This window comes from Alteromonas sp. K632G, from assembly GCF_017653625.1.
Lineage (GTDB): Bacteria > Pseudomonadota > Gammaproteobacteria > Enterobacterales > Alteromonadaceae > Alteromonas > Alteromonas naphthalenivorans.
Map to the genome: position 1 here is coordinate 57,672 of NZ_JAGGDM010000021.1, position 45,564 is coordinate 103,235.

Annotated in this window: 41 protein-coding genes; 22 read left to right on the plus strand and 19 right to left on the minus strand. The window is 42.9% G+C overall.

Annotated elements, in window-relative coordinates:
* Positions 1 to 161 precede the first annotated feature (161 nt).
* The gene (locus J5X92_RS18070; RefSeq protein ID WP_013785310.1) at positions 162 to 1,430 is read left to right on the plus strand and encodes an inorganic phosphate transporter; all 1,269 of its coding nucleotides are present in this window, start codon (positions 162 to 164) and stop codon (positions 1,428 to 1,430) included.
* A 105-nt stretch (positions 1,431 to 1,535) separates the two neighbouring features.
* On the opposite strand, the gene J5X92_RS18075 is transcribed toward J5X92_RS18070, so the two are convergent.
* On the minus strand, positions 1,536 to 2,534 hold the full coding sequence (locus J5X92_RS18075) for a universal stress protein (RefSeq protein ID WP_126873053.1): 999 nt from the start codon (positions 2,532 to 2,534) through the stop codon (positions 1,536 to 1,538).
* A gap of 200 nt (positions 2,535 to 2,734) precedes the next feature.
* On the opposite strand from J5X92_RS18075, the gene J5X92_RS18080 reads away from it, so the two are divergent.
* From J5X92_RS18080 to J5X92_RS18095, 4 genes are all read left to right on the plus strand, one after another.
* On the plus strand, positions 2,735 to 3,643 hold the full coding sequence (locus J5X92_RS18080; RefSeq protein WP_126873054.1) for a hydrogen peroxide-inducible genes activator: 909 nt from the start codon (positions 2,735 to 2,737) through the stop codon (positions 3,641 to 3,643).
* A gap of 93 nt (positions 3,644 to 3,736) precedes the next feature.
* Positions 3,737 to 4,267: an RNA polymerase sigma factor gene (locus J5X92_RS18085; RefSeq protein ID WP_159528936.1), complete on the plus strand. Its 531-nt coding sequence runs from the start codon at positions 3,737 to 3,739 to the stop codon at positions 4,265 to 4,267.
* A complete protein-coding gene (locus J5X92_RS18090; RefSeq protein ID WP_208806236.1) occupies positions 4,268 to 4,990 on the plus strand; it encodes a hypothetical protein in 723 nt (240 codons plus the stop codon).
* Between the two features lie 16 nt (positions 4,991 to 5,006).
* Positions 5,007 to 5,918, plus strand: a complete 912-nt coding sequence (locus J5X92_RS18095) for a hypothetical protein (protein ID WP_208806237.1) — start codon at positions 5,007 to 5,009, stop codon at positions 5,916 to 5,918.
* A 24-nt stretch (positions 5,919 to 5,942) separates the two neighbouring features.
* Here the strand turns inward: J5X92_RS18095 and J5X92_RS18100 are convergent, their stop codons facing one another.
* From J5X92_RS18100 to J5X92_RS18125, 6 genes are all read right to left on the minus strand, one after another.
* On the minus strand, positions 5,943 to 6,458 hold the full coding sequence (locus J5X92_RS18100) for a hypothetical protein (RefSeq protein WP_013785304.1): 516 nt from the start codon (positions 6,456 to 6,458) through the stop codon (positions 5,943 to 5,945).
* Positions 6,455 to 7,090 carry a hemolysin III family protein gene (locus tag J5X92_RS18105; RefSeq protein ID WP_013785303.1) on the minus strand — a complete coding sequence of 212 codons (636 nt, stop codon included), beginning with the start codon at positions 7,088 to 7,090 and terminating at the stop codon, positions 6,455 to 6,457. Before J5X92_RS18105 ends, J5X92_RS18100 begins: the two co-directional genes overlap by 4 nt.
* A 374-nt stretch (positions 7,091 to 7,464) precedes the next feature.
* Positions 7,465 to 9,069 (minus strand): sensor domain-containing diguanylate cyclase, encoded by a 1,605-nt coding sequence (locus tag J5X92_RS18110; protein WP_208806238.1) that lies wholly within the window; start codon positions 9,067 to 9,069, stop codon positions 7,465 to 7,467.
* On the minus strand, positions 9,062 to 9,505 hold the full coding sequence (locus J5X92_RS18115) for a hypothetical protein (RefSeq protein WP_041452582.1): 444 nt from the start codon (positions 9,503 to 9,505) through the stop codon (positions 9,062 to 9,064). Before J5X92_RS18115 ends, J5X92_RS18110 begins: the two co-directional genes overlap by 8 nt.
* Positions 9,506 to 9,513: 8 nt before the next feature.
* Positions 9,514 to 10,761 (minus strand): hypothetical protein, encoded by a 1,248-nt coding sequence (locus J5X92_RS18120; protein ID WP_126873061.1) that lies wholly within the window; start codon positions 10,759 to 10,761, stop codon positions 9,514 to 9,516.
* 321 nt (positions 10,762 to 11,082) lie between these two features.
* Positions 11,083 to 11,607 carry a MarR family transcriptional regulator gene (locus J5X92_RS18125; protein ID WP_244361033.1) on the minus strand — a complete coding sequence of 175 codons (525 nt, stop codon included), beginning with the start codon at positions 11,605 to 11,607 and terminating at the stop codon, positions 11,083 to 11,085.
* 183 nt (positions 11,608 to 11,790) lie between these two features.
* Here J5X92_RS18125 and J5X92_RS18130 point away from each other — a divergent pair, with 183 nt between their 5' ends.
* The 3 genes from J5X92_RS18130 to J5X92_RS18140 all read left to right on the plus strand — a co-directional run bounded on the left by J5X92_RS18130 (position 11,791) and on the right by J5X92_RS18140 (position 15,008).
* On the plus strand, positions 11,791 to 12,219 hold the full coding sequence (locus J5X92_RS18130; RefSeq protein ID WP_013785297.1) for an organic hydroperoxide resistance protein: 429 nt from the start codon (positions 11,791 to 11,793) through the stop codon (positions 12,217 to 12,219).
* A gap of 183 nt (positions 12,220 to 12,402) precedes the next feature.
* Positions 12,403 to 14,334 carry a M1 family metallopeptidase gene (locus J5X92_RS18135; protein ID WP_013785296.1) on the plus strand — a complete coding sequence of 644 codons (1,932 nt, stop codon included), beginning with the start codon at positions 12,403 to 12,405 and terminating at the stop codon, positions 14,332 to 14,334.
* 137 nt (positions 14,335 to 14,471) lie between these two features.
* Positions 14,472 to 15,008, plus strand: coding sequence for a peroxiredoxin-like family protein (locus tag J5X92_RS18140; protein ID WP_013785295.1), 537 nt, complete (start codon positions 14,472 to 14,474; stop codon positions 15,006 to 15,008).
* A gap of 156 nt (positions 15,009 to 15,164) precedes the next feature.
* On the opposite strand, the gene J5X92_RS18145 is transcribed toward J5X92_RS18140, so the two are convergent.
* The 3 genes from J5X92_RS18145 to J5X92_RS21165 form a co-directional block, all read right to left on the minus strand.
* Entirely contained in the window at positions 15,165 to 15,770 is a 606-nt protein-coding gene (locus J5X92_RS18145) for a YigZ family protein (RefSeq protein ID WP_013785294.1), read from the minus strand.
* An 88-nt stretch (positions 15,771 to 15,858) separates the two neighbouring features.
* Positions 15,859 to 16,701, minus strand: a complete 843-nt coding sequence (locus tag J5X92_RS21335; RefSeq protein WP_280115997.1) for a methyl-accepting chemotaxis protein — start codon at positions 16,699 to 16,701, stop codon at positions 15,859 to 15,861.
* Positions 16,702 to 16,830: 129 nt separating this feature from the next.
* Positions 16,831 to 17,157 (minus strand): hypothetical protein, encoded by a 327-nt coding sequence (locus J5X92_RS21165; RefSeq protein ID WP_244361035.1) that lies wholly within the window; start codon positions 17,155 to 17,157, stop codon positions 16,831 to 16,833.
* Between the two features lie 190 nt (positions 17,158 to 17,347).
* Between J5X92_RS21165 and sbcD the strand changes: the two genes are divergently transcribed.
* The 4 genes from sbcD (at position 17,348) to J5X92_RS18170 (ending at position 24,187) form a co-directional block, all read left to right on the plus strand.
* Positions 17,348 to 18,709, plus strand: a complete 1,362-nt coding sequence (gene sbcD / locus J5X92_RS18155; RefSeq protein ID WP_208806239.1) for an exonuclease subunit SbcD — start codon at positions 17,348 to 17,350, stop codon at positions 18,707 to 18,709.
* The gene (locus J5X92_RS18160) at positions 18,706 to 22,377 is read left to right on the plus strand and encodes an AAA family ATPase (protein WP_126873063.1); all 3,672 of its coding nucleotides are present in this window, start codon (positions 18,706 to 18,708) and stop codon (positions 22,375 to 22,377) included. Before sbcD ends, J5X92_RS18160 begins: the two co-directional genes overlap by 4 nt.
* Before the next feature lie 213 nt (positions 22,378 to 22,590).
* Complete coding sequence (locus J5X92_RS18165; protein WP_208806240.1) at positions 22,591 to 23,226, plus strand: hypothetical protein; 636 nt, start codon at positions 22,591 to 22,593, stop codon at positions 23,224 to 23,226.
* A complete protein-coding gene (locus J5X92_RS18170; protein ID WP_208806241.1) occupies positions 23,210 to 24,187 on the plus strand; it encodes a GGDEF domain-containing protein in 978 nt (325 codons plus the stop codon). Before J5X92_RS18165 ends, J5X92_RS18170 begins: the two co-directional genes overlap by 17 nt.
* Positions 24,188 to 24,347: 160 nt before the next feature.
* On the opposite strand, the gene J5X92_RS18175 is transcribed toward J5X92_RS18170, so the two are convergent.
* Positions 24,348 to 24,998 carry a sulfotransferase family 2 domain-containing protein gene (locus J5X92_RS18175; RefSeq protein WP_208806242.1) on the minus strand — a complete coding sequence of 217 codons (651 nt, stop codon included), beginning with the start codon at positions 24,996 to 24,998 and terminating at the stop codon, positions 24,348 to 24,350.
* Between the two features lie 286 nt (positions 24,999 to 25,284).
* Between J5X92_RS18175 and J5X92_RS18180 the strand changes: the two genes are divergently transcribed.
* The 3 genes from J5X92_RS18180 (at position 25,285) to J5X92_RS18190 (ending at position 29,231) form a co-directional block, all read left to right on the plus strand.
* Positions 25,285 to 26,307 (plus strand): BadF/BadG/BcrA/BcrD ATPase family protein, encoded by a 1,023-nt coding sequence (locus J5X92_RS18180; RefSeq protein ID WP_208806243.1) that lies wholly within the window; start codon positions 25,285 to 25,287, stop codon positions 26,305 to 26,307.
* Positions 26,307 to 27,428 (plus strand): N-acetylglucosamine-6-phosphate deacetylase, encoded by a 1,122-nt coding sequence (gene nagA / locus J5X92_RS18185; protein ID WP_208806244.1) that lies wholly within the window; start codon positions 26,307 to 26,309, stop codon positions 27,426 to 27,428. Before J5X92_RS18180 ends, nagA begins: the two co-directional genes overlap by 1 nt.
* Before the next feature lie 99 nt (positions 27,429 to 27,527).
* On the plus strand, positions 27,528 to 29,231 hold the full coding sequence (locus J5X92_RS18190; RefSeq protein ID WP_208806245.1) for a patatin-like phospholipase family protein: 1,704 nt from the start codon (positions 27,528 to 27,530) through the stop codon (positions 29,229 to 29,231).
* Between the two features lie 113 nt (positions 29,232 to 29,344).
* Here the strand turns inward: J5X92_RS18190 and J5X92_RS18195 are convergent, their stop codons facing one another.
* The 3 genes from J5X92_RS18195 to J5X92_RS18205 form a co-directional block, all read right to left on the minus strand.
* A complete protein-coding gene (locus J5X92_RS18195) occupies positions 29,345 to 30,937 on the minus strand; it encodes an ABC-F family ATPase (protein WP_126873633.1) in 1,593 nt (530 codons plus the stop codon).
* A gap of 406 nt (positions 30,938 to 31,343) precedes the next feature.
* Positions 31,344 to 31,856, minus strand: coding sequence for an EF-hand domain-containing protein (locus tag J5X92_RS18200; RefSeq protein WP_126873631.1), 513 nt, complete (start codon positions 31,854 to 31,856; stop codon positions 31,344 to 31,346).
* Positions 31,857 to 31,906: 50 nt separating this feature from the next.
* Complete coding sequence (locus J5X92_RS18205; protein ID WP_185864194.1) at positions 31,907 to 32,680, minus strand: PRC-barrel domain-containing protein; 774 nt, start codon at positions 32,678 to 32,680, stop codon at positions 31,907 to 31,909.
* Between the two features lie 706 nt (positions 32,681 to 33,386).
* On the opposite strand from J5X92_RS18205, the gene J5X92_RS18210 reads away from it, so the two are divergent.
* Positions 33,387 to 35,066, plus strand: coding sequence for a hypothetical protein (locus J5X92_RS18210; RefSeq protein ID WP_208806246.1), 1,680 nt, complete (start codon positions 33,387 to 33,389; stop codon positions 35,064 to 35,066).
* A 177-nt stretch (positions 35,067 to 35,243) separates the two neighbouring features.
* Here the strand turns inward: J5X92_RS18210 and J5X92_RS18215 are convergent, their stop codons facing one another.
* From J5X92_RS18215 to J5X92_RS18225, 3 genes are all read right to left on the minus strand, one after another.
* A complete protein-coding gene (locus tag J5X92_RS18215) occupies positions 35,244 to 36,341 on the minus strand; it encodes a patatin family protein (protein ID WP_208806247.1) in 1,098 nt (365 codons plus the stop codon).
* Positions 36,342 to 36,446: 105 nt separating this feature from the next.
* Positions 36,447 to 36,947 carry a hypothetical protein gene (locus J5X92_RS18220; RefSeq protein ID WP_208806248.1) on the minus strand — a complete coding sequence of 167 codons (501 nt, stop codon included), beginning with the start codon at positions 36,945 to 36,947 and terminating at the stop codon, positions 36,447 to 36,449.
* Positions 36,898 to 37,323: a hypothetical protein gene (locus J5X92_RS18225; protein WP_208806249.1), complete on the minus strand. Its 426-nt coding sequence runs from the start codon at positions 37,321 to 37,323 to the stop codon at positions 36,898 to 36,900. The genes J5X92_RS18220 and J5X92_RS18225 overlap by 50 nt, the downstream gene beginning before the upstream one ends.
* Positions 37,324 to 37,544: 221 nt before the next feature.
* Here J5X92_RS18225 and J5X92_RS18230 point away from each other — a divergent pair, with 221 nt between their 5' ends.
* Positions 37,545 to 37,925 (plus strand): PA2779 family protein, encoded by a 381-nt coding sequence (locus J5X92_RS18230; protein WP_208806250.1) that lies wholly within the window; start codon positions 37,545 to 37,547, stop codon positions 37,923 to 37,925.
* 1 nt (position 37,926) lies between these two features.
* Positions 37,927 to 38,865 (plus strand): PA2778 family cysteine peptidase, encoded by a 939-nt coding sequence (locus J5X92_RS18235; protein WP_208806251.1) that lies wholly within the window; start codon positions 37,927 to 37,929, stop codon positions 38,863 to 38,865.
* Positions 38,866 to 38,952: 87 nt separating this feature from the next.
* On the opposite strand, the gene J5X92_RS18240 is transcribed toward J5X92_RS18235, so the two are convergent.
* Together J5X92_RS18240 and J5X92_RS18245 are read right to left on the minus strand one after the other, a co-directional pair.
* Positions 38,953 to 39,147, minus strand: a complete 195-nt coding sequence (locus tag J5X92_RS18240; RefSeq protein WP_208806252.1) for a hypothetical protein — start codon at positions 39,145 to 39,147, stop codon at positions 38,953 to 38,955.
* Positions 39,148 to 39,336: 189 nt separating this feature from the next.
* Entirely contained in the window at positions 39,337 to 42,465 is a 3,129-nt protein-coding gene (locus J5X92_RS18245) for a TonB-dependent receptor (protein WP_208806253.1), read from the minus strand.
* 655 nt (positions 42,466 to 43,120) lie between these two features.
* On the opposite strand from J5X92_RS18245, the gene J5X92_RS18250 reads away from it, so the two are divergent.
* The 4 genes from J5X92_RS18250 (at position 43,121) to J5X92_RS21170 (ending at position 45,431) form a co-directional block, all read left to right on the plus strand.
* The gene (locus tag J5X92_RS18250; RefSeq protein WP_013785278.1) at positions 43,121 to 43,378 is read left to right on the plus strand and encodes a type II toxin-antitoxin system ParD family antitoxin; all 258 of its coding nucleotides are present in this window, start codon (positions 43,121 to 43,123) and stop codon (positions 43,376 to 43,378) included.
* A complete protein-coding gene (locus tag J5X92_RS18255) occupies positions 43,365 to 43,658 on the plus strand; it encodes a type II toxin-antitoxin system RelE/ParE family toxin (RefSeq protein ID WP_126873619.1) in 294 nt (97 codons plus the stop codon). The genes J5X92_RS18250 and J5X92_RS18255 overlap by 14 nt, the downstream gene beginning before the upstream one ends.
* A 2-nt stretch (positions 43,659 to 43,660) precedes the next feature.
* On the plus strand, positions 43,661 to 44,851 hold the full coding sequence (locus J5X92_RS18260) for a hypothetical protein (RefSeq protein WP_244361037.1): 1,191 nt from the start codon (positions 43,661 to 43,663) through the stop codon (positions 44,849 to 44,851).
* A gap of 133 nt (positions 44,852 to 44,984) precedes the next feature.
* Entirely contained in the window at positions 44,985 to 45,431 is a 447-nt protein-coding gene (locus J5X92_RS21170) for a DEAD/DEAH box helicase family protein (RefSeq protein ID WP_244361057.1), read from the plus strand.
* Positions 45,432 to 45,564 lie beyond the last annotated feature (133 nt).

Genomic DNA, 45,564 nt, shown 5'->3' on the forward strand with positions numbered 1-45,564 from the left:
CGCCGCAGCAAAGTATAATTCGTGCAAAAAATAATCTAAGCCTTTGCTAAGAATCGTTTTGCCGTGTAACTATCATTTTTTGTCTTCATCATAGCCGTACATTTGTCGGGTGATGTGGCAGTAGCTAGCTTAAATCGCGTAAAGATCAGGAGCGGTTATCCGTGGAATTTTTCGAGAGTTATGGTCTCATTCTTATTCTCCTTGCTGCCGGTGTCGGCTTCATTATGGCTTGGGGTATTGGTGCAAATGACGTCGCCAATGCAATGGGAACATCTGTTGGTTCTAAAGCGTTAACAATAAAACAGGCAATTGTTATTGCCATGATTTTTGAGTTCGCCGGAGCATACTTGGCGGGTGGGGAAGTAACCTCTACCATTCGTAAGGGTATTATTGATCCAGAGTATTTTTCCGCTATTCCTGAGTACCTCGTACTCGGTATGATTTCGTCTCTGTTTGCAGCAGGTATATGGTTAGCCTTTGCATCTTGGCTAGGATGGCCTGTATCTACTACGCATTCTATTATTGGCGCTATTATCGGCTTTACCGCAACTGGCGTTAGTATGGACGCGGTAGCATGGGGCAAAGTAGGCGGCATTGTTGGTAGTTGGGTAGTGACGCCAGCTATTTCGGGCATTATTGCATACCTTATTTTCATGAGTGCCCATAAACTTATCTTTGAAACCAAATCTCCGTTTGAAAATGCCAAGCGTTATGTTCCGTTCTATATGGCACTAGCAGGCTTCATTATGTCGCTAGTTACCATTAAAAAAGGGCTTAAACACGTGGGCTTAGAAATGAGCGCCGTGAACGGTTATATATTGGCTGTGATTATCGCTATTATATTAGCCATAATTGGTAAGTGGTTTATTGGTCGCATGAAGTTCAGCGGTTCAGAAGACGCTGATTTACAAGCTGCCAATGTGGAAAAAGTGTTCGCCTTACTCATGGTTGTTACTGCCTGTTGTATGGCATTTGCGCATGGTTCAAATGATGTTGCTAACGCTATTGGGCCATTGGCTGCGGTAGTGAGTGTGGTGACATCTGGCGGTGAAATTAATGCCAGTGCCAACCTCGCATGGTGGATTTTACCGCTTGGTGGTTTGGGTATTGTGCTTGGTTTAGCCATATTCGGTCACCGCGTCATTAAAACTATCGGCCAAGGTATTACTCACCTTACGCCAAGCCGTGGTTTCGCGGCCGAATTAGCGGCAGCTACTACTGTAGTGATAGCGTCAGGAACCGGTCTTCCTATTTCAACTACGCAAACCCTTGTGGGCGCGGTGTTAGGTGTGGGGCTGGCCAGAGGCGTGTCTGCGCTTAATCTCGGCATCGTAAGAAATATTGTGGTGTCGTGGATTGTTACCCTGCCTGCAGGCGCAATTCTTTCCATTATTTTCTTCTTCGCACTGAAGGCAGCTTTCGGCGTTTAATTGCCTATTAAGATTTGAAAACAAAAACCGCGTTTAACGCGGTTTTTGTTTTTTTAATAACGCGTATATTTAAATAGCGCGGAAGCCCGCGCTATTTTGTATTCGCTACTCTTCAGCCTGTTCAGATTCATCAAGCTTGATGGGAGAGTCAAACCCCTCGGGCTTAATGCCTACCACCGCGCAGTTAAGTTGTTGAATAGTCTCTTCTGCCGTACCGCCCATAATAAAGCCTGGAACGCCAATACGGGCCACAGTACCCATTACAATAACATCAGTATTAAGTGATTTTGTGGTAGCCGCTATCTCTCTACGAGGATAACCATGCACAATATGCTTTTCAGGTTGCAAGAAGTCGATAATGTCAGGGGCTAGTTCACTTTCTAATTCGCTTAATAACGATTCGAGGGCTTGCTCTCTCTCGTCATGAATTTTGGCGAGGTCGGTTTCCATTTGGTCATTGTCTACGGTAATAAAACCATCTCGTACGATGTTCTCCGGGACTGCATCAAAAACATGCACAATATGAAGCTGTGCAAATTCCAACATAGCGATGCGGGCGGCATGGCGTAATATATCTAAATTAAGCTTTTTGCGAATTGAGATTTCGTGTTTAGGGTAGTGATAATTTAAATCGAGTGCCGCCACCACGTTTTTATATTGGCTACGGTTTTTCTTACTTAACACCCAAACCGGACAGGGGCATTTACGAAACAGGCGTATATCTAACCCGCCAAATAGGCGGTCTAAAAAGCCTTCTTCGCTTCGTTTAATAACCAAGTCGTAATGGTGTCTTAGCACGTCGGTTACAATATCAATCAGTGGGTGTCCGATTTTGACTACGGTTTGCACGGGGTACTCTTTCGACCATGTTTCTTCCTGCTCGGTAAGCCAATTTCTTGCCTGAGACTCCATAGATTGGTGTGAGTCGATATAGGCAAATGACTCCATTACCATATTTGCATTAGGGGGCAGGGCTTCTAAGGTAAGCATAATGGTTAGTGATGCTTGATTGCTCTTTGCAATATGAATGGCCTGGGCAACCACATCGTCTTGGCGATGTGAGTCACTGAGTACACATAAAATATTAGTAAAATGGCTGTCCATAGAAATCCTTAGCTATTGAGGCGCTATACGTTCTTATTCTTCATCCTAACGCTTGATTTGCAAGCTTGCTACCTTGAAAGCATGATTTACATCATAACAAAGTGCGATTTCATAAAAGGGTAATAACCGTATTCTTATTGGGTCTTTTGTAATCTTTGTGCTAGATTAAAACCTAATTTCCTAATCAGTAAAGAGTTGTTATGAAGTGGCCTAATCTCAAACACTTACATTACCTAGTTACCCTATATCAAGAGCAGCATTTTCACCGCGCTGCCCAGCGTTGTAATGTAAGCCAATCTACATTGAGCACGGCAATTCAAAACCTAGAAGAACATTTTGGTAGCCAGTTGCTGGAACGGGAACACAAGACCTTTGTGTTTACTTCATTGGGGTTAGATATTGTTGAACGAAGCAAGTTGCTGCTGCAAGAAGCCGGTGAGCTGGTGGAATACGCACAAAATGCAGGAAATTGGCAACGAGGTACACTGAAGCTAGGGGTTATCCCCACCATCGCGCCATTTTTGTTTGAAGGCATGTTGGGAGCATTTAACGCCTTCTTGCCTGACATCAACGTAGAGATGCAAGAAGACACGACAGAAAAGCTACTTCAGCAATTAATAGATGGGCGTTTAGACTTACTTATTTTAGCGTTACCGATGGAAACGCCAGGGTGTAAGCAAATGGTATTGGGGCACGACCCTTTCCATCTTGTGGCCCATGAAGAAATGGCTGACAAATTGCCCGATCCCGTCGATATTTCTTCTTTACCTAAGAAGAGTATTTTCTTACTGCAACAAGAGCACTGTATGACCGGCCACGCGGTTAGTGCATGTAACCTTCAGCACAGCGACCAAATAAGCTCTGTAGCTGCCAGTAGCTTGTACACTTTGGTTCAGCTAGCAAACAGTAAAATGGGTTATACCTTCTTACCCGAGCTTGCCATTAACCAATCTATCTTGGCACATACCAACTTAAAAAGTTTTGCCGCCGAAGAGCAAGGCTTTAGAGAAATAGGTTTAGTGTGGCGTTCAGGCACCACGCGTATGCAATTGTTTCGTCGTATTGGCGAAATCATCTCTCCTCTTCTCCCTGTTCCCACCCTTAAATAACGTTTTTGGCGAAAAAGTTTCAAACTTTTTCGCCCACTGCCTCGACTGTAAGAGTAGGGAATATAAAAAAACACCTATATCGCGGGGAACGCAGTGTTCATAAAACGGGATGAAAAACTCGTACAACAAGCATTAAAAGGCAACAGAAAAGCGTGGTTCACGCTTATTTCGCGCTATGAAACGGCCATGTACCAATACGGTATCCGCATGACCGGAAATAGCCATGACGCCTCTGATTTGATGCAGGATATTTTTGTCTCGGTTTATCGAAGCCTGGCGAATTATCGCGGCGACGGTACATTTAAAAGCTGGCTGTATCGAATAGCTCACTGTCGATGTATGGAGCTGTACCGAAAGCGAAAAGCGTTTACTGACATTGATGATATTTCAGAGCCTCTATGTGAAGCTTCATGCCCTGAAATGCAGCTTACCAGCGACCGCCAAAGTCGGGCGGTAACGCAAGCTATGCAAGCTTTGCCCTTGGCACAGAAAGCGGTGGTGGAGCTGAAATTTTTTGGGCAATTCACTTTTGAAGAAATTGCAGAGCAAATGGATATTTCGGTTAATACCGCCAAGTCGCGTTTGTATAGCGCACTAACCAAATTAAAGTTGGAGTTGGAATAAATGAATCAACCTGACCATACCAATGAAGCATTAATTATCGCGTGGGTAAACAACAGTCTTACCCAAGAACAGAAAGCGACATTTTCTAAAAAATACGCCCAAGATAGCGTGTTTGCCGCTGCGGCTGATAATGCCAGTGCTCTGGCAGGCTGCGCCAGTGAATTTGTTGCGCCCCCAGTGCCTGATTGGAATAAAGCACAGCTATTTCCAGCACAAGATAAATCGAGTTGGTTTCAGTGGCAAGGCTTCCCTGCACTGGCTTGTGCGCTATCCGCGGTTGCCATTGTATTGGTGTTTACGGGTATGCCCAATAAAGATAATGGGAAGTTACTAACGGCGCAAACACCAAGCAATGTAGATGCCGAGCAGCTATCAAGCTTGGTTGCCGAACAAGTACGTGTGCAAGTGCGCCAGCAAGTAAAACAGCAGCGGGAAATGTACCAAGAAGCGAATCAAGTGTTGTTTAAAGAATATGCACAATCACTTGCTGCACAGCAACAACAAACGAGTGCCGAACTCACTCAGTATTTATTGGCCTCTAGTCGAGAGGCGCGTAAGCAAGACTTTGCTGAGTTACTTCAATTTATTAACGATCAGCGCATTGATGATCAGCGATTTTACGCCCGTCAGTTCAGCAAATTACAAGATGAAATTGATGGCATAGGTATGGGATATAGCGTTGTGCTTCCCAACTCGAATTCAGCGTCTCCAGTAGACGAATAACCAATAGGTAGCCCTTATGAAAAGACTATTATCTCTTTGCTTACTAACTAGCGTTAGTGCATTAACCTTTGCCCAAAGTAATGCTACTTCTTATGCGTCTTTGTCAGATGAATTGGAAATTATGTCGGGCGTAATGAATACCGCTTTTCGCCAAAACGCCAACCCAAAAGGGTGGCGAGTATCGCGACTAGAAAGCAGTTATCTAGCGGGGCAGGGGGCAGTATTCACTGTGTCAGTACGCGGCAAAAGTGCTGATTGGATCCACGATATAGAAACCATGGTGGAAGGAATGCCAACCCCTCCAGCAGCGCCGGTTGCCCCAGAAGGTGGTGGTATTGTTTTTGAGCTAAGCCGTGAATGGGAAGATTTTGCAGGCGAAGCAAGCCGTCGAATTGCCGAGGTTTTTGAAGATAACAACGACCATATACATGATATCCGCTCTCGCTCTAGAGAATTAGCGTGGGAAACTCGCGAGCTAGAGCGCCGCAAGCGCGATATGTCTTTTGAATTAAGACAAGCTGATGACGATAGAAAAGAAGCGCTTGAAAAAGAAATGCAGGAAATTGAATCGTCTTTAGCATCTATAAGTGCGCAGTCAGCAGAGCTCGAAGAAGAGGTGCGTCATTTAGAAGGTGAGCGGCAAGCGAAACTAGCTAAGCAAAAAGAAAGTCGTCAGCAAGCCTATCGTTCATTTTTGGCTAATTTTGAAGCCAGCATTGGTAGCACATTTTGCCGATTTGGCGCAGGACTTCGGGGGTTACCTGAAGGAGAGCACGTCAGCATGATATTAAAAGACTTTGAATACGGCGATGATAACAACAAACACGACCGAATTTATGTGTTTAGCAAAGCGAATATAAAAGCGTGCGTGCAAGAGCGGATTGACGCCGAAGCGCTATTAACCAGCGCTACTATTTATACATTCTAGCTGTACTTTCACAACCAGCGCTAACTAAGGGGCGGTATGACCGAGTTCTGCTGCCCATTGTAGTTCGCCCCGCGACAACCCATTCGCCGAACTTGCCCCAAAGCTATGTAATGCACTGTATGCACTGTTTGAAGGCACGCGGCAATAATGACATAAGGCATAAAACAGTAAGCTACAGCGATGCTGTGAACCATAACAGTGTAAGTACACACTGGCGCCTTCAGTTAGCATCTGCGACAGTTCGTGCAGATATTGATGCAAGTGAACATCATCGGTAGGTGAATCTGCTGAAGGGTGTAAAAAAGGCAGCCATATCCATTCTAACCCGGCTGCTTTAGCACCATCGCGAATAATAGGGGCGTCTTCCTCTCCAGTTTGTACCGTAGCAAGGTGAGTCACACCCAACCCTTTTAATCTTGCATAGGTGTCTGATGTCGGTTTTTGCCCCAGACAGATTTTGCCAGCGATAAGTGAAAACCACGCAAGAGAGATTTGGCTATTTGTACCTTGAGATACAGATGGTGATTCGTTTTTATTCATACCACATAATAATATATTGAGAAATAATGGCAGCTGCACCCGCCTAATACGAACACATGCCAAATAGCATGAGTGTATTTTACCTTTTTCGCCACATAAAAACATACCCCAAGGCTAAAGCACAAACCACCCGCGACCAGTAACCACAAACCCGCCCCTGGTAGCGCAACATACAACGGGTAAATAAGCCCAATGGCAATCCATCCCATCAATAGGTAAGTCATTACGGATACTTTTGGAAAGCGGTGCTTAGCAACAAGTTTAAAGGCAACGCCACCTATTGCTAAACACCAAATTACCGCCGTCATGGTAATACCAAGCACGCCGCCAATAGACACTAATAATAAAGGTGTGTAAGTACCTGCTATCAGTAAATATATTGCGCTGTGGTCGAATAGCTTTAACCAGCCCTTTGCCCTATGGTGTGATGTTGCATGATAAAGGGTAGAGCTCAAAAACATAAGAATGAGCGTAGCACCGTATATTGCACCGGCAGTAATGGTTAGTGTGTTATCTGCACGGTAGAGCAGAAATACCATGCCTACAATGGCAGCAATAAAACCAACACCGTGACTGATACTATTAAGCCATTCTTCAAGTACAGAATAGGCTTTTGCCGTAATGCTTGTCATGATTTCCTCCAACTCTGCTTTCATCTAGCGGCCGAACTAATACTTTTTGCATCTAAGCGTTTTATCATTTTCATAGCACATGCGCTTTTCAGCGTACACTTGTTCGCTCAAGTATAACAGATGCGTAATCGGCGAGTATTACAATTTTAAATTGCACGTTAATGAAAACGTGATCTTAAGTATCTTTGATACTAAAAAATATTCGCCACTTATTTCATTGCGTTTGTGCGTTTGAATGACAATCGGTAAATGTGTTTAATGTAGCGTCTCGGTTAAGTTTTGAGGCTAGGTATTTGAAGTGAACATTTGAGCCAGATATTTGGTGGGCTGGAGTATCAATGAGGGTAAGGTAAGAAACTTAGGTAGGTTTATTATTACTGATTGTCGCTGCTATCTAACCCTTCAGGTTCGGCAAACATCAGATAATCATCGGGTGCCGCGACCTTATTCTGCTTAGCTTTATACATGGCGATATCTGCTAACTTTATTAAGGTATTCATGTTGCGACTCATGCGAGGGTAAAAAGCAACGCCCACACTCATAGAGACAACAGTGGGGGTTGTATCATCATTAAAATAAAACGGCTGCTTAATTCCTTTATTCACCTTTGATATGACTGTTTCAACCGCCTTTTCGTCTTCGGCCTGTAAAAGCAGTACAAATTCATCGCCTCCCCAGCGCACTGCCACATCAACTTTACGAATTTTGTCTCTTAATTGTTCAGATACGAAGATAAGTACTTCATCGCCCGCATCGTGACCGAAAATATCATTTACGGCTTTAAAGCCGTTCAGGTCGATTAGCGCGAGTGCAAAGTGATGGCCTTTATTCATCAACTTAGCAATGAGTTTTTCACCACCATTTCGATTGTATATGCCGGTTAGTGAGTCGAAGTCTGCTTGCAGTGCCAGATTTTGCAGTTCACGTTTTCGAGTTGAAATATCATTGAAGGTTATTTGATAAAAACGCTCGCCCTCTTCAGTCATCAACGGGCTGGCAATCAATTGAACCCAAATGGCGGTTTTATTATTCCCGGACTTCAGTTTAAATTCGCCAGTGGCAAACTCGTTACGGGAAAACGCTTCTAGCAGTGAGGTTTTTATTGCAGCAGGGTTTTCAAATAACTCTTCTAACAGTTCTCCATAGTCCTGTTTTTCTTCAAGGCCAATTTTTACAACAAGATCTATAAAAGCTTTATTCCTAAGTTCTATTATTCCACTTTCAGTCATTAACACCGTGGCTGACTTCGCATTTTCAAAAAGCATCCTAAAGCGCTTTTCCAAAAACTCAATTTCTTCTCTTAATTGCCTTTCTTGGGAGAACTGATCTTCGACTTTGCTTAACAGCTGATTGGTATCATGTACAAAAGCACCAATTTCACTGTCAGAGTGGTATTCAGGCACAGCAATACGCTGTGCTGTGCCTGGGGTAATTTCATGCAGTGAACGTCCCACACGAAGCATGGGGGAAATAATGATGTAGTAAGTAATGACTAAGGCAACAATACCCACAACAAGCGCTTCTACGTACAGTGAATAACTATTGTCGTTACTTATTTTCTCGGCTTGATGGATAATATGGTCAAAGTTTGGGTATATGTTGACCTCAGCTAATGCTTCTTCTGGTATGAAAGGGTGTCGGACTAGAAATACCCGAGGTTCTATGTTTTTGTTAATCGCATCGGTAACGTTGAGCTGATAATACAAAGCGTCACTTTTGATAGACGCCGCGAGAATTTTGTCACTTTTAACCAATCCATTAATCGCTTCTTTGGCTAAATCCTCTTCTTCTAAAAATGCCGCTATGGACGCGGTTGCACCAACTGTTCGATAAAGTTCTTCGATATCGTGGTTTGCTTCATCAAGCTCGTTCTCGTATGTGGCGCGGTAAAAAAACTCTGCGGTAGTTATCACTACCAACATGGCGGCAGCCACCAAGAAAAGTGCAAAACGAAAACCTAGACCACGAATATTAATCAAAACGATACACTACCTTCATCTTGTCGGTAACATAAGACTCGTAAACATAAGCTAAGGCGGACTCATCCTCTTCTAGTCGCTGCTTAACATCATCTATTGTCAGTTCGATTTCAGGCGGTTTAACGCGGCCTGAAAATTTTAACCTAGACCAATAGGCATTCACGCGAGCAGGGGGTAAACCGACTAATGCCTGGTAAAATTCTGCTTTAAGTTTAGCCTCAACTTCTATATCGATGGGCGTCGCTTGTTTTCCATTAGGAAATGCAGAGTACTTGCCCATAAATAGATTAATTAAGCCTTTTTTATCCAGTACTTCCATCTCATTTTTCTGATTTGTAACCACAACAATCTTCTCTGACGTGTATGCAAAGCAAGAGACGCTGTGTAATGCTATCAGCGCAGTTAGGATGAGGGGGACGGGGCTATAAAATTTCATATCAGCCCCTAAAAACTATAACTTAGAGCAAAAAACAGGGTATGCGCCACGTTATCATCTTCATCATTAACAACTAGCCCCTCACGGGCTCTCAGGCCGCTACCTCTTGCATTTATATCGGTTCGCTCAAGTTGTACTTTAAACGCGAGGTTTTCTTTTAAATCCCACCGCCAGCCTAAAGAGAATGAATGCTGATGATGTGCCAACGTACTGGCGACTTCTTCCACTAAGGTGGCTAATTCGGATGTACTTTTATTAATCGGAAAGCCTGGCTGTTCTTGGCTAAGGTAATAAGCGTCTGTTTTTACAAATGAATATAAAGCGTAGAAGGTATGCGCACCATAGAGATAACTTATATTCACAAATCCATTTAAAGAGTGCCTTAATGCAATTGAGTCAGAATCAATATGTGACAGCTCGCCAGATATTTCCCAATCGCCGAGATAGCGATTTAGATAAACAGAAGTGTATTGAATAGTTGCACCGCGTAAACTCAATGAGTTCGCAAAAGTGGTGGCGCCACTCCAAAACGGTTGCAGTTGCGCAACCGATGTCGCCACGAGCGCGGTGTCTCCATTATCATTTTTTGCTTCGGTTTGGGTGTGTTTGAATGCAATGCTCCAATCAAATGCTACAAACTCAATGCCTATTGAGCGCAAATCATTAAAGGTTATCGGGTTATAATCATTTCTGGTAAAGTCACTTTCTCCTCGGCCCCAGAAGGCCTTAATTAGTAAGTTAAAATCGCGGTAGGGTTTAAGGTAGCTGATATCCGCCCCATCAAAACTTCTGGTTGGAACAATACCATAAACCTCTGTAGGCACTTTCACCCAAGGGTAGGCGATTGATACGTCTCTGGTATCACTAAAGTGAAAGATATCGGCGGCGAGTCTCCCGGCTCTTACTTGCCACGAAGGAGTGATGTCATATCTTAAAAAGGCCATCTGCGTGATTGAGCCTAGGTTTTGTTCATCCTGCTCTCGATAAACAAATTGCCCAACAAAATCGAGGTTCCGTGAAAAACTGTAGTCGAACTGCACGCCAATTAAACTCAAAGGCTTAAAGGCAAAACCATCTTTCTTAGCTATCTCCGCTTGTGAACGATCGGTACGAAACTGATGATTACGAGTGTCAGCGGTTGCCGAAGCTAGCGTGGCAAACCCACTTACTTTTAGCTTGTCTTGTTCAGCTAAAACGCTAAAAGTTGTCAGCAAGCTCATCATTACCACAATGAGAGAAAACTGCTTTTTTATCATTTATGAATACCTGCTTCGTAGTCTGGTCTTGATTACTGTGACAAACGTTTATATTTTTGAATTTTGACAACTATAAGCATAGTAAAGAAACAAAAAAAAACGACTGATAAATCAGCCGTTTTTTATGAGTAGGTTAAAAAAGCAGTTGCAATGAGTTTTTAGTACCATACATCCACTGACTTTTGTAGCCTAGTAAGGCGTGCCAGCAAATGATCGGCATGGAAAATCTATAAATGCGAGCGTCATTGCTGCAAGTGCCCAGATTGAACCTGACTTTTTTTCGGTGACTGGTCCATTACGCCTTTCTTAGCCAGATACATTTCAATCAACGTTAAAGCACCCTTGTAGTTTATCCATTAATACAACAAGTTGCTTCGCTTCAGTTTTCGACATGCCATCTAGTTTGCATAGCATTTGCGCAGGCACATCAAGCGCTTTCAGCTTGGCGTTTTCACCTGCTTTCGACAGCACTACGCGGCGTACACGCTTATCATGTTCATCTTTAACCACACTCAATAATTCTTTTTGTTCTAGCTTTTTAAGGATCAGTGTCATAGCGCCGCCGTCTATCACGGTTTTATCGAGTAGCTCGGCAATGGTCACATTAGACTGTTCCCACAAAGCCATCATCACAACGTACTGTGGATAGGTAATATCAAGGCTTTTCAGTAGGGGACGATAGGCGCGAGTAAATGCATTAGATAGCGTATAAAAACGATGGCACAACTGACTTTCTAACTTAAGTGTGTCGGGCCCAAGCGCTTCCGATGAAAGTGCTTCTGATGAGAGCGCTTCAGCCCCTAAATCGCCGTGCATATATTCATCAAGCCTAGCTTTGTCAGACATGCGTGCTCCAGAAAGGATGTAGAGAGTAAAAAGATTATGATTAATATTTTGCATGCAAAAGACTTGATCTACAAGCCGCATTAGTGTTAATTTATTTTGCATGCAAAATAAATTGCATTTCTCATTCATCACTTATGTTCAATTGAATACTTAATTTGAGCAAGACCAAAGAGGATTTATACAATGCACACACTTCAACAGGTGGTTTATACCGGCACAGCAACGGCAACAGGCGGTCGTGAAGGTACAGCAAAATCAAGCGACGGAAGCTTAGACGTTACTCTTTCAACACCAAAAGCACTAGGTGGCGCGGGTGGCAGTGGCACTAACCCAGAGCAAATGTTTGCAGCTGGCTATTCAGCATGTTTCATTGGTGCGCTCAAGCATGTCGCTGCGGCTGAAAAAGTTAAACTGGGCAGCGATATTAGTGTAACTGGCGATGTATCAATTGGACCTATCGAAGTCGGTTTTGCTATTGCAGTAAAATTAAGTGTCGACTTGGGCGATATGGAGAAATCTGTAGCAGAGAGCCTAGTGGCAAAAGCGCACCAAGTATGCCCATACTCTAATGCCACTCGTGGCAATATTGATGTGCAAATTTCAGTAGCGTAAAACGCCTACTATTCGCTTTTTCCTGACCTCCTCCCTCACTAAATAATCACACTGCAATATACAGGTGGGGAAGGAGGTAAACGACAATTTAACTTTTGGTGTTGTAGCTTGTCGTTTTGGACTTAAGCATTAGGCTACTTCTTTGTTATTATGATTAAGACAGAAAAAATAACAGGAAGTATTATGAAGAATATAGGCTGGGTAGCCATTTGTGCGCCAATGTTGTTTGCGTGTAGCGAACAACCCTCACAAGAAATTACAACACCATCAACGGTTTCTGATAGCGCGGATAGCAAAATTGCTGCCGAGAGCGCAGTATCTAAAGTAGATGTGATCAGTGAAATAGAAGCGGGTAAAGATTACCACTCATTCGCCAACCCATCCGAAGTACGGGTAACCCACTTAGATTTAGACCTAACGGCAGATTTTGAAACGTCAAAATTATCCGGCAGTGCTACATTAACCGTTGAGCGCAGTGCGCCTAACTTCAATACGGTTGTTCTTGATACCCGTGCACTGGATATTACATCGGTAACCGTTAACGATGAAGCCGTGCCTTTTGATATGGGCGACGCCGATCCTGAACTTGGCACGCCACTTTCTGTTGAATTGCCTGAAGGTGCAGACAAGCTAACGATTGCTTATTCTACCTCGCCTGAAGCGTCGGGTGTACAGTGGTTAACCCCAGCGCAGACCGCTGGAAAGCAACATCCTTTCTTATTTACCCAAGCCCAAGCTATGCATGCGAGAAGCTTTATTCCACTGCAAGACTCTCCACAAGTTCGGGTAACCTACACGGCCACTATTCATACACCTGAAGCTTTATTGGCAGTGATGAGTGCTTCTAACGATCCTACTACGGCTCGTGATGGTGAGTACTCGTTTACTATGCCGCAGCCTGTACCGTCTTACTTAATTGCATTGGCAATTGGTGATTTGAAATTTAAGCCAATGGGCGAGCGCACGGGCGTTTATGCTGAACCTAGTGTGTTAGATGCCGCGGCGAAAGAGTTTGAAGATACCGAGGCCATGTTAGAAGTTACAGAAAAAACCTATGGTCCGTATCAATGGGATCGTTACGATTTACTGATTTTACCGCCTTCTTTCCCGTTTGGTGGTATGGAAAACCCACGCTTATCGTTTATTACGCCTACCGTTATCGCTGGCGATAAAAGCTTAGTGTCACTAATTGCGCATGAATTAGCGCACAGCTGGTCAGGTAATACGGTGACCAATGCCACGTGGCGTGACCTGTGGTTAAACGAAGGTTTCACCACCTATTTAACCTACCGTATTATGGAAATGATATACGGCCACGAGCGATTTAAAAAAGAAGCGGTGTTGGGGTACCAAGATTTACAAAACGACATACAAGCCCTAAACGAAGAAGATGAAATTTTAGCAATCGATCTTCGCGGAAGAAATCCAGACGATGTTTTCTCTAATATTCCTTACGAGAAAGGCGCGCTCTTTTTACGTGAAATTGAAAACAAAATTGGCCGTAAGAATTTCGATGCTTTTTTAATGCAGTACTTTGAAGATTTTGCGTTTAAGAGCATCACCACTGATACGTTTTTGGCCTATTTGGATGAAACCTTATTGGCACAATACCCAGATAAGTTGAGCAAAGCACGTATCGATACGTGGGTATTCGAGCCTGGAATTCCTGAAGGGGCACCTGTGCCAGTGTCTGATGCCTTCGATAAAATCGATACCACTCGCAGTGCCTGGTTAGCCGGTGAAGTCGAAGCGGTAAATATAGATACCGAGCTATGGACTGTGCACGAATGGTTATACTTCTTAAACAATATGCCAAATGAACTATCAGCGCAGCAATTAGCTGAATTAGATGCGGCGTTCTCGTTAACCACCACGCAAAATAACGAAATAGCCCATAGTTGGTTGATGATAGCGGTGGCAAATGAATACAAACCGGCCTACGACAGATTGTACGAGTACCTTGTTAAGATTGGTCGTAACAAGTTAGTTAAACCGCTGTATCGCGAGTTATCGAAAACCCCAGAAGGCAAAGCATTTGCTAAACGTGCGTTTGAAGAAGCAAAACCGGGTTATCATCCTTTAACCATAAGAGCCAATGAAGGCTTTGTGGAGTAAAAGCGATCTTTACAAGTCTTAAGGCGTAGAACTAATTAGGTAGCATCGGTAGCACTAGCGGGATTGTTAGCGCTACTGATGACTCATATTACCAATGTAATTGGTTCATGTAGCTAATACGCAATTAAGGAGACTGTATGTATACGCAAAAACTACAACCTGATTCTTCATTTCCCGATGTGCAAGTAACGCTGAGCACGGGTGAGGCTGTTTCATTAAGCAACAAACGTGAAGGCTGTGATTGGAAAATGGTGGTCGTTTATCGTGGCAAGCACTGTCCAATCTGCACCAAATACTTAAACGCGCTTGAAGACTACAAAGGGCGTTTGTTAGCGCTAGGCGTTGATCTAATCGCGGTATCTGCTGATAGTCAATCTCAGTTGAAAGAGCACCTTGAAGACCTATCAATTACGTTCCCTATTGCTTCGGGCTTAAGTGAAGAAGATATGAAGGGGCTAGGTTTATACATCTCGGTGCCTCGCAGCGAAAAGGAAACCGACCACAATTTCGCTGAACCTGCCTTGTTTATTTTAAATCAAGACAACACAATTCAAATCAGTGAGTTGGCGAATGCACCTTTTGTACGCCCTGATTTAGAACAGCTGGTTTCAGGTTTGGAATTTATTCGCGATCCAGAAAATGATTACCCCATTCGCGGCACCTTTAGCGGATAGCCTTGATGGATAGCGTTAATGAATAGCTTTGACGGCGACTAAAATTGCTGTTTGAGTAATTCTTTTAGAACCCAAAAGCCCGCTAAGCGGGCTTTTTTATGCTTATCACAACTACGTGTTATAAATGTAAGAAAAAGCTGGGAACACCCACACTCTTTAGGTGCTGTCAGGGCGTGTAAAATCAATTGCCATGGCGGCAGTTTTTTCTTGAAACTCGTCGATAGTGTGACTTGGTAATTGCACATCAACAGTTACGTGCTGTGCATAGCTACAATTCACTACCTTGCCCGAAAATTGTTCGCATAAATGGCGGATAAATTGCTCGTGCTTAAAGTCTATATCAATAGAGACATCATAAAGACGCACTTCTTCCCGAGTTGGCAATTGTTCCATCGCTTGCTGCGCCGAGGCTGAGTAAGCTCGCACTAAACCACCAGCGCCCAACTTAATACCACCAAAGTAGCGGGTAACAATCACCATGACATCGCCTACACCTTTGTGCTGGAGAACGTTCAGGATAGGTTTTCCGGCCGTGCCACTTGGTTCGCCATCGTCAGCCATTGCTGCGCTGGATGGGGAATGAGGATTGCCAAGTAAATACGCCCAGCAATGATGACGAGCATCTGGGTATTGTTGCTTTACATTTGCTAGATGTGCCATAGCGGCTTCGCGGCTATCGGCGAAAGCGGCGAAGGCAATAAACTTGCTTTTTTTAATCTCGTACAGAGTTTCAATCTGTTGAGCGGGGACGGGATACGACATCACGCCATTGTACCTGAGTTTCGCTTTAGGCTAAATACAGGGACAACAGCGTTTTGTGTTTTACTACTTTATTAGAAATGACTCTGTATTAACGAAGTATGCCTGAAACCGTTTCCGATACGTTTGTCGCACCTTTAAGGATTTCATCCATCACGCCTTGTACTTGGGTGATTTGCTGACTGTTTAGGTCAACATTGTCTTTCACAGTCGCCATCTTGCTTGTCGATTTATTCGCAAGCTTACGGTTTTCTGCTACAACTGATTCAATTTCTACTGTTGAATCACTAGTACGCTGTGCAAGTTGACGAACTTCATCCGCAACCACGGCGAAACCACGACCTTGTTCTCCAGCTCTGGCCGCTTCAATAGCAGCATTCAGTGCCAGTAGGTTGGTTTGATCGGCAATTCCGCTAATAGTGGTTACAATAGTTTCAATTTTAAGCGATTGCTCACTAAGTTCATGCATAAGTTTGTTGGTTTGGTCAACTTCATCAAGTGCCACTTGGAATACATCAATACTACGTTGTAGCGATGACGCACCGTCTGCGGCAATTTGTGATGTTTCTTCTGCAGTAGATACAGCAAGCTCGGCGGCTTGTGAAATAGCATGCTTTTCTTGAACTTGCGCTGTTACATCAGACGCAAACTTTATAACTTTAACCACTTTACCCGTACCGTCGAACACAGGGTTGTACGTAGCTTCAAGCCATAACGTTTCTCTATCAGCATTGATTCGTTCAAAGGTTCCCGAAGAAAATTGGCCGTTTGCTAAGGACTGCCAAAACTGAGGGTTATTCTGATAGAAATCGTCTTTACAGAACATGCGGTGGTGCTTGCCTTTAATTTCATCAAGGCTGTACTTAACGGTCGCAGTAAAGTTTTCGTTCGCAGTAACAATGGTGCCATCAGGTTCAAACTCGATAACCGCCATCGACTTATTCAGAGCGTCGGTAATTGCTTTACCAGAGAAAACAGCGTTTTCTTGTTCGGTAACATCATGATAAATAGCATGAATTTCAGAGTTGCTGCCGTTGAGTACATTAACGTAGTTCGCTTTTAGTCACTTTGTCTCGCCTGTCTCTGCTTTCATCGCAATGGTATTCGTGTAAGATCCACCGTTTGATAATGACTGCCAAAATAGACGGTAATCGTTGTCGTTTTGAACACCAGGGACACGAAGATCTTTGTGATTGAATGAATAATCACCTGACGATGGGCGCGCGAGTATTTGTAGGAACTGAGAAGATGCGTATAGACAATCTCCTCTATCCGAATACACTGCGTAAGCAAGGTTATCTTTCAATGCATTTAGCGTCGCCGCTAAGCTGTTATTCTCGTCCGTGAGTGAGGAAACTTCCTTATTATATCGTGAACTGGATACAAACATGACGGCTCCGTTAACTTCTAATAAAGTAGAAGAAGTATAGAACGGTTAATTTTAAAGCGCGTTTAGACAATAGATGCAATTGGTGCATTTTTAGGTATGTCATTTCATAACTAAATGTTCACGATTACTATTTTTTCATACTTGAACGCTTTTTTACTCTATTTTTACTAGTATTTCAGAGTCAATTTACATGAAAGTTCTTCACACCTCAGATTGGCATTTAGGTCAAAGTTTCTTTACCAAAAGCCGTAAAAATGAACATGAGCAATTTTTTAAATGGCTGCTTGAGGTGGTTGAGCAAGAAAGTATAGATGCTGTTGTCGTGGCCGGTGATATTTTTGATACCGGCACTCCACCGAGTTACGCGCGGGAGCTTTATCATCAACTAGTGGGTAACTTTCAGGGAATGGGGTGCACCTTAGTAGTACTAGCCGGCAATCATGACTCGGTGTCGGTATTAAATGAAAGTAGGGAATTACTGTCTTATTTAAACTGTCACGTTATTGCTAGCACTTACGGCAATGCTGAATCGCAAGTCTTACCTTTGCGTACCCGAGATGGCGACATAGGCGCAATACTGTGCGCGGTACCTTTTATTCGTGCTCGGGACGTTTTAAAAAGCGAAGCTGGAAAATCGGCGATTGAAAAACGTCAGGCGCTGGGTGAAGCCATTAAGCAGCACTACGCCAACCTTTATCAGATTGCGCTAGATAAACGCAAGGAATTGCATGTAGAAGTGCCAATTATTGCCACCGGACACTTAACTGCGTTAGGGGTAAGCCAGAGTGAAAGTGTGCGCGACATTTATATAGGTACGCTAGAAGGCTTTTCAGCTGATGGGTTTCCTCCTGCGGATTATATTGCCCTTGGGCACATTCACCGACCGCAAAAAGTGGCAGGGTGCGATCATATTCGATATTCCGGCTCGCCTATTCCCTTAAGTTTCGATGAACTGAAATCACAAAAGCAGGTATTAATAGCCACGTTCGAAAACAAATCACTAGTGCAGGTAGAAAGTAAGCCTATTCCTCGTTTTCAAGCGATGGCAGTTTTACGAGGCAACTTAGAAGACATTGAGCTTGCCTTACAGCAAAATGAGGCGGTGAAAAGCGCAAGCACAGAACACCCAGCGTGGCTGTGTATTGAAGTAGAAACTCAAGATTACTTAACCGACCTGCAACAGCGCATTCAAGCGCTAATCGACGATAAACCTGCCGAAATTTTGCAATTAAAACGAATGCGCAAACAAAGAGCCAGCGTCATTTCAGCAGAAGAAAACGTTAACTTAAGCGAGTTGTCTGTGCATGAGGTGTTTGATGCTAGATTGTCACTGGAAGCGTTTGAGTCGGACGAAGACCAACAACGCAAGCAGCGCGTTCAAACCTTATTCGAGCAGGTAGTAGACGATGTGCAATTGTCACATGAGGGCACCGAAGCGGCAGATGGTGCCAATGCTACCGATGTGAACAGCGCTATTGATGAAAAGCAAAATAACGCACCTGTTAATAAAGCACCTGTTAATACCTCACCCGCAAGTGAGGGTAACCTATGAAAATTCTTACCCTTAGGCTCAAAAATTTAAATGCATTAAAAGGGGAGTGGAAGATAGACTTCACCCAGTCTCCTTTCATCGACAACGGTTTGTTTGCCATTACCGGCCCAACAGGGGCAGGAAAAACTACATTGCTTGATGCTATTTGTTTAGCGCTTTATCACCAAACGCCGCGCTTGGGCACTATTTCGGCGACCTCAAACGATATTATGACGCGCGGTACGTCAGAGTGCTTGGCGGAAGTTGAATTCGATATAAAGGGTAAAGCGTATCGGGCATTTTGGAGTATGCGGCGCGCAAGAGGAAAAGCTGACGGCAATTTACAATCTGCTGATGTGGAATTAGCGGAAGTAGAATCTGGCAAAGTGTTAGCTACCCAAGTGAGGCCAAAGAGTGAAGAGATAGAGCGCCTGACTGGGCTTAACTTTGCGCGCTTTACAAAGTCGATGATGCTCTCCCAAGGCGACTTTGCTGCCTTTTTAAATGCCAACGAAGGTGACAGAGCTGAATTATTAGAAGAGCTTACTGGTACAGAAATTTATGGCCAGTTATCTCAAGCGATTCATGAAAAATACAAGGCAGCAGAAACCACAAAACGGGAATTCAAACTAAAACTGGAAGGCGTAGCATTACTCAGTGAAGCGCAGCATAGCGAACTTAGTACTCAGCTGAACCAATTTAAAACCCAGCTACTTACTGTAAATACCGAGATTGTTTCGCTACGAGAACAGTTGCAATGGCAACAGGCGTGTGAGCAAAATCAACAAGAGCTTACTAAGGCGAACGCGGCATTAGTTGAAGCAAATAACGTGTATGAACAGGCAAAGGGCGAACTAGCGCTATTAGTTGCTGGTGAGCCTGCGGAATTGCTTCGCTTGCCACATTCCGCGCTTAGTCAGCTATGTGAGGATGTGCAGCGCATTGCCAACAATCTCAGCCTGAAACAAGAGCAATTGCCAGATTTAGAAAGCCAGCAACAAAAGCGACAGGCGGAATGTGAAAGCAGTGAGACGGACTTTACCAACGCGAAAGCCCATCAACAGCGTTTTGAAACCCTGATTAACGAACAAATCATTCCACTTGATAGTGAAATCAATAAGCTTACCAACCGCATTGAGACAAACCAACAGACGTTAGCTGATGCGAAAATAAAGCAGGGCAAAGCGCAAGAAAACCATCAAACATACTCTGATGAACTTGAAGGTAAAAAGCGCACGCTGGATGAGTTAACCACCTACCTTAATGTTCATGCGGCAAATGGTAAGATGGCAGGCGAAATCAGTGGCTGGAAAGAAAAAGCGGCACGATTTAGCGATGACGAAAGTACTCTAGCGGAAATAACCAAGAAAATAACCGCAACGCAGCAGCTTAAAGACAGTGCCGTGGCCGATTTAGCTGAGAAACAACACGCCAAAACTAATGTGGTGGCGTTACATCAACAAAGCGCAGATAACGTTTCACTGTGTGAATCTAGCCTCAATCAACTCCTTAGTAATGGTGATACAGCCAGCGTGAATGCAGATATCACAGTACTTAATAATAACTGGCCAGTTCTTGCGTCGTGCGAACAATGGCAGCGGCTTTATATCAATCATAAAAATAGCCATGCTGAAAAGGCGCAAAGACTAACGTCATTGTTATCCAATATAGAAACCCTTAAACAAGAGCGGGCAGAGTTAGCGGCAAGTTACAAAGCCACGCAAAGCCATTTAAAAGACGTTGAGTCGTTAATTAAGTTAGATGCCGAGCTTGCGCATTTACGCCAAACGCTTTCACAAGGTGAGGCATGCCCTTTGTGCGGCGCCACTGAGCACGATGCTTCTTTGATGAATATTGATGTGCCTGAAACCATTGCCAAGCGCGACGAACTAACCCGCTCACTTGAAAATATAGAGAAACTAGGTACGCAAAAGCGAGAGCAAATCATTACCGCCGAGTTCGAAAAACAGCAGTGCGAGAAGGTGATCGCAGAAGCACTCGCAGCCTTTTCTCAACTTGAAGCCGACTGGCAAGGGGCTATGTCGTCTTTAAATGCTAGCGTTGTTATTTCAGATGTTGAGTCTTTTCACCAGCTTCAGCTGAACTGCAAAGCACGTCAATCTCGCTTAAACGCCCAGTTTAGCAATATACACGCTAGCGAGGAAAAATTAGCCGAAGCCAAAAATAAGACGCTTTTGCATCAACAGCAAATAGAATCAATAAACAGTGAGATGGCGCTTTTAACGGCAAAAGTCTCGCAACTAGAAGGGCAACTAAACGACTTCCACACGACTAAATCTAGTATTGAGAGCGCACTTGCCCATAATCGCAGCACGCTTATTAATGAGATTGAAAGCGTGGGTTTAACACCAGATGCCAATATCACTGAGTGGCTTGCTCAGAAACACAAGGATGTGGAAGTGTTTCAAGAGAAAACTCATCTGCACAGTACCTTGTCTCACGAGTTAAAAGCCCTTAAAGATAAATTGGTAGAGCAAAGTGAAATTAAAGCGGCTGCAGATAAAGAAGCCCAATTATACACTACACGTATTCAAGAAATTGAAGCCCAGCGTGAAGCGCAACGTGCTAAACGTCATGATTTGTTCCCCCAAGGGGATATTGGCGCTGCTAGACGTGAAATTCAGCACACCCTATCGGTAAAAGAGCAGCGCTATAAAGAATGTGACACTGCTCTTCGTGAGGCGCAGCGAGCATTAGAAAATGCTACCGCCCAACTAAAAATACTCACTGCAGAGTTAGAAGAAAAACAACAAGCCAAAGAAGCAAAGCAAGTCGAATTCGATTCCGCATTAAGCCAAAGCCCGTTTGCTGATGAAACCGAATTTTTAAGTGCATTATTGCCCTATGAGGAACGCCAGCGTTTACTTCAAAGGAAGCAATTAATTGAGCGTGAGCAGCAGAATGCGCAGTTGTTATTAAATACCGCCACGCAAAAGCACAGCACTTTACTAGCACATGAGCACGCCACGAAATGGCAACAATCAACTGCAGAAGCGACACAGGCAAGTTTGAATGAGAAAGATGATGAAAAAGATCGGTTACTGGCACAACAAGGGCAACTATCTCAACAGTTAGAGAGTAATAGGCAGGCGATTGAAAAACAGCAAAGCTTAATCAATGAAATGCGTGAGTTTGAAACATCGTATGATGATATTGCTTATTTGCACTCTCTTATTGGCTCTGCCAGCGGCGATAAATTTAGACGATTTGCACAAGGCTTAACGCTAGATAATTTAGTTCGTTTAGCCAATCAACAACTCGATAGGTTGCACGGGCGTTACCAGCTTACCCGCAACACAAAAGACAGTTTAGGTTTAAGTGTATTAGACACGTGGCAGGGGGATGTGGTGCGCGATACTAAAACCCTATCGGGAGGCGAAAGCTTTCTGGTGAGTTTAGCGTTAGCGCTGGCCTTGTCTGATTTAGTGAGTTTTAAAACGAGTATAGATTCTCTTTTCCTCGATGAGGGTTTTGGTACGCTAGATGCCGAAACTTTAGATGTTGCTTTAGACGCATTAGATAACCTAAACGCTAGCGGTAAAATGATTGGTGTTATTAGCCACATAGAAGCGATGAAAGAACGTATTCCTACCCAGCTTAAAGTAATAAAACGAAATGGCGTTGGGTTAAGTGCGCTGGAAAAATGTTACTCAGCGACAGAAAATTGACGGATATTTGGCAGGTTTAGTTTTTTGAAGCTACACTAAAAATAGCCTTTAATGAACTATCGCATACAACACGGCGGTTTTAGGGGTGATGCCGACTAATCTGTGTTGTAATTTCAACGGCGCATATTGTTTAGTCAGGGTGAAGTTTATAAGGTAATTCCACGCAAATTGGATCTTGCATCAGTACAGATTGTTGGGGGCGAGTAACCTTCCATGTGCGACCTGAATGCAAGATGGTCAGTAAAATTACTGATTGCTGCTTTGTGTGTTTTAGTGTGTGAGTGTGTGTACGCCTCGTGTGTCATTACCTCACCATTAAACAGCAAAGTGGGTACACCTATTCCCATGGTGAAAGGCGATCAGCGTTTAACGCTACATTGTGATTTAGCGCAACCGCATATTTTCCATTTTCCCCGCAACTTCGTAAATAAAGCCATGCTGTATCGGTTAGAGGCTGATGTTTCTATAACAGGCGCCTTCGAAACCCAGAGCTCAGCAGCACCTACTTTAACGCTACCAATCGAGCTACCTAGCGCGCGGCATGCCTATATGCTTCCCACTGGCGCAGCGTCTTACTACTTAGATATAGAAGCCCAGTACGGTAGGGCACTGTACCCGAGTCTATCCTCAGTACCTGAGTTCTACGCATTTAATACTATTCATACCTTAACACTGAGTGCATTTGCTGGCTTCTGCTTTGCGCTGGCTATTTATGTTGGGGTATTAGGCAATAGCATGCGAAGTTTTGGGTTCTATTCTTACAGTTCATACGTGGCAAGTGCAGCCACCTTTTTCTTGTTGCAGGAAGGGATATTTTACACATTATTGCCCAATGTGCGTTCTAAATAGCGTACAGTTAAGCGTGCTTTTTGCCGGGCTGACCATCTTTGCTTCTTTACGCTTTTTAGATCAATTACTCGATTTTAAAGCGTTGTTAAAAAAGTGGCAAAGAAGCGCACTACACTATTTATCGCTAATAATATTAGCTTTGGTGAGCGTGCAAATAGTGTTAAGTAGTGACGTGGGCATGATGGTAAACATAGTCATGTCGAAACTAACCTTGGTTATCATGGTCGGTATTTTATTAGCAATACTTTATGCGGCGTATCATAAAGTACACTGCGCAAAATTAGTACTGCTGGGTGTCTCGACAATTATACTTGCCATGCTAGCCAGGTTCTATTTGAAAGACTTCAGCCCGTTCCTTCAGCGCTACGGGCTTATTATCGCGGTGACAATAGAGGCGTTAATTTTTGCGTTTGCTGCAGCGCAAAAAGTGAAGAAGCTTGATAATGACAGGATGGCAGCATTTAAGCGTGCCGCTACCGATCCGCTTTGTCATATTCTCAACCGTGACGGTTGGGAGGGGGCCGCAAAAGTACTCTTAGATGACTTCAATCGTCAAGGCGGTTACATCACTTTAATGTTTATCGATGTAGATAACTTCAAGCGAATTAATGACTCTTTTGGGCATCAATCAGGCGATGATGTACTGCGCATCTTGGCGAAAATTCTTAAACGTCAATGTCGAGAACAAGATGTGGTAGGTAGGTTAGGCGGTGATGAGTTTGTGGTGCTAAGTTATTGCCACAGCCGTAGTCAATCTGAACGGTTGGTGGGGCGAATAAAAGCGCGCTTAAGTAACCTAACTATTCAAACGCCTAATGCTCAAATTCCGGTTACGGCGAGTGTAGGCGCAGTGGTAACTGATACGTCGTGCAAGAACTTAGATGCCTTGCTCCAAGAGGCGGATCTCCTGATGTATGAACAAAAGAAAGCGCGCCACACTGAAGTATCACAACCCATCTAATACCATCCAATATAAATAGGGCGCTGACTCAATGATACTGGCTTAATGAGCTCTTGCTAATTGAACCGGCCTATTGAACTGGTTTATTGAACTGGCTTAGTCAAGTAATACAATGGTGTTTCACATTGGGCTTATACATCTTTAAGCATTTTCGCTAACATCAAAAGCGGTAACCCAACAATTGAATGTCTTTTGCGAAGTGGTTATCCACTAAGCGCTTCAGTTCGTCCGTGTAATACGCTTGATAGCTGCCTCTATCTGTCGCTTTACGTTTATGGGGAAGTGTTGACGGGGGAATAGACAAGTGCGAACAGATAGCATCAAAATCTTCCTGTAAATTTTCGTAGTGACCAATAAAATCAGTCAGCAAATTTCCATGTAAATCCACAAGGTAATCGCTTTGCAATTGCAGTGATGTGTCTATGTGGTATTGATATGGACGCTCAGGGTTGAATTTCCATCGCATAAAGCGCTCGAAGGTATCATGACCTTCCATCACCTGAGGTCGTTCGCGTTTAATGTGATGATAGGAGCTTACCTGCAAGTCCCAGGGGTTTCTCACCACCGAAAACTTGTACAACCCATTAAAGTATTCTTCGGGGAGCATTTCTTTTGCCGCAATAATGCGAGAATGCCGGGGAAAGCGGCTACCAATCTTATGCCCACAAAACTGACTCATTTTATTACTGATAAACTGTGCTACGGCATAGCGGTGTCCCCAGCGGTACTGTGACAGCGCCTCACGAATACTTGTACCACCAGTTTTAGCAATGTGTACAAAGAGAAACTGTTTACTATGGGAAAGTAACACTGGATATTATCCTTGTTAAAGCCGATATAGGTATCAATACAGTGTGACCGTTAATTGTGACAACCATATGGATATCTGAGTCATACTTAGTAATGAATAAACGCTACAAAGTGATGAAAATGGATGGCTTTTGCTTTTTGTTGGTTGAGAGTGAAGCTATGATAAAATACCGTTAAATGAAGCTTCAACACGTTAAATACGGCGCAGAATAATCGCCATGCAAATGGCTTCAATCAGTACACCCTAGTACCACTGATGACAGCACAAAAATGGAAATTAAGAGTAAATGGTAGAGCAGAGTTATTATATTGGTGTGGATGGCGGCGGTACTCACTGCAGAGTGCAGTTAGAGGATGAGCACGGTAACGTATTAAGCTACGCCGACGCTGGTTCTGCCAATATTATGACCAATGCCGCTGCCGCAATGCAGTCAATTATCGATGCTAGTGAAAAAGCCATTAGCGCAATAAAGCCCATTAGCGCAGTAGATAAGTCAATTAGCGCAGTAGGTAAGCCCATTAGCGCAATAGATAAGCCCAGTAGCGCGACAAATAAACCTACCAACCCAGCAATCAAGCTCAATCAAATACACCTTGCCGCAGGGCTTGCTGGTGCAAATATTCCCAGCGCATTAAATCAGTTTTTAAGTTTACACCACCCCTTCAAAAGCGTAACTGTCATCAGTGATTTACATGCCGCCTGTCTTGGCGCTCATAACGGCTATGCCGGTGCATTAATTATTTGCGGCACTGGATCGGCGGCTACAGTTTTTACTGGCACTGGTACCAGTACTAATTCGCACAATTTTAAAGACAAAGGCGGTTATGGGCTTCCAATCAGCGACAATGCTAGTGGCGGTTGGTTAGGCCTTGAGGCGGTTAAACACAGCTTGTTGGTGTTTGATGAACTTATTCCTCATAGCCTCTTGTTTGCATCTATTTGCGATACTTTAGCCGTATCAAACCCACAACAGTTGGTCACAAAAGTGGCGGGGTTTAAAGGAAGAGAGTTTGGTGCATTGGCCCCCAGTGTGGTGGCAGCCTATAAAAAAGGTTGCGCCGCGGCCGGGGCACTTATTCATCAAGGGGCTAGCTACCTCAACGATGTTGGTCAAACACTTACCTGCAAGGCACCTAATGAAAAAACATTCACCAATAATCAGGATTTGCCCCTTTGCTTAGTCGGTGGGCTAAGTCATGTGTATCAGCCGTTATTAAGTGCTGATCTTCAAACTAGGCTTATTGAACCCAAATCGTCACCTCAAGCAGGGGTTATTCAATACGCAAAACAACAGGTAGCACTGGCTTAATGCAAACAATTACCGCAGACAAAGTACTGACACCCGCAGGCATTCAGTTTGATAAAACCCTATGTATAGAACAGGGCGTGATCCAACGCATTCAAGATGCCACAAAGGAAGAGCTTGCAGAAAAGTACGCAGGTACGCTTATTCCTGGGTATATAGATACACAGGTAAATGGTGGCGGGGGGATACTGTTTAATCATACGCCCACGTACGATGCACTAAAAACCATGGCGAATGCGCATTTGCAGTTCGGCACTACCAGTATGTTGCCTACACTCATTACCGATAATGCGACCACTATGGCTAACGCCGCCGATGCGGTAAGTGAAGCCATTGCCAACAATCATCCTAATATTGAGGGTATCCATTATGAGGGCCCGTTTTTAAGTACTGCGAAAAAAGGCGTGCATGAAGAAAGCTTTATTCGTACGCCACATGATAGTGAGCTGGCGACCTTGTGCAGAAAGGATATTGGCAAGGTACTGTTAACGGTGGCCCCTGAAAGTGTGAGCCCCAGTTTTATTAAAGAAATGGTGGCAGAAGGGGTATTGGTTGCATTAGGGCACACCAATGCTAGCTTTGAACAAGTAAGCGATGCACTTAACGCTGGGGCGAGTGGTTTCACCCATTTGTATAATGCAATGTCAGCGTTTACCTCTCGGGCGCCAGGTGCTGTGGGCGCAGCGTTGTTGTATGATAGTGCGTATTGTGGGTTAATTGTGGATCACCATCACGTACACCCTAAAAGTGCTGAGTTGGCGATAAAGGTTAAAGGTAAAGAAAAGATAATGTTGGTGACCGATGCCATGGCGCATGTGGGGAGCAACCTAGACACGCTGGCTTTTTTCAATACAGAAATTAAGCGCAGTGGCAGTAAACTCACCACCCCTGATGGCACATTGGCCGGTTCATGCTTAGATATGCATGGGGCTGTGGCAAATACTTGTCATGATTTAGGCGTAAGCTTAACCCAAGCAAGTGCAATGGCAAGTAGTACGCCTGCAAACTTCATGGGAATGCAGCATAAACTAGGCAGTCTCGCAGCAGGGCAGTATGCTAATGTATTATTAGTGGATGATACTATTACGTTAGCCAATATTTGGGTAAAAGGAAGGCTTCAATAACCCAAGCTTCAAGCGTATATTACCCTAAAGTGCTGTGGATCAGCGTTCTGAGACTGCCTTCTCGGTGATTCAAAAATATTGAATTTTCTGGAGCGTAACATGACCTACCGCGTTGCAATTGCCATATCAGGCGCCGTTTCTTTGGGCTCTTATGAAGCGGGTACGCTTTATGAAATTATTAAAGCGCTAAAAGAACATAACGAAAACCCTGCCAACCCAAAAATTGAAATAGATGTGCTTACTGGCGCTAGTGCTGGTGGCATGACCGCCGCAATGATAGCGCAGAAACTCTTATATGATGGCGACGCCTTATCGGGCGAAAATACCAATGTGGGTTACGAAGCATGGGTGAAGTCGGTTGATATCAACGGGTTGTTAACGCCCTTGCCGGGAGACAATGCCAAAAATTCACTGCTCTCAAATGGCTTTGTAAAAACCATTGCTGATAAGCTGATTAATAGCCGGTACGTAAAATCATCAGCACCTAACTCTCCACCAGCACAAGCAGAAACACCGCTAGTTCAAACGCCCCACATTGCCAGCGCTACCTCTATCAGGTTAGGGCTGGCCATGTCTAACCTCAATGGCGTCGATTATGAGGTAGATACGTTTGCTTATTTAACGGAAACTTTAGGCCAAGGAAAGTTCACCCAAACGCGCCACCAAGACAGGTATACCGCTACGCTGGACAACACAACCGATAACCAGGCTATTTGGAACGAGATTAGTTCCGCGGCACGAGGATGTGGTGCCTTCCCTGTAGCGTTCTCGCCGGTGTCACTCTCCCGAAGTTGGCTACATGGCGATTACAGCGGTCGAGGCGCTGTAAAATTTGAAGACAGTATCTTTAGCTTTATGGATGGTGGGGCGTTTAATAATTACCCTTTGGGGATGGCAGTATCATTGGCTGAACAAAACGATACAAACTATACCGATTATGAAAACCGCTTTTACTTTTACATTTCACCCAACCCTAGGGAGAGTGCTGCCAATCCAGAATTTGATGCAACAACAGCATCCTTTGCACAAAGTGCCAAGCAAATGCTCAATAGCGTGTACCTTCAAAGCGGGTTTCAAGAGTGGCTACTGCAAGAGCAAGACAACGAAAAGGTGCTTAGGTTAGATCATCAAGCCGACACCTTACGAGAAAAACTGTATAGCGCGACCAGCGAAGAGGTGTTCGCAGAGCAAGCCATTATAGATTCAATGATCGCCGTGGTGTATGGTGGAAATACACTTGAATATGCCGCCGATATTGCCCGACTCGCTACTCAATATCGTGTAGATGTAGAAGAAAAACCACTTCCACCAAGCCACTTTAAGCTATGGATAGACACCATTGCGGTGCTAGAACATGCCGCGGGGTTAGGCCCAACCAATTTAAAAACCATCTATACCATTACGGCTAAAAAAGACGAGCTTAGTGGTGAGTTGCTAGGCGCATTTTTAGGCTTCTTTGATGAACGCTTTCGCCAATATGATTACGAACGGGGCAGGTTAAATGCCATGCTGACCATTAATGGTATTTTAGATAAGCAGCGCGATGAAGGCGTAATTCAAAAACAATTACCACTGAACATTGAAAAGCGTGATCATCACAGTATTCAGCAGTTTTTAGATTCATCGCATTTAAATCATGCGTCTATGGCTGATGTGAAATACGAAAATAGAGAGCTGGCGTACAAGCGAGTTAAAGCGCGCTTTTTTGCATTTACGAAAGACGCCGGTATAGCAAGTATTGCCCGATTTTTCGCATGGAATTGTATTGTTAGAAAAACAGTAAAAAAGGTGTTGGTGTTGTAGTGTTTAAAGCCTCCCATATTAAAAAGTCCCCTATATTAAAAAGCCCAGCAAGGTAAATTTACCATGCTGGGCTTTAGCAATAACATTGGCTACTTTAAAGGCTACTTTAAAGGCTACTTGCCTTCGCTATGCGCCAAGAACTCTTCGTAGTTACCTTCAAAGTGGTTAAGCTTGTTATCTTTTATTTCGATAATCTGCGTGGCCAGTGATGACACAAACTCGCGGTCGTGACTTACAAAAATAACCGTGCCGTCGAATTTATAAAGGCCATTGTTCAGCGCTTCAATAGATTCCATATCTAAGTGGTTGGTAGGCTCGTCCATTACCAATACGTTGATGTCTTGTAGCATCAGCTTACCGAACAACAAGCGGTTCTTCTCACCACCAGAACATACTGCAACTTTCTTGTTAAAGTCGTCTGAGCTAAACAATAAGCGGCCTAACATGCCACGAACTTGCAAGTCGTCATGCTTAGGCAAGCGCCACTGGCTCATCCAATCAAACAAGCTTAAATCGCAGTCAAAATCTTTGGTGCTATCTTGTGGAATATAACCAATAGCGGCATTTTCAGCCCACTTTATCGTACCGTGCTCAGGTGATAATTCATCAACTAAACATTTTAAGAGGGTAGTTTTACCCGCGCCGTTTTCACCAATGATAGCAAGGCGAGAGCCTGCTTCTAACAATAAGTTAGCGTTGTTAAATAACGGAAGGTCTGGGTAGCCATGACCTACATCTTCTAGCGTAATGGCTAAGCGATGCAGTTTCTTGTGCTGTTCAAACACAATATAAGGCTTGCGGCGGCTAGAAGATTTAACTTCAGCTAGCTCAATTTTTTCCAAGCGCTTAGCACGAGAGGTCGCCTGCTTCGCTTTAGAGGCGTTAGCAGAGAAACGCGCTACGAAGCCTTGAAGTTCTTCAATTTCAGCAGATTTCTTTGCGTTCTCATTAAGTAACTGCTCTTGAACCAACATTGATGCTTCAATGAACGCATCATAGTTGCCTGGATAAACACGTAATTCGCCGTAATCGATATCAGCCATGTGAGTACATACTGAGTTTAAGAAGTGGCGGTCATGCGAGATAATCAGCATGGTGGATTTACGTTTATTTAGCTCATCGGCTAACCACGTAATGGTGTAAATATCCAAGTTGTTGGTCGGTTCGTCGAGAAGCAAAATGTCTGGGTCGGCAAACAAAGCTTGGGCCAATAAAACACGTACTTTTTTACCTGGCGCCACTTCTTTCATTAAACCAAAATGGTAGTGTTCTTCAATACCTGCTGCGTTCAGGATGTCGCCAGCGCGGGCTTCTGCGGTGTAGCCATCCATTTCAGCAAATTGGGTTTCTAAGTCGGCCACGCGCATGCCGTCTTCTTCACTCATATCTAGCTTGCTGTATATTTCGTCACGCTCTTTTTTGACTTCCCACAATTCACGGTCGCCCATAATAACGGCATCAACTACGCTGAATTCTTCGAAGGCGAATTGGTCTTGGCTTAAGATACCGAGTTTGGTACCTGGCGCCATAGACACGTTACCGGCACTTGGCGTTAACTTACCGCTCAAAATTTTCATGAAGGTAGACTTGCCGCAACCGTTTGCGCCAATAAGGCCATAGCGGTTGCCGTTACCAAATTTGGCAGAGATATTTTCAAACAAGGGTGCAGAACCAAACTGCATGGTGATATTGGCGGTGGTAATCAAAACAGGTATCCAGCGGGTAAATCAGAAGAAAAGATAGCTTGGTAGTTAACGCAAAAAAATGCGTTTTGTACGAGTAAGCTTTGGGCGCGCACTATAAGGAATAACGGCCGCTGTGTCGAGGAAATTTTGAGCTATTGGCTGTATCTTCACAAATTTGTAGTGAATCAATAAGCAATTAAAGCGGGACGCAACAGAGATATCAATGGCTCGTGCCCTTATAATCTTTTGGGAGTAGGTTGCGTGTATTGTCGATACTATGAAACTTTAGAAAAATTGCTACGGCGTATGACTTAGCGAAAAGGGGGTAATATGACTTACCCCCTAACGCTAAGGATACTAAGAATGCTAAGAATGTATTTTAGCCAAAAATAACCTCAGGCTAAAACGCATGTGGACTCACTTTGTATTAATTGTCGTCTACTTCCACATAAATGTCTTCGCGTTCAACATCAACCGTGGGTTCGGGTTGTTTTACCGCTACTTCAGGATCATCCTGTTTAACATCAACCGCTGGTTTCCCCGATTTCACGTTTACTTTAGGCTTTGCCTGCGAAACCGTAACTTCCGGTTCTGGCTGTTGAATAGAGATATCAGGATCGTTTGTGGTAATCGATACCTCAGGTTTAGGTTGTGTCACCGTAATTTGAGCCGGTTTTTGATTGATGGTAACTATTGCCGGTTTCTGAGTTACAGAAACTTTATCACCCTTTCGTTCAGTAGATTTGGTTTGGCTTTCTGTCATATAAGCTTGTAGCTCATCTTTATCTAGTTCGCCGTTTTTGTTCACATCGTACTGCTGGATTACGGCGTCATAGTTTGTCTTTTGCTTTTCAGCAGAAGCCATCTCTTGAGCAAAAATTGAAGGTGACGTAGCTACTAGCGTGAGTGCTAGAGCGGTATTTAATTTATTGAATTTCATAATATATGTCCTCTTAAGCTGTAAAAGTTGTCTTTAAATAAGCTATTAAATTATTCACCGCTTAAAAAGTCTTCAATGGTTTGGCCTTTTTGTTGGATAGAAACAAACTGACTATCTGAATATTCAGGCAACTGCTCTACCTTCTTTTCAGAACTCCATACAATTTCATCATTTTCCAGAGATACTTCACTCAACGGGAGCACGCTTTTACGAGAGCCTACGCCCATTACACCGCCGCTTTCCACTACCAGCGCCAGCTCTTCGTTTTGGTTACTTTTAACCACCTCTTCTATAGAACCGACTTCTTCGCCATTGGGCCCAACAATGTCTTTGTCTTCTAGCTCTTGAACAGTTAAATGCTTGACATAAGCGGCATCACTGTCTTTGCGAATATCGCCGTTTTCGTCCCGTCTAACGATATTTATTTCAGGCTCACTTTTCTCTATGACTATTTCTGGTTCTGCTTGGTTTACGGTCACTTGTGGTTCAGCGGTTTCCACGCTAACTTGCGGCTCAGCCTGAACGACTTCAACTTCAGGCTGTTGCTGTTGAATTCTAATTTCAGGATCTTGATATTCTACATCGACCTTCGCTTGACCAACGGCAACATCAACTTCTGGATCCTTTTGATTTACGTCTACAGATGGCGCTGGTTGAGTAACTTCAACATCAGTCTTACCCTTCACAACTTCTATTTCGGAATTTGTAGCCTCGTTATATTCCTGAGCAGATACGTAAAATGCGCTACCACCTAGGGTTAACGCAATAACACTGGCGATTACAGTAGGCTTTGAAAAAATTGACTGTCTATTTCGATTGTTCATTAGATTGTTCCTTCTGATGTTAAATTTAACTACCTTTAAAATCTTGTCTACATCGTTAAGACAAATTAGATGAAGCAACCTAGTTAAAGCAACTTGCATACCTAGGGAAATGCAACACCAATTACTTGGCGCTTTTCTTATCTTAAAATCAGGGTTAAGTTATTTTTTTACAAAGCTTTTTGTAAATATGTGATTTTTTAAATAAGGTTTTTTTTACTTTTTAATAGCGTTGAAGTTTATTTTAATTCTTAACTTTTATTATATTTAATGTGTAAATTATTTGCAGCGAGTTGAAATATAATCACGCTAATTATTATTTTATTTAAAGTGTGATTTTTGGTTTTTCTTGGTTTGTATAAAAGATATTTAGAGTGGCCATGATGTTGTCAAAAAAAGAAGTGGGATAGGGTGATTTTTATAAGCTAGCTATATTGGTTTAAATTTGCGGAATTATTACAGTAAAGAAATGTAAACTTTTCATAAAGGCCATCTTTAATTCATACTCGGTCATATTTTTTCTAGCTTGCTCACTTTCACCTTCTATCGTTAAAACGTTAATACAAAGGCGTTAAACAATAGCTTACAGACTAATTTTCGGAAGTTTTAAAGGCTCTTAGCCGCTCTGGTATTGAATTTGCTGACCCATGAATGGACAACATTGCATTTTCTTTCACTAGATCTTCTCTCATTGGAATAAGGATTCACCATGCGCAAAATCTGTTTGTTACTTCTCACCTCTGTACTCTCAGTGTTACCTGGGTTAGCGACAGCTCAAACTATCGTTGCAAGCTCTCCTACATCACTTTCTGGTCACTTTTTTGTAAGCGTTATTGCTGGCGTTGTTATTGCAGTGGGGATTCAGTTTCTACTAAGCAATTTAGCCATCGCTTCAGGTATTAGTGCTATTGGAGATGTTCAGGACACCAGCGATAGCAGTAGCGCTAGCGACTCGTCTTATTCAACGAAAAAGGCAGGCCAGAAGCTTTCAGCAGCGTTAGGTATCTTTACTATCGTAACTATGTCGATTTCGCTTTTCATCGCCACTTACCTTGCTATTGAATTAAGCTTAGTAAGTACAGTACTAAATGGCGCAATTCTAGGCGTAGTGGTATGGGCGCTATTTTTTATAACGGCAGTTGTTGTAGATATCAAACTAACCACTGCAGTGTGTGGAAACCTTTTAAGTTTTCTTCGTAAAGGTATAGCCGGAGCCAGTGATACCGTTATCAGTGGATTTGCGAAAAGCGAACAAGCTAAAGCGCAAAGCTTCGCAAAGGAAACAGTGAAAGCTATTCACGAAGAGGTAAGAAGTGAATTTAATACGTCAGATTTTGATAAAAAGGTAAAGCAATATATAGACAGAGCAACACAATCTCAGTTCTCAGCTAAAGATTTACGCAAAGAAATGGAAAAGCTGATTAATGAAATTGAAGTGGAAGAAAAGTTAGAGATGAATGACTCTAATACGCTTCGTAAGCTCATTTTAGATATTGCTAGTAATAGACCTTCTTTGGATGAAGACCAAAAGAAAAAAGTTGCTTCAACATACGATGATATTAAAGGTGCTATTAGTAATAACAGTTCTAATCAAGATAGAGCAACAGACGCGTTTGATAAACTTTCACCGGGTGATGAAGAAAAAGGGCGCCAATATCGCGCTAAGTTTTCATCATATTTAGATGAATCTGATCAAGAAGAAATTACCCCTGAGAAACTTCAGGAAGATATGAATGCTATTTTTGATAACCCCAAAAATGCGCAGCGCATCATTTCAAACAGAGCATCTAAATTAGATAGAAATACATTAAAAGCGCTTATTGAAAGCCACCCTAAAATGGACTCATCAAAAACTGAAAAGCTACTAAGTACTTACGACAAAGTAGTGGCTAAATTTCAAAGTAATGAAGATTCATACGAAGAACAGGTTGATAATCTTCCTGCTAAGCGTAGCCAGTTAGAGCAGCGTATTCAAAAGTGGTTCGATAGCTTAGATAGACCTGAACTTGCGTATCGCAATTTGAAATCTGACTTCATGGATATGCTGGACAATCCAACTGATGCGCCAGAAATCGCACTTAGCAGAATGAAGAAGATGGATGAGAGATCGCTTCGCGCATTGTTGACCAACAATGACCGCTTATCGAATGAAGACATTGACGAGTATATTGCTAAGTACAATGAGGCACGCGAAGAGCTGATTACTAAGTTGGAATCGATGAAAGATGAAATCGATAGCCGTGTAACACAAATGAAGGACATGGCATTGCGTGAAACGGAAGCGGTAAGAGCAACTGCAGCATCGGCAGCGTGGTGGTTATTTGCAAGTGCGCTAGTTTCACTTGCATCTGCAACAGTAGCAGGCGCTATTGCAACGAACCTCATCTAATACGTCACTAACCTAGTACGATCAAAAGCGTTTACCGAAAGGTAAACGCTTTTTATTGTGTATTAGGCAATTACTTAGCGCTTTGCATTCTTTAAGTCTACTTAGAGCCTACTTAAAGCCTTATATGGCATTAATACCTTTCACGATATTTTCACCTAATTTCACACAACAAGCCGGTTATGCTGACAAGCGCTGTTTTTCGAACTGTGTAGCGCTGTGCTGTATATGTGCCGAATTAGGTATTATGTCGCGGCTCAAATCATCATTACTCGTATCGAAAGATGTATCGCCAATCGGTAAATTCAGTTCGCCATGTTCAAATAAATAATCTCGTCCTGCATCAACGCCTATTTTATAGTCGTGGCGAAGATCGCTATCCGCACTGCCCAGTAATTTACTGTGTAATTTAGTGCCTGCAAAAATTTGAATAATTTCCACATCCGCTGGTGGATTAGCAATAAACGCTAACTCTTGCTGGTACGCTTGTTCATGCTGAACCAGGTAGTTAATTGTTTTTGGGCAATGTCCCGTTGCGCACACCAGTGATTTTAATTTGTGAAGCCATGCTGATTGAGCTTGAAAATTCACATCGCCAGTACGAATAACCACGATTTTTCTGGCACCCCGTTCGTAAGCTTCACGGACAGGCAAGGGGGCTCCTAAGCCGCCATCTAAATAATAATCTGATTCAGGTTGTGCTTGAGGAAGCGAATTCGCTTTGTTCTCGCTAACCGAAACCGCGTTGTATTCAGTAGTAAGCTTTACGCCTTGTTTGTATAAAAAGGGTAGAGCGCTAGAGGCTTTCAATAGTTCACGCCATTGATTACCACTGCCTTTGGGGCTTAAAAAATAAGGCTTACGATCACGAGAATTTGTGGCGGTAATTAACAACTCTCTATTGCCTAAGCTTTCTTTCGCGGCCTTGAAATCTAAAATGCGGTTCGCTTCTTTCGTTTTCTCAAAATACCAATCCAAATCGACAATATGTTTGCCCATTAAGCCGCGGCCTAATTGGAAGAATCGCTTATGCCGAGACAAGCCACGAATTAAACGTTTCGCATAACCCTTCTGGCGGGCTAAAAAACTGGTTAAGTTTTGTGAGCCCGCAGACGTGCCAATGAACATGTCAAAAGGGTCGTAACCTGCTTCAAGCCAAGCATCTAATACGCCAGCGGTAAAGATCCCTCGCTGCCCACCACCTTCAGCGATAAGCGCAAGTTTAGGGCGCTTGGTGGCATAAAGAGGAAAGGACGTGGGCGCAGCAGAGGAATTCATTTCGTTGACCTGTTTATTAAATCTGTTGAGTTGATTTAAACAAGTATAAAGACAACTTTACTGTGGCGAAAATTGAAAGAATGAATCGGTGTGATAGGAAAAAACCTACAGGATGTTAGCTACCTGTTGCCGTATTTCTTGTTCGACTATCTTTTTCGCCTTTGCAGGAAGGTATTTCGTGTGTGCTTCGATAAAAATGGGGTTGGCGTAAATGCTTTTTATCGCCTCGTTTACTTTCTCAATAAAGGCAAGTGCTTCAGGTGTTTTACCGCAGATAACGTGCCCAGAAACGAACTTTGGGTTGTTCGCAATCGCGTAACTTCTCATTTCAATAGGCTTAGTTTTGCCGAATGGTCGATACAAAGACGCGGGGAATATAAGGGCGAAATCAGCTTTGCCAGCAGCAATAATTTTCGTAAAACGCGAGAAAAATGTAGGGTTGCTTACGGTTATAATTTGTTTATCGTCTATTTTACGTAAGTCATCATCTACCCGCTCACCGTAAGAATAGGTTTCTGGCAGCACAATGGCCGAGACTTTAAACGCGTCTAGTACTTTATGAATGCTGACTATTTCGCCATTCTCGTTTAGTAGCGCTGGAGCCAAAGGCGGCAGTGAGGAAAGCTTGATATAACCGTTGGGTTTGAAAAAAGTTAAGCGGCAAAGAAATTGTGTACTTCTTTTCTCGCTCGGCTGATTTTATCTTGTTGATAACACAAACCGATTCGCCATTCTCTATCTGTTGGAATGAACGTTTGAGTGAGACTTCTAAAATAGGCTTATCGTAGCCTAAGGCATCAACCAATAATTGCGCCGTATCCACACTTGCGGAAAAGGGGGCATGTGGTTGATTAATTCTGTTCGTTAAATTGTGGTCGTCAGTATGAAGCGTTATTGATGATGTGGTAATAACGTTTCCACTTACTAATCCTGAAATAAGTGAGCTTAGAAGAAAAACGGCCGAAAGAGCAAAAAAGCGCATTGTGAGAACAGTTGGTTACTCTTAATTGTTATGCCTAGAAGGGTAAACCTATTTCACTATCTTTAAAATACTTGATGGTAAAGATCTAGAGTTAATATTCACATTCAACGCCCAATATTGAAAAATTAAGCCCGCTGACTCTTGTATCGTTTGAACCTATTTTTCATTTTGTTTGTATAAGATTTAATGTTGTAGATTTTATAAAGAGAAAAGGAACCCCTATGAATTATATGTCTAAATTGTTGGTTGGTGCTGCGGCCGCTTTTGTTGTTACTACTGGAACGGTACATGCTGAAGCGGTGACTTCTCACAACGTGATGCAGGCACAATCGCACGCCTACAACAAACAGCAACTCATTGAAATGGTTAGCCGCGCTGATGTGCAAGAAAAACTGGTAAGTCTGGGTGTTACACAGGGCGATGCTATTTCTCGCATAAACGGTATGACTAACAGTGAAATAGCGCAGCTTAACAGCCAATTAAACGATGCACCTGCCGGTGGTGTTGTTGGTGCAGTACTTACTGTACTTGCCATTATCGCTATCTTAGATTTGGTAGGCGTAACTGACGTATATCCTTTTATTCGTCCAATTAATAGCTAATATGAAATTAGATGTTTTTTTCAGAGCCTGCTTTATTGCGGGCTTTTTATTGCTAGGTGGGTGCCAGGGAACGCCGCAGGCAGACCGTATAGCGCTACAAAAACCTTCTGGAGTGCCATTAAGCCATACCATAAACAATGTCCCATTTTATGCTCAAGAACAGTTTTACTGTGGCCCCACCACGCTATCAGAAGTATTTGAATATTACGGGCACAGTATTAGTACGAATGAGATAGCCCCCAAAATATTTATTCCTGATAAAGAAGGAAGCTTACAGCTAGAAATGATTACGGCAACGCGCCAGTATGATTTTTTACCTTATGCCGAACGGGGTACGCTGACTAAATTAATGCAGTTAGTGAGTAGTGATATACCTGTCATTGTATTTCAAAATTTATCTATTCAACTGCTACCCCAATGGCACTACGCGGTAGTGACAGGTTTCGATTTAACCACTCGCACCATGACCTTGCATACGGGCTTAACGCCCAATCACACCATGTCCTTCGAACTATTTGAAAAAACATGGGGAAGAGGAAATTATTGGCTATTAGCGCCAGTTCCTCCAAATAAAATCAGCGATAAGATGAATTCGTTTACTTACATTAGTGCTGCTTACGATATGTTAGAGGTGGGAAAGGACGAGCAAGCTATTGCCTTTTTAGGAACTGCTACAAAGCAGTGGCCCAATCAATGGTTAGCTTATTTTTTGTTGGGGAATTACTATTTAGATGAACAACCAGAGAAAGCGGTGAAATGGTTTGAAGAGGGCTATCAAGTAGGTCAAAGTCAGGCGGCTTATATAAACAACTATGCTTACGCCCTTGCTAGTAATGGAAATCTAGCCAAAGCTCAGATACTGATTGAAGAAGCCCTATTGCGGTTTCCTAACGACGATAATGTTAAGAAAACCGCGTTAACTATAAAAGCAGCTGAGTGATCATTGCAAATAGGTAATAGCGACCTTTAACCGGTAAAGATCATAAAGATAAGCATATTTAAAAACATAGGTTTATGACCTCAATCTTCAATGCATAATCGACCCGGCGGCAGGTATTTCTTTGATTTTTGGTGCGCCATCGTGGTTACTCAACTCGCTAGCTTCTTCAACGAGTGCAGTCATCGCGTTAATGATATCAAGAAAGTTGGATAGCTGGTTTTGTGACAAATCATTAGATAGTGTTTCAATTTTACTGATAAGTTGTTTGGTTGGTAGGCGCATAGTGTCAAAATCTCGTTGTTCAGTGCGTATTAGGCACTCTTTTATTCAATACCTGCCTCTGAACTTACAAATAGCTTGCCAACTTTTTTTGACGCTAAACTCAGCATATTAAATGCGTCATTAATACTGAAATAAAAAAGCCAGCTAAATGCAGCTGGCTTTGTCCTGATGAATATATTTATTTAAAAATTAGAAGGTATACTTCACGCCTACCTTAATTCGCCATGTAGATTGCTCTTCATCAAACGAGTCATAGTTGCTGGTGTCTGTGCCGCCGTATGCCTCAGAATAAACATATTGGCCCGCATCGTTGATGTCGTAATCAAACAGTATTTGCTGAGGATAAGTCATTTCATACACTTTACCCCAGTCACTGTTTAACAGGTTCGCAAAGTTATCGATATTCAAATAAATACGACCTTTGTGGCCTTCAACAAACCCTGGAATTTCTTGCGAAATAGCTAAATCTACTGTGGTGATCCAAGGTTGAGTTGACGAGTACTTTCCAACATATCCGCCAGCGTTTCCAGCGACACCTGCTTGCTCAGCAATCGCCATAATTTCGTCGTAGCTAAGGCCATTGTCGAAATCTACGGCAGCATCGTTGGCGCCTGATGGAATATAAGGAAGATACACATCTGAATCATCAAACGCAGTTTGATCGCCCAAACCGCCGCTTTGATATGAACCTAGTACCCAAGAGAAAGGCTGACCAGAGCGACGTTCAAAGAATAAGTTGAAGTTAGTGCTATAACCCTCAAAATACTCATGAGTGTAACCAAGGTTCACTAAAAAACGGTGTTTGGTTTCATAGTAAGCGGTGCCCACGGTAGGGTCGTTACGATTGACCGTTACTTCATATTGATAGTTAGATTCTGCCGTTGAGCTTGTACCTGGGTTAACCTCGGTAATATCCTGGTGGGTATAGGATGTATTTAGGCTTATGCCGTTATCCCATTGTTTAGCTAACGCAGTGGTAAACAGAATGCTACGGCCACCGTCATCCGAGTTGGTTAATTGAATATCATAGTTGTCTTCATATTCAGTGCCGTCGTAAACATTGTCCCAGATAATACGGCCATCTGGGGTACTGTTACCATTATCGATACGCGATAAGTCTTCCCAATAAGCCGCATTTTCGCGGTCAACGTAGGTTAACTCAGTTGTCCACGCGAAGTTGTCGCCAAGGGTAGGGATGTCGAACGTGTAGTCGGCCGCAATTTGATAGCGCCAATCAGAGGGCAGTTCAAAATCTGGATCGATTGAGTTCGTGCTTCCTGCACCTTGCATTAACGCACTTTGGGCTTCTGTAGGAACTGATGTGAAGTCTACCGAGCTTGTGTCAAGGCTAGAAAAGGTTACTGAGTCGTTGGTTACACCATCGGTGGTGTAAGCGTTAGATATCCAAACCAGTGGCATACCACCGTAGAAGCGGCCAGCACCACCACGTAGAGTTAAGTCGTCGTTGATATCCCAATTAAAGCTTACGCGTGGAAGGAAAATATCGAAGCCATCTAGATTTTCAGTATTCGCAAAGCCATAGGTGCTAGCGAAGTTGCTATTTAATTGTGGTGAGTCTTCAACGGTAAGGTACTCGTAGCGAAGGCCTGCGGTTACCGTAAAGTCGTCAAACACTTCATAAGTAGCATCACCGTAAAGTGAGTAAACCGTACTTTCAACGTCATAGGCAAGGTCTTGAACATCATTTGTATACGCGTTGGCATATTCGAAATAAGAGATTTCCTGATTAGCGAATGCCTCAGTATCGTCAAAATACCAAGTGCCTAAAGAATCACGACCATATAGGTTGTAGTTCCACGTGTTTTCTATTTCAGTACCAAACTTATATTCAATATCGCCAGCTAAGTAAGTAGCATGCAATGCAAAGTTCCACACTTCGTTTTCTAGCACATTTGCATGGCGGTTTTCATCTACGCCTGCTACTACGGTGTAGCCACTCTCTGTGCCCGCTGCGGTATCAACGTTTATTTCACCCCAATCAGAAGCCGTGACAGAGGCTTGTTCAAACTCTTTGTAAGAAAGGCTAACTTCTGTTTGAAGGTTATTTGTCCAGTCAGAATAGACATGGGCAGTGTAGTAAGTATTTTTTTGCGCAAGGGTCCAGGTATTCGAAGTTAATAAAATAGTATCTGAATCTTCGTTGTAGTTTTGTGCCGCTGTGTTTTCTTGATAGCTGTAGGTGAAATCGGCACGGTGGTCGTTGTTAATGTTCCAGTCTAATTTAATGAGGTATTTTTCATCTTCGTCTGCATCAGGCGCGCCCGCTATTGAATCTTCAAGGCCGTAGGTATCGCTAAGGGCAGCAATCACGTCTTCTGCCGCGCTTACGAGCTCTGTAGGATAGGCTGAAGAGTTAAAGCCGGTATCGATTTCTTCTTCCCATTTTTCATAGGAGCCAAAGAAGAAAAGTTTGTCTTTTATTAATGGACCACCAAGAGTGAAACCGTAGGACGATTCATCGTTATCGACGTCATATTCCGTGTTGTAAAGTTTGGTGTCTTTTGCGGTGCCAGAGAAAGGCACTTCTTCATAGAATGCCGTACCGTGAAATTCATTGGTACCTGATTTGGTCACCACGTTCACGTTACCACCGCCAAATTTACCTGCGCGGGCGGTAAAGGGCGTAAACTCAACAGATACTTGGCCAATAGCATCTAAAGACACTGGGGGGCGTGACGTAGGGTAACCGTTACTTTGTAGGCCGAAGGTGTCGTTAACGCCTACGCCATCAACGGTGAAAGTATTATATTTCAGGTTAGAGCCGGCAATACTTAATTCTTCACCATCGGCACTTACCACCGCTAACGGGTTTGAACGAACAATATCTTTTATATCTCGGTTAAAGGTAGGCATGTTCTCAATAGCCGATTCACCAAATACTGAATTTGAACCGTTGTTTGAGAAAAAGTCGCGGCTACCGGTTACCGTTACACGCTCTATATCAGAAGTAGTTTCAAGGGCAGCATCAAGTTCGAATGTGTCATTCAGTTCTAAATATACATCTTCGATAACACGGCTTTGGAACTTTTGTGACTCTACGATAATCATATAAGGGCCACCAACACGTAAACCTCGTGCTGAGAATGCGCCTTCTTCATTTACGGTGGTCTCTTTTACCGTTCCTGAAGGTTGATGAATAATAGTAATTGAACTGCCTGCTGCGGGATTACCTTGAGGGCCTAGTATGGTGCCGCGCATAGCTGATGATTGACCAGTGGCTGCAACGGCTGTTGTTGCAACGCCAATAGACAAAGCCACAGCCATCGCGATGCGATTGAACTGAGTTTTATGGTTCATGAATTTCCCGTTCTAAGTAAAGTTTGGTTTAAGTGCTCAGCTAGCCACGCATGCTTATTTGGGCATGTCGTATTACTGTTGCCTGAGGTAGCGCAATTGTTGGCTATTTTTATTTCATCTTTATTTCATTTGTGTAAATCTGAACTTACATAACTCTATGAAATAAAACATTATTTGAGCTTTTATGAGGATGATGAGGCAAGGGCTTTTACGTGTTTTTACACGTTTTACGTGTGCTTACGTAAATGTAGCCTGTAGATGTGTATTTGAAAGAGGTTAGCAATAGAGACAAGAAGACTGTTTAAGATAGTAGGGCGGCGGCGCGCGCAAGTGAGCGCAAGTGAATATTATCGTAGGAGTAAGATATTCTTGGGAAGAATTTTAATACAGATAAGAAATTCAAAGAAGAAATGGTGGCCCCACCCTGACTTGAACAGGGGACCTGCCGATTATGAGGCCCCGTTGGCTAGCTTGTAATCCCTTTATAAGTGCCCATTTTAACGTGGTCATGACCAGCAACTTACCGATATTGTTACCACCTATGAATTGTATGGTGTAACTCAAATTGATTCTTACCAGTTCTGAACTAAACTTTATTGTGGTAGTATAAAGTAGGATTATATCCTTACGAGATTTCTTTCATTGGAGGTAAATTATGGCAATGGTAAAGAAAAGTATCACAGTAACTGATCAACAAGAACAATGGATGCAAGCTCAACTTGCAACTGGAGACTATGCTAGTGACAGCGAGTTATTACGAGATTTGATCAGAAAAGAGCAAATGCGTACAAGCGAAGTTGAAATTATAAGGCAAGAACTGATCAAAGCAGAGCAAAGCGGTTTTAGCTCTCGTTCTCCTGAAGATATTGTTAATGCAGTGATTGCTCGAAAACAAACTAATGGCGAAGTATAGATTAAGCTCTGCTGCCGATCAGGATTTCGAGCTGCTTTTTGAATATGGCATTGATAACTTTGGGTTAGCTCAGGCCAAATCATACGTTGATGGGTTGATTATTCAGTTTCAAAGCATAGCGGAAAACCCGTTGCATTATCAGGCTGTTGCTCATATTCGCAAGGGATATAGACGAAGTGTGTATGGGAAACATGCTATTTACTATGTCGTTTCTAATGACTACGTTGATATCATGCGAATATTAAGAGCTGAAAATCTTAAAACTGCTTTTGAGTTATAAATGTGTCCAGTTCGTTATCAGATAGACTCTTAGAAATTGATAATCAGCTTCAGCGACTCGCTGAAGAAAAAGAGTCGTTGTTAAATGAACGTAATAGTATTCTTGCACAACAAGAAGTCGAGCTAGCCAAACACTTTAACCAACACGTTTCACCTGAAGCTAAAGTCGATTTATTCATTTCTTATTTTAAAGGTCGAAATGACGTTTATCCGTTTCGTTGGGAATCGCAAAATGGTCGAAGTGGTTATTCGCCAGCGTGTTGGAATGAATGGAAACCTAAAGTTTGTAATAAACCACGGATTAGTTGCACAGAATGCTCAAATCAACAATTCAAGCATTATGATGGTCAAGCGATATTTGATCACCTAAAAGGGAATCAAACGATTGGTATTTACCCACTTCTAGAGAATAATACAACCCACATTCTTGCTGCTGATTTTGATAAAGACGATTGGATTCACTCCGTTAAAGCTTTTTCTGAAGCCTGTGATTTTTATAAAGTACCTCACATTATCGAACGCTCTAGAAGCGGCAATGGTGGACATGTATGGATCTTCTTTTCGCAAGCTATTGAAACAGCCAAAGCTAGAAAGTTGGGTAATGGGCTATTAACGAAAGCGATGGAAATGTACCCTGCGCTCTCATTTACTTGCTTTGATCGTTTGTTTCCGAATCAAGATGTTATGCCAGAAGGTGGCTTTGGTAACTTGATAGCATTACCTCTTCAACTAGAGCCAAGAAAACTTGGCAATAGTGTATTCATAAATTCCTCAGGGATAGCTTATAAAGACCAGTGGGCTAAGCTCGCTTCAATTCAAAAAATTAATAGTACGACACTTGATAGCTTGCTGGATGAAATAACGTTAATTGATGAAAAAGCTAATAATGACTTGGCAGACACACCTTGGAAGAAACTCTCTTCTATTGATAATGATGTGATTGCCAATTGCCCAGAAGAAATAACCTTAGTTATTGCAGATCAGATTTATATTCCTATAGATAAACTTCCCGGCAAATTAACATCAAGACTTAAACAGTTAGCAGTATTTTCTAATTCTGAGTTTTATAAACGGCAAGGCCTTCGCTTATCTACTATTGGCATTCCAAGATATATTTGCGCCGCTCATGTTGAAGGTACATTCTTAATTTTACACCAGAGGGTGTTTATCATCTGTAGAAGCTCAATTAACTGAACAAAAAATTGAAATCATTTTCGATGATAAGCGGTTTTCAGGTGACAACCTTGCCAAAGTTAAGTTTACTGGAAAGCTGAAAAGTCAGCAGAATAAGGCGGTTAATGCGTTATTAGAATCATCGGTTGGCATACTGGAAGCTTCTACTGGCTTTGGTAAAACTGTCACGGCACTAGCATTGGTTGCTAAACGTAAAGTAAACACATTGATATTAGTTCACAGTCGGCAACTGGCTGAACAGTGGTTAGAACGTATTAATGTTTTTCTAAAAGATACTGAAGTTGGTTCATTACTTGGTGGTAAGGAAAAGCTGTCGTATCAGGTTGATGTAGCCACATATCAAAGTTTAGTTAGTCGAAACGGCATGGATATAAAGCCATACATTGAAAAATATGGGCAAATTATTGTTGATGAATGCCACCATTTACCAGCATCAAACTATGAAAGCTTGATCAAGTCCAGTCACGCAAAATTCATTCATGGATTCACTGCAACACCAAAACGCCAAGATGGCTTAGAAAAGCTGATGATGTTTCAACTTGGAGATATTGTTTATAAAGGCGTTTGCGTATTTCGGTGAATCCGGTCGGTCGTTTCGGTTTTATCCGATCACTTTTTCTTCTTCTTTTTCGTCCTCGGCGTTTTTCAAGGTAGTTGTCGCCTGAGCTGTTAAGCTGCTTCTTTTTTATTCTCCGGATTTAGCTCTACGCTTC

Excerpts from the sequence above, each read along its gene's own strand:
- J5X92_RS18075 (WP_126873053.1), bottom strand. The coding sequence starts at position 2,534 with ATGGACAGCCATTTTACTAATATTTTATGTGTACTCAGTGACTCACAT.
- J5X92_RS18080 (WP_126873054.1), top strand. The coding sequence starts at position 2,735 with ATGAAGTGGCCTAATCTCAAACACTTACATTACCTAGTTACCCTATAT.
- J5X92_RS18090 (WP_208806236.1), top strand. The coding sequence starts at position 4,268 with ATGAATCAACCTGACCATACCAATGAAGCATTAATTATCGCGTGGGTA.
- J5X92_RS18095 (WP_208806237.1), top strand. The coding sequence starts at position 5,007 with ATGAAAAGACTATTATCTCTTTGCTTACTAACTAGCGTTAGTGCATTA.
- J5X92_RS18100 (WP_013785304.1), bottom strand. The coding sequence starts at position 6,458 with ATGAATAAAAACGAATCACCATCTGTATCTCAAGGTACAAATAGCCAA.
- J5X92_RS18105 (WP_013785303.1), bottom strand. The coding sequence starts at position 7,090 with ATGACAAGCATTACGGCAAAAGCCTATTCTGTACTTGAAGAATGGCTT.
- J5X92_RS18115 (WP_041452582.1), bottom strand. The coding sequence starts at position 9,505 with ATGAAATTTTATAGCCCCGTCCCCCTCATCCTAACTGCGCTGATAGCA.
- J5X92_RS18120 (WP_126873061.1), bottom strand. The coding sequence starts at position 10,761 with ATGATAAAAAAGCAGTTTTCTCTCATTGTGGTAATGATGAGCTTGCTG.
- J5X92_RS18125 (WP_244361033.1), bottom strand. The coding sequence starts at position 11,607 with ATGTCTGACAAAGCTAGGCTTGATGAATATATGCACGGCGATTTAGGG.
- J5X92_RS18130 (WP_013785297.1), top strand. The coding sequence starts at position 11,791 with ATGCACACACTTCAACAGGTGGTTTATACCGGCACAGCAACGGCAACA.
- J5X92_RS18135 (WP_013785296.1), top strand. The coding sequence starts at position 12,403 with ATGAAGAATATAGGCTGGGTAGCCATTTGTGCGCCAATGTTGTTTGCG.
- J5X92_RS18140 (WP_013785295.1), top strand. The coding sequence starts at position 14,472 with ATGTATACGCAAAAACTACAACCTGATTCTTCATTTCCCGATGTGCAA.
- J5X92_RS18145 (WP_013785294.1), bottom strand. The coding sequence starts at position 15,770 with ATGTCGTATCCCGTCCCCGCTCAACAGATTGAAACTCTGTACGAGATT.
- J5X92_RS21335 (WP_280115997.1), bottom strand. The coding sequence starts at position 16,701 with ATGGCGGTTATCGAGTTTGAACCTGATGGCACCATTGTTACTGCGAAC.
- J5X92_RS21165 (WP_244361035.1), bottom strand. The coding sequence starts at position 17,157 with ATGTTTGTATCCAGTTCACGATATAATAAGGAAGTTTCCTCACTCACG.
- sbcD (WP_208806239.1), top strand. The coding sequence starts at position 17,348 with ATGAAAGTTCTTCACACCTCAGATTGGCATTTAGGTCAAAGTTTCTTT.
- J5X92_RS18160 (WP_126873063.1), top strand. The coding sequence starts at position 18,706 with ATGAAAATTCTTACCCTTAGGCTCAAAAATTTAAATGCATTAAAAGGG.
- J5X92_RS18165 (WP_208806240.1), top strand. The coding sequence starts at position 22,591 with ATGTGCGACCTGAATGCAAGATGGTCAGTAAAATTACTGATTGCTGCT.
- J5X92_RS18170 (WP_208806241.1), top strand. The coding sequence starts at position 23,210 with ATGTGCGTTCTAAATAGCGTACAGTTAAGCGTGCTTTTTGCCGGGCTG.
- J5X92_RS18180 (WP_208806243.1), top strand. The coding sequence starts at position 25,285 with ATGGTAGAGCAGAGTTATTATATTGGTGTGGATGGCGGCGGTACTCAC.
- nagA (WP_208806244.1), top strand. The coding sequence starts at position 26,307 with ATGCAAACAATTACCGCAGACAAAGTACTGACACCCGCAGGCATTCAG.
- J5X92_RS18190 (WP_208806245.1), top strand. The coding sequence starts at position 27,528 with ATGACCTACCGCGTTGCAATTGCCATATCAGGCGCCGTTTCTTTGGGC.
- J5X92_RS18200 (WP_126873631.1), bottom strand. The coding sequence starts at position 31,856 with ATGAAATTCAATAAATTAAATACCGCTCTAGCACTCACGCTAGTAGCT.
- J5X92_RS18205 (WP_185864194.1), bottom strand. The coding sequence starts at position 32,680 with ATGAACAATCGAAATAGACAGTCAATTTTTTCAAAGCCTACTGTAATC.
- J5X92_RS18210 (WP_208806246.1), top strand. The coding sequence starts at position 33,387 with ATGCGCAAAATCTGTTTGTTACTTCTCACCTCTGTACTCTCAGTGTTA.
- J5X92_RS18215 (WP_208806247.1), bottom strand. The coding sequence starts at position 36,341 with ATGAATTCCTCTGCTGCGCCCACGTCCTTTCCTCTTTATGCCACCAAG.
- J5X92_RS18225 (WP_208806249.1), bottom strand. The coding sequence starts at position 37,323 with ATGCGCTTTTTTGCTCTTTCGGCCGTTTTTCTTCTAAGCTCACTTATT.
- J5X92_RS18230 (WP_208806250.1), top strand. The coding sequence starts at position 37,545 with ATGAATTATATGTCTAAATTGTTGGTTGGTGCTGCGGCCGCTTTTGTT.
- J5X92_RS18235 (WP_208806251.1), top strand. The coding sequence starts at position 37,927 with ATGAAATTAGATGTTTTTTTCAGAGCCTGCTTTATTGCGGGCTTTTTA.
- J5X92_RS18240 (WP_208806252.1), bottom strand. The coding sequence starts at position 39,147 with ATGCGCCTACCAACCAAACAACTTATCAGTAAAATTGAAACACTATCT.
- J5X92_RS18245 (WP_208806253.1), bottom strand. The coding sequence starts at position 42,465 with ATGAACCATAAAACTCAGTTCAATCGCATCGCGATGGCTGTGGCTTTG.
- J5X92_RS18250 (WP_013785278.1), top strand. The coding sequence starts at position 43,121 with ATGGCAATGGTAAAGAAAAGTATCACAGTAACTGATCAACAAGAACAA.
- J5X92_RS18255 (WP_126873619.1), top strand. The coding sequence starts at position 43,365 with ATGGCGAAGTATAGATTAAGCTCTGCTGCCGATCAGGATTTCGAGCTG.